This is a genomic window from Streptomyces sp. NPDC005302, from assembly GCF_040607345.1.
Taxonomy (GTDB): domain Bacteria; phylum Actinomycetota; class Actinomycetes; order Streptomycetales; family Streptomycetaceae; genus Streptomyces.
In genome coordinates this window covers 173,015-230,106 of the sequence record NZ_JBEXGN010000004.1, presented here as the reverse complement: position 1 = coordinate 230,106, position 57,092 = coordinate 173,015, and the positions used below count along the sequence as shown (strand labels likewise).

At 70.8% G+C, this 57,092-nt stretch carries 54 protein-coding genes and 1 riboswitch (2 of these 55 running past the window's edge); of the genes, 38 read left to right on the top strand and 16 right to left on the bottom strand.

What is annotated here, in order from left to right:
• The 5 genes from ABZT74_RS07750 to ABZT74_RS07730 form a co-directional block, all read left to right on the top strand.
• Window positions 1-36, top strand: the 3' portion of a protein-coding gene (locus tag ABZT74_RS07750) for a PspA/IM30 family protein (RefSeq protein WP_355870729.1). The gene continues 762 nt to the left of window position 1, outside the view; 36 of the gene's 798 nt are visible here — the last part of the coding sequence; its start codon lies beyond the left edge, outside the window; it ends in the stop codon at window positions 34-36.
• A gap of 30 nt (window positions 37-66) precedes the next feature.
• Complete coding sequence (locus tag ABZT74_RS07745; RefSeq protein ID WP_351424478.1) at window positions 67-345, top strand: hypothetical protein; 279 nt, start codon at window positions 67-69, stop codon at window positions 343-345.
• A 123-nt stretch (window positions 346-468) separates the two neighbouring features.
• Window positions 469-1,689, top strand: coding sequence for a sensor histidine kinase (locus ABZT74_RS07740; RefSeq protein ID WP_356433723.1), 1,221 nt, complete (start codon window positions 469-471; stop codon window positions 1,687-1,689).
• Window positions 1,686-2,369 (top strand): response regulator transcription factor, encoded by a 684-nt coding sequence (locus ABZT74_RS07735; protein WP_355870551.1) that lies wholly within the window; start codon window positions 1,686-1,688, stop codon window positions 2,367-2,369. The genes ABZT74_RS07740 and ABZT74_RS07735 overlap by 4 nt, the downstream gene beginning before the upstream one ends.
• Window positions 2,370-2,523: 154 nt before the next feature.
• A complete protein-coding gene (locus ABZT74_RS07730) occupies window positions 2,524-5,655 on the top strand; it encodes an efflux RND transporter permease subunit (protein WP_356433722.1) in 3,132 nt (1,043 codons plus the stop codon).
• 93 nt (window positions 5,656-5,748) lie between these two features.
• Here the strand turns inward: ABZT74_RS07730 and nadA are convergent, their stop codons facing one another.
• The gene (gene nadA, locus ABZT74_RS07725; RefSeq protein WP_355870556.1) at window positions 5,749-6,933 is read right to left on the bottom strand and encodes a quinolinate synthase NadA; all 1,185 of its coding nucleotides are present in this window, start codon (window positions 6,931-6,933) and stop codon (window positions 5,749-5,751) included.
• Between the two features lie 335 nt (window positions 6,934-7,268).
• Between nadA and ABZT74_RS07720 the strand changes: the two genes are divergently transcribed.
• Window positions 7,269-7,625, top strand: coding sequence for an iron-sulfur cluster assembly accessory protein (locus tag ABZT74_RS07720; protein ID WP_168527757.1), 357 nt, complete (start codon window positions 7,269-7,271; stop codon window positions 7,623-7,625).
• 219 nt (window positions 7,626-7,844) lie between these two features.
• Here ABZT74_RS07720 and ABZT74_RS07715 read toward each other — a convergent pair whose 3' ends face one another.
• Together ABZT74_RS07715 and ABZT74_RS07710 are read right to left on the bottom strand one after the other, a co-directional pair.
• Entirely contained in the window at window positions 7,845-9,341 is a 1,497-nt protein-coding gene (locus ABZT74_RS07715) for a hypothetical protein (protein WP_356166151.1), read from the bottom strand.
• A 458-nt stretch (window positions 9,342-9,799) separates the two neighbouring features.
• Window positions 9,800-10,042, bottom strand: a complete 243-nt coding sequence (locus tag ABZT74_RS07710; RefSeq protein ID WP_356165721.1) for a hypothetical protein — start codon at window positions 10,040-10,042, stop codon at window positions 9,800-9,802.
• A gap of 134 nt (window positions 10,043-10,176) precedes the next feature.
• On the opposite strand from ABZT74_RS07710, the gene ABZT74_RS07705 reads away from it, so the two are divergent.
• A complete protein-coding gene (locus ABZT74_RS07705) occupies window positions 10,177-11,151 on the top strand; it encodes a carbohydrate kinase family protein (RefSeq protein ID WP_356165718.1) in 975 nt (324 codons plus the stop codon).
• A 51-nt stretch (window positions 11,152-11,202) separates the two neighbouring features.
• Here ABZT74_RS07705 and ABZT74_RS07700 read toward each other — a convergent pair whose 3' ends face one another.
• Window positions 11,203-12,603: an aminotransferase class V-fold PLP-dependent enzyme gene (locus ABZT74_RS07700; protein ID WP_356165716.1), complete on the bottom strand. Its 1,401-nt coding sequence runs from the start codon at window positions 12,601-12,603 to the stop codon at window positions 11,203-11,205.
• A gap of 341 nt (window positions 12,604-12,944) precedes the next feature.
• Here ABZT74_RS07700 and coxB point away from each other — a divergent pair, with 341 nt between their 5' ends.
• From coxB to ABZT74_RS07680, 4 genes are all read left to right on the top strand, one after another.
• Entirely contained in the window at window positions 12,945-13,871 is a 927-nt protein-coding gene (coxB, locus tag ABZT74_RS07695) for a cytochrome c oxidase subunit II (RefSeq protein WP_356433824.1), read from the top strand.
• Window positions 13,868-15,604, top strand: coding sequence for a cytochrome c oxidase subunit I (gene ctaD, locus ABZT74_RS07690; protein WP_081216799.1), 1,737 nt, complete (start codon window positions 13,868-13,870; stop codon window positions 15,602-15,604). The genes coxB and ctaD overlap by 4 nt, the downstream gene beginning before the upstream one ends.
• Window positions 15,601-15,999 (top strand): cytochrome c oxidase subunit 4, encoded by a 399-nt coding sequence (locus ABZT74_RS07685; RefSeq protein ID WP_081216798.1) that lies wholly within the window; start codon window positions 15,601-15,603, stop codon window positions 15,997-15,999. Before ctaD ends, ABZT74_RS07685 begins: the two co-directional genes overlap by 4 nt.
• A gap of 130 nt (window positions 16,000-16,129) precedes the next feature.
• On the top strand, window positions 16,130-17,401 hold the full coding sequence (locus ABZT74_RS07680; RefSeq protein ID WP_355870569.1) for an Ig-like domain-containing protein: 1,272 nt from the start codon (window positions 16,130-16,132) through the stop codon (window positions 17,399-17,401).
• A gap of 88 nt (window positions 17,402-17,489) precedes the next feature.
• Here ABZT74_RS07680 and ABZT74_RS07675 read toward each other — a convergent pair whose 3' ends face one another.
• Window positions 17,490-17,891 carry a hypothetical protein gene (locus ABZT74_RS07675; protein WP_356165713.1) on the bottom strand — a complete coding sequence of 134 codons (402 nt, stop codon included), beginning with the start codon at window positions 17,889-17,891 and terminating at the stop codon, window positions 17,490-17,492.
• A 202-nt stretch (window positions 17,892-18,093) separates the two neighbouring features.
• Here ABZT74_RS07675 and ABZT74_RS07670 point away from each other — a divergent pair, with 202 nt between their 5' ends.
• The 6 genes from ABZT74_RS07670 (at window position 18,094) to ABZT74_RS07645 (ending at window position 25,271) form a co-directional block, all read left to right on the top strand.
• Window positions 18,094-18,714, top strand: coding sequence for a heme-copper oxidase subunit III (locus ABZT74_RS07670; RefSeq protein WP_081216795.1), 621 nt, complete (start codon window positions 18,094-18,096; stop codon window positions 18,712-18,714).
• Between the two features lie 64 nt (window positions 18,715-18,778).
• The gene (locus ABZT74_RS07665) at window positions 18,779-19,588 is read left to right on the top strand and encodes a c-type cytochrome (protein ID WP_164373931.1); all 810 of its coding nucleotides are present in this window, start codon (window positions 18,779-18,781) and stop codon (window positions 19,586-19,588) included.
• Entirely contained in the window at window positions 19,585-20,661 is a 1,077-nt protein-coding gene (locus tag ABZT74_RS07660; RefSeq protein ID WP_355870574.1) for a Rieske 2Fe-2S domain-containing protein, read from the top strand. Before ABZT74_RS07665 ends, ABZT74_RS07660 begins: the two co-directional genes overlap by 4 nt.
• On the top strand, window positions 20,658-22,295 hold the full coding sequence (locus tag ABZT74_RS07655) for a cytochrome bc complex cytochrome b subunit (protein ID WP_356165711.1): 1,638 nt from the start codon (window positions 20,658-20,660) through the stop codon (window positions 22,293-22,295). The genes ABZT74_RS07660 and ABZT74_RS07655 overlap by 4 nt, the downstream gene beginning before the upstream one ends.
• Window positions 22,296-22,437: 142 nt before the next feature.
• Window positions 22,438-23,502: an anthranilate phosphoribosyltransferase gene (gene trpD, locus ABZT74_RS07650; protein ID WP_356433721.1), complete on the top strand. Its 1,065-nt coding sequence runs from the start codon at window positions 22,438-22,440 to the stop codon at window positions 23,500-23,502.
• An 85-nt stretch (window positions 23,503-23,587) separates the two neighbouring features.
• Window positions 23,588-23,704: riboswitch (SAM riboswitch) on the top strand.
• A 187-nt stretch (window positions 23,705-23,891) separates the two neighbouring features.
• The gene (locus ABZT74_RS07645; protein ID WP_356433720.1) at window positions 23,892-25,271 is read left to right on the top strand and encodes an aminotransferase class V-fold PLP-dependent enzyme; all 1,380 of its coding nucleotides are present in this window, start codon (window positions 23,892-23,894) and stop codon (window positions 25,269-25,271) included.
• A 40-nt stretch (window positions 25,272-25,311) separates the two neighbouring features.
• Here the strand turns inward: ABZT74_RS07645 and ABZT74_RS07640 are convergent, their stop codons facing one another.
• Entirely contained in the window at window positions 25,312-25,593 is a 282-nt protein-coding gene (locus ABZT74_RS07640) for an Lrp/AsnC ligand binding domain-containing protein (RefSeq protein WP_355870585.1), read from the bottom strand.
• A 42-nt stretch (window positions 25,594-25,635) separates the two neighbouring features.
• Window positions 25,636-26,391 (bottom strand): rhomboid family intramembrane serine protease, encoded by a 756-nt coding sequence (locus ABZT74_RS07635; RefSeq protein ID WP_356165705.1) that lies wholly within the window; start codon window positions 26,389-26,391, stop codon window positions 25,636-25,638.
• Between the two features lie 151 nt (window positions 26,392-26,542).
• Between ABZT74_RS07635 and ABZT74_RS07630 the strand changes: the two genes are divergently transcribed.
• The 5 genes from ABZT74_RS07630 (at window position 26,543) to ABZT74_RS07610 (ending at window position 32,092) form a co-directional block, all read left to right on the top strand.
• Window positions 26,543-26,782 (top strand): hypothetical protein, encoded by a 240-nt coding sequence (locus ABZT74_RS07630; RefSeq protein WP_355870591.1) that lies wholly within the window; start codon window positions 26,543-26,545, stop codon window positions 26,780-26,782.
• A gap of 34 nt (window positions 26,783-26,816) precedes the next feature.
• Entirely contained in the window at window positions 26,817-28,166 is a 1,350-nt protein-coding gene (locus ABZT74_RS07625; RefSeq protein ID WP_356165703.1) for an NYN domain-containing protein, read from the top strand.
• A 320-nt stretch (window positions 28,167-28,486) separates the two neighbouring features.
• Window positions 28,487-29,518, top strand: coding sequence for an NlpC/P60 family protein (locus ABZT74_RS07620; protein ID WP_355870597.1), 1,032 nt, complete (start codon window positions 28,487-28,489; stop codon window positions 29,516-29,518).
• A gap of 241 nt (window positions 29,519-29,759) precedes the next feature.
• A complete protein-coding gene (locus ABZT74_RS07615) occupies window positions 29,760-30,782 on the top strand; it encodes an NlpC/P60 family protein (protein ID WP_356433719.1) in 1,023 nt (340 codons plus the stop codon).
• 110 nt (window positions 30,783-30,892) lie between these two features.
• On the top strand, window positions 30,893-32,092 hold the full coding sequence (locus ABZT74_RS07610; protein WP_356433718.1) for a hypothetical protein: 1,200 nt from the start codon (window positions 30,893-30,895) through the stop codon (window positions 32,090-32,092).
• A 59-nt stretch (window positions 32,093-32,151) separates the two neighbouring features.
• Here the strand turns inward: ABZT74_RS07610 and ABZT74_RS07605 are convergent, their stop codons facing one another.
• A complete protein-coding gene (locus ABZT74_RS07605; RefSeq protein ID WP_356433717.1) occupies window positions 32,152-33,357 on the bottom strand; it encodes a glycosyltransferase family 87 protein in 1,206 nt (401 codons plus the stop codon).
• Between the two features lie 177 nt (window positions 33,358-33,534).
• Between ABZT74_RS07605 and ABZT74_RS07600 the strand changes: the two genes are divergently transcribed.
• On the top strand, window positions 33,535-34,677 hold the full coding sequence (locus ABZT74_RS07600) for a glycosyltransferase family 4 protein (protein ID WP_356165693.1): 1,143 nt from the start codon (window positions 33,535-33,537) through the stop codon (window positions 34,675-34,677).
• A gap of 204 nt (window positions 34,678-34,881) precedes the next feature.
• Here the strand turns inward: ABZT74_RS07600 and ABZT74_RS07595 are convergent, their stop codons facing one another.
• Complete coding sequence (locus tag ABZT74_RS07595; RefSeq protein WP_355870610.1) at window positions 34,882-36,678, bottom strand: AMP-dependent synthetase/ligase; 1,797 nt, start codon at window positions 36,676-36,678, stop codon at window positions 34,882-34,884.
• Window positions 36,679-37,016: 338 nt separating this feature from the next.
• On the opposite strand from ABZT74_RS07595, the gene ABZT74_RS07590 reads away from it, so the two are divergent.
• The 6 genes from ABZT74_RS07590 (at window position 37,017) to ABZT74_RS07565 (ending at window position 42,388) form a co-directional block, all read left to right on the top strand.
• Entirely contained in the window at window positions 37,017-37,772 is a 756-nt protein-coding gene (locus ABZT74_RS07590; protein WP_355870735.1) for a metallophosphoesterase, read from the top strand.
• 124 nt (window positions 37,773-37,896) lie between these two features.
• Entirely contained in the window at window positions 37,897-38,337 is a 441-nt protein-coding gene (locus ABZT74_RS07585) for an SRPBCC family protein (RefSeq protein WP_355870613.1), read from the top strand.
• A 247-nt stretch (window positions 38,338-38,584) separates the two neighbouring features.
• Window positions 38,585-39,754, top strand: a complete 1,170-nt coding sequence (locus tag ABZT74_RS07580) for an ArsA-related P-loop ATPase (RefSeq protein ID WP_356433716.1) — start codon at window positions 38,585-38,587, stop codon at window positions 39,752-39,754.
• Between the two features lie 138 nt (window positions 39,755-39,892).
• Window positions 39,893-40,378, top strand: coding sequence for a DUF5304 domain-containing protein (locus ABZT74_RS07575; protein ID WP_356165687.1), 486 nt, complete (start codon window positions 39,893-39,895; stop codon window positions 40,376-40,378).
• A 54-nt stretch (window positions 40,379-40,432) separates the two neighbouring features.
• Window positions 40,433-41,386 carry an ROK family glucokinase gene (locus ABZT74_RS07570; protein ID WP_081216777.1) on the top strand — a complete coding sequence of 318 codons (954 nt, stop codon included), beginning with the start codon at window positions 40,433-40,435 and terminating at the stop codon, window positions 41,384-41,386.
• 237 nt (window positions 41,387-41,623) lie between these two features.
• The gene (locus ABZT74_RS07565) at window positions 41,624-42,388 is read left to right on the top strand and encodes an endonuclease/exonuclease/phosphatase family protein (protein ID WP_356165684.1); all 765 of its coding nucleotides are present in this window, start codon (window positions 41,624-41,626) and stop codon (window positions 42,386-42,388) included.
• Window positions 42,389-42,419: 31 nt separating this feature from the next.
• Here ABZT74_RS07565 and ABZT74_RS07560 read toward each other — a convergent pair whose 3' ends face one another.
• Together ABZT74_RS07560 and ABZT74_RS07555 are read right to left on the bottom strand one after the other, a co-directional pair.
• Window positions 42,420-43,040, bottom strand: coding sequence for a hypothetical protein (locus ABZT74_RS07560; protein WP_356433823.1), 621 nt, complete (start codon window positions 43,038-43,040; stop codon window positions 42,420-42,422).
• A gap of 181 nt (window positions 43,041-43,221) precedes the next feature.
• Window positions 43,222-44,031: an alpha/beta fold hydrolase gene (locus tag ABZT74_RS07555; protein ID WP_355870629.1), complete on the bottom strand. Its 810-nt coding sequence runs from the start codon at window positions 44,029-44,031 to the stop codon at window positions 43,222-43,224.
• A 158-nt stretch (window positions 44,032-44,189) separates the two neighbouring features.
• Between ABZT74_RS07555 and ABZT74_RS07550 the strand changes: the two genes are divergently transcribed.
• From ABZT74_RS07550 to ABZT74_RS07530, 5 genes are all read left to right on the top strand, one after another.
• The gene (locus ABZT74_RS07550) at window positions 44,190-45,092 is read left to right on the top strand and encodes a lysophospholipid acyltransferase family protein (RefSeq protein WP_356433715.1); all 903 of its coding nucleotides are present in this window, start codon (window positions 44,190-44,192) and stop codon (window positions 45,090-45,092) included.
• Window positions 45,093-45,239: 147 nt separating this feature from the next.
• Window positions 45,240-46,463, top strand: a complete 1,224-nt coding sequence (locus ABZT74_RS07545) for a DUF5931 domain-containing protein (RefSeq protein WP_356433714.1) — start codon at window positions 45,240-45,242, stop codon at window positions 46,461-46,463.
• Between the two features lie 19 nt (window positions 46,464-46,482).
• Window positions 46,483-47,184: a response regulator transcription factor gene (locus tag ABZT74_RS07540; RefSeq protein WP_356165674.1), complete on the top strand. Its 702-nt coding sequence runs from the start codon at window positions 46,483-46,485 to the stop codon at window positions 47,182-47,184.
• Window positions 47,185-47,335: 151 nt separating this feature from the next.
• A complete protein-coding gene (locus tag ABZT74_RS07535; protein ID WP_355870640.1) occupies window positions 47,336-48,364 on the top strand; it encodes a 6-phosphofructokinase in 1,029 nt (342 codons plus the stop codon).
• A 110-nt stretch (window positions 48,365-48,474) separates the two neighbouring features.
• A complete protein-coding gene (locus ABZT74_RS07530) occupies window positions 48,475-49,470 on the top strand; it encodes a 2-hydroxyacid dehydrogenase (RefSeq protein ID WP_356433713.1) in 996 nt (331 codons plus the stop codon).
• Here ABZT74_RS07530 and ABZT74_RS07525 read toward each other — a convergent pair.
• A complete protein-coding gene (locus tag ABZT74_RS07525; RefSeq protein ID WP_356433712.1) occupies window positions 49,422-51,323 on the bottom strand; it encodes an anthranilate synthase family protein in 1,902 nt (633 codons plus the stop codon). The two genes, ABZT74_RS07530 and ABZT74_RS07525, sit on opposite strands and share 49 nt — an antisense overlap.
• 108 nt (window positions 51,324-51,431) lie before the next feature.
• Entirely contained in the window at window positions 51,432-51,488 is a 57-nt protein-coding gene (locus ABZT74_RS07520; protein WP_205382378.1) for a trp operon leader peptide, read from the bottom strand.
• A 124-nt stretch (window positions 51,489-51,612) separates the two neighbouring features.
• On the opposite strand from ABZT74_RS07520, the gene ABZT74_RS07515 reads away from it, so the two are divergent.
• The 3 genes from ABZT74_RS07515 (at window position 51,613) to ABZT74_RS07505 (ending at window position 54,779) form a co-directional block, all read left to right on the top strand.
• Window positions 51,613-52,827 (top strand): glycoside hydrolase domain-containing protein, encoded by a 1,215-nt coding sequence (locus tag ABZT74_RS07515; protein WP_356433711.1) that lies wholly within the window; start codon window positions 51,613-51,615, stop codon window positions 52,825-52,827.
• 137 nt (window positions 52,828-52,964) lie between these two features.
• Window positions 52,965-54,317 (top strand): class II 3-deoxy-7-phosphoheptulonate synthase, encoded by a 1,353-nt coding sequence (locus ABZT74_RS07510; RefSeq protein ID WP_355870652.1) that lies wholly within the window; start codon window positions 52,965-52,967, stop codon window positions 54,315-54,317.
• A 159-nt stretch (window positions 54,318-54,476) separates the two neighbouring features.
• Window positions 54,477-54,779 (top strand): (2Fe-2S)-binding protein, encoded by a 303-nt coding sequence (locus ABZT74_RS07505; RefSeq protein ID WP_355870655.1) that lies wholly within the window; start codon window positions 54,477-54,479, stop codon window positions 54,777-54,779.
• A gap of 12 nt (window positions 54,780-54,791) precedes the next feature.
• On the opposite strand, the gene bfr is transcribed toward ABZT74_RS07505, so the two are convergent.
• Window positions 54,792-55,271 (bottom strand): bacterioferritin, encoded by a 480-nt coding sequence (bfr, locus tag ABZT74_RS07500; protein ID WP_081216766.1) that lies wholly within the window; start codon window positions 55,269-55,271, stop codon window positions 54,792-54,794.
• A 157-nt stretch (window positions 55,272-55,428) separates the two neighbouring features.
• Between bfr and ABZT74_RS07495 the strand changes: the two genes are divergently transcribed.
• On the top strand, window positions 55,429-56,061 hold the full coding sequence (locus tag ABZT74_RS07495) for a sulfite oxidase-like oxidoreductase (protein ID WP_356433710.1): 633 nt from the start codon (window positions 55,429-55,431) through the stop codon (window positions 56,059-56,061).
• A 26-nt stretch (window positions 56,062-56,087) separates the two neighbouring features.
• On the opposite strand, the gene ABZT74_RS07490 is transcribed toward ABZT74_RS07495, so the two are convergent.
• Complete coding sequence (locus tag ABZT74_RS07490) at window positions 56,088-56,555, bottom strand: DUF4396 domain-containing protein (protein WP_356165660.1); 468 nt, start codon at window positions 56,553-56,555, stop codon at window positions 56,088-56,090.
• 80 nt (window positions 56,556-56,635) lie between these two features.
• Window positions 56,636-57,092: the 3' portion of a deoxyribonuclease IV gene (locus tag ABZT74_RS07485; RefSeq protein ID WP_356165658.1), read on the bottom strand. It continues 413 nt past the right edge of the window; the window shows 457 of its 870 coding nt (coding positions 414-870); the start codon falls outside the window, past its right edge; it ends in the stop codon at window positions 56,636-56,638.

The following is a 57,092-nucleotide window of genomic DNA, read 5'->3' as shown; positions in this document are numbered from 1 at the left end:
CAGCCCCAGGACACACCCCGTTTCGACAAGCAGTGACCTACCGGGCCCACGCCTGAGGAGGGCGACATGATCGTACGGATCATGGGGGAGGGGCAGGTGAGGCTGGACGATGCCCGCCTCACCGAGCTGAACAGGCTGGACGACGAGCTGCTCGCCGAGATGCAGCGCGGCGACGACTCCGGCTTCCGCCGCACCCTCGGGGCACTCCTGGACGCGGTCCGCGCGGCCGGGTCCCCGCTTCCCGACGACTCCCTGGAGCCGTCGGAGCTCATCCTCCCGTCCCCGGACGCCACCCTCGAAGAGGTCCGGGAGATGCTCAGCGACGACGGCCTGATCCCGGGCTGACCCCACCGCCTACGCGGGCCCGGTGCCGGGCCACGACGCGGCCCGGGACGGCGCGAGAACTGTGGCGGGCAGCACCCTTACCACCCGGTCCGGGGCGGGGCGGGGCACCGTACCGTGGGCGGGGTGAGCACCGTGGAGCGTACGAGGGACTGGCTGCGGGCCCACCCCCTCGCCCTGGACGCAGCCCTCGCCACCGGCGTCCTCGCCTGTATGGCGGCCGGCTCCTTCGTCGATCCGCACGGTGAGAACGGCACGACCTGGAGCGCCCGCACCCCCGACGCCCTCAGCCTCGTCCTCATGGTGCTCGGTTCCGGCGCGCTCGTCTTCCGCCGCCGGGCCCCCATGAAGGTCCTCGCGGCGACCGTCGGGTTCTCCCTCGTCGAGCTGTTCACCGGCGATCCCCGGGCCCCGGTCGTGATGTCCGCCGTCGTCGCCCTGTACACCGTGGCCTCGGCGACCGACCGTCCCACGACCTGGCGGGTCGGACTGGTCACCATGACCGTGCTGACCGCCGTCGCGATGCTCGCCGGACCACTGCCCTGGTACGCCCAGGAGAACCTCGGCATCTTCGCCTGGACCGGCATGGCCGCCGCAGCCGGCGACGCCGTCCGCAGCCGGCGCGCCTTCGTGGACGCCATCCGGGAGCGCGCCGAACGCGCCGAACGCACCCGTGAGGAGGAGGCACGCCGACGGGTCGCCGAGGAACGGCTGCGCATCGCCCGCGACCTGCACGACGTCGTCGCCCACCACATCGCGCTCGTCAACGTCCAGGCGGGCGTCGCCTCCCACGTCATGGACAAGCGTCCCGACCAGGCCAAGGAGGCCCTCGCCCACGTACGCGAGGCCAGCCGGTCGGCGCTGAACGAGCTGCGCGCCACCGTGGGTCTGCTGCGCCAGACCGGCGATCCCGAGGCCCCCACCGAACCCGCCCCCGGACTGGCCCGGCTCGACGAACTTGCCGACACCTTCCGCAACGCGGGCCTGCCCGTGGAAGTGGCCCGCTCCGACCAGGGCGCCGTGCTGCCCGCCGCCGTCGACCTGGCCGCGTACCGCGTGATCCAGGAGGCCCTGACCAACGTCCGCAAGCACGCGGGGCCGGGAGCGAAGGCCGAGGTCAGCGTCGTCCGCGTCGGGGACCACGTGGAGGTGACCGTCCTCGACAACGGGCCGGGACAGGACGTCGTCCCGCAGGAGGGCGGCGGCCACGGGCTGCTCGGCATGCGGGAGCGGGCCACCGCGATCGGCGGGAGCTGCACGGCCGGTCCCCGCTACGGAGGCGGCTTCCGCGTCCATGCGATCCTTCCGGTCAAGAACCGCGCGCCTGCCCTGGGGGATCCCGTATGACCATCCGTGTCGTGCTCGCCGACGACCAGGCACTGCTGCGCAGCGCGTTCCGCGTGCTGGTCGACTCGGAGCCGGACATGGAGGTCGTGGCCGAGGCGTCCGACGGCGCCGAGGCGGTCGCGCTGACCCGCAGCGAGCGCCCCGACGTCGTGCTCATGGACATCCGCATGCCCGGCACGGACGGCCTCGCCGCCACCCGCCTCATCACCGCCGACCCGCGCCTCGCGCACGTCCGGGTCGTGATGCTGACGACGTTCGAGGTCGACGAGTACGTGGTGCAGTCGCTGCGGGCCGGCGCCTCCGGGTTCCTCGGCAAGGGCGCCGAACCCGACGAACTGCTCGCCGCCATCCGGATCGCGGCCGGCGGCGAGGCCCTGCTGTCCCCGGCGGCGACCAAGGGGCTGATCGCCAAGTTCCTCGCGCAGGGCGACGGCGCCGAGGACGGGCCCGGCCGGGCCGGCGTCGGCCGGCTCGCCGCACTCACCGGGCGCGAGCGCGAGGTCCTCGTCCAGGTCGCCGGAGGACACTCCAACGACGAGATCGCCGAGCGCCTCGAGGTCAGCCCGCTCACGGTGAAGACACACGTCAACCGGGCCATGGCCAAACTCGGCGCCCGCGACCGGGCCCAGCTCGTCGTGATCGCGTACGAGTCCGGCCTGGTACGCCCACGGGTGGACTGAGGTTCACCTGGGCGTACTGCGCCTGGAGTAGGTTCCGCGTAAGGAAATGGACCCAGGGGCTACGGATCGTCGCCCGTTCATGGCCCAGGGTGTGACGTGGGGTACCCACGCTCCCCGCCTTCCGCTCGAACCACAGAAGAGAGACCCACCACCCATGTCCTGGCTGTCCAGATTCAGCCTCGCGCAGCGGGCCCTCATCGGGCTGATGTCGATCATCGCGCTCGCCTTCGGGGCGATAGCGATCCCCCAGCTCAAGCAGCAGTTGCTGCCCACCATCGAACTGCCCATGGTGTCCGTGCTGGCGCCGTACCAGGGTGCCTCTCCGGATGTGGTCGAGAAGCAGGTCGTCGAGCCCATCGAGGACAACCTCGAAGGCGTCGACGGCATCACGGGTGTCACCTCGACCGCCGCCGAGGGCAACGCCGTGATCATGGCGTCCTTCGAGTACGGCAACGACACCAAGCAGCTCGTCGCCGACGTCCAGCAGGCCGTGAACCGGGCCCGCGCCCAGCTCCCGGACAGCGTGGACCCGCAGGTCATCGCCGGTTCGACCGACGACATGCCGACCGTCGTCCTCGCCGTCACCTCGGACAAGGACCAGCAGGCGCTCTCCGACCAGCTCGACCGCACCGTCGTCCCGGCCCTCGAGGGCGTCGGCCGTGTCACCGTCGCCGGTGTGCGGGACCTCCAGGTCACCGTCACGCCCGACGACAGGAAGATGGCGAAGGCCGGACTCACCTCCACGGCCCTCGGCCAGGCCCTGCAGGCAGGCGGGGCGACCGTCCCGGCCGGCTCCTTCGACGAGGACGGCAGCAACCGCACCGTCCAGGTCGGCGGCGGCTTCACCTCGCTCGGCCAGATCAAGGACCTGATGGTCTCCGGCGGCCCCGGCAAGAAGCCGGTCCGCCTCGGCGCCGTCGCCGACGTCCGGCAGGAGCAGGCCCCGGCCGACTCCATCACGCGCACCGACGGCCGCCCGAGCCTCGCGGTGAGCCTCACCATGGACCACGACGGCAGCGCGGTCGCCATCTCCGACGCCGTCAAGGACAAGCTCCCCGGACTGCGCAAGGACCTCGGCGCCGGCTCGACGATCACCGTCGTCAGCGACCAGGGACCCGCCGTCTCGAAGTCCATCCACGGCCTGACCACCGAGGGCGCCCTCGGCCTCCTCTTCGCGGTCCTGGTCATCCTGGTGTTCCTCGCGTCGGTCCGCTCGACGCTGGTCACCGCCGTCTCCATCCCGCTGTCGGTGGTGCTGGCGCTGGTCGTCCTGTGGACCCGCGACCTGTCGCTCAACATGCTGACGCTCGGCGCGCTCACCATCGCGATCGGCCGGGTCGTCGACGACTCGATCGTCGTCCTGGAGAACATCAAGCGGCACCTCGGATACGGCGAGGAGCGCGAACAGGCGATCCTCGCGGCGGTCCGCGAGGTGGCCGGAGCGGTCACCTCCTCGACCCTCACCACGGTCGCCGTCTTCCTGCCGATCGGTTTGACCGGCGGCATGGTCGGCGAACTGTTCGGCTCCTTCAGCCTGACGGTCACGGCGGCGCTCCTGGCCTCCCTGCTCGTCTCGCTGACAGTCGTCCCGGTGCTCTCCTACTGGTTCCTGCGCGCGCCCAAGGGCACGCCCGCGGACGCCGAGGAGGCCCGGCGCAAGGCCGAGGAGAAGGAGGAGCGCAGCCGTCTGCAGCGCTTCTACGTCCCCGTCCTGGGCTTCGCGACGCGTCGCCGCCTCACCAGTGTGCTGATCGCGGTCGCCGTCCTCGTCGGCACGTTCGGCATGGCGCCCCTGCTGAAGACGAACTTCTTCGACCAAGGCGACCAGGAAGTCCTCACCGTCAAGCAGGAGTTGAAGCCCGGCACCAGCCTGGCCGCGACCGACGCGCAGGCGAAGAAGGTCGAGAAGCTCCTCGGCGGCATCCAGGGCGTCAAGAACTACCAGGTCACCATCGGCTCCTCCGGCTTCATGGCGGCCTTCGGCGGCGGCACGGACACCAACCAGGCGTCCTACCAGGTCATGCTGGACGACTCGGCGTCGTACGAGGACGTCCAGGACCGCATCGAGAAGGGGCTCGGCGAGCTCTCCGGCGTCGGCACCACCACGGTGTCCGCCGGTGACGGCTTCGGCAGCCAGGACCTCAGCGTCGTCGTGAAGGCCGCCGACGGGGACGTGCTGCGGGAAGCCGCGAGCACGGTCCGTGACGAGGTCGCGAAGCTCGACGACGTCACCGACGTCACGAGCGACCTCGCGCAGAGCGTGCCGCGCATCTCGGTCAAGGCCAACTCCAAGGCTGCCGCGGCCGGTTTCAACGACGCCACGCTCGGCGCCGCCGTCGGCGAGGCGGTCCGCGGGACGACCAGCGGCAAGGCGATCCTGGACGACTCCGAGCGGGATGTCGTCATCCGGTCCGCCGAGCCGGCCACCACGCTCGCGGAGCTGCGCGGGCTGCGGCTCGGCGCGGTGAAGCTCGGTGACATCGCGGACGTGAAGCTGGTCGACGGGCCGGTCTCGATGACCCGGATCGACGGTCAGCGCGCGGCCACCATCACGGCCAAGCCGACCGGCGACAACACGGGCGCGGTCAGCGCGGACCTCACGGCGAAGCTCGACAAGCTGAAGCTGCCCGCGGGCGCAACGGCGTCGATCGGCGGCGTCTCGTCGGACCAGGACGACGCGTTCGCGTCGCTGGGCCTCGCGATGCTGGCGGCGATCGCGATCGTCTTCATGCTGCTGGTGGCGACGTTCCGCTCGCTGATCCAGCCGCTGATCCTGCTCGTGTCGATCCCGTTCGCCTCGACCGGCGCGATCGGCCTGCTCGTCCTCACCGGCACCCCCATGGGCGTTCCGGCGATGATCGGCATGCTGATGCTCATCGGCATCGTGGTGACCAACGCGATCGTGCTGATCGACCTCATCAACCAGTACCGCAGGCAGGGGTACGGCGTGGTCGAGGCCGTCGTCGAGGGCGGCCGGCACCGGCTCCGTCCGATCCTGATGACGGCACTGGCGACGATCTTCGCCCTGCTGCCGATGGCGCTGGGCGTGACCGGTGAGGGCGGCTTCATCGCGCAGCCGCTCGCGGTCGTCGTGATCGGCGGTCTCATCACCTCGACGCTGCTGACCCTGCTGCTCGTCCCGACGCTCTACGCGATGGTCGAACTCCGCAAGGAGCGCCGGGCGAAGAAGAAGGCGGCGAAGCGGGCGGCGACGTCCGGTCAGGACGACGTCAGTCACGAGGGCCACGAGGACAAGGACAAGTCCCCGGAGCCGGCCGGAGTCTGACCCGGTTCCGCACAAGGGCCCCCGTCCCGGCGTTCACGCGCCGGGACGGGGGCCCTCGTGTCGCCGCGGGCCCAGGGCCCGCGGGAGCACGGACTACGGCAGTGCCAGCATCCGCTCCAGCGCCAGCTTGGCGAACGCCTCGGTCTCCTTGTCGACCTCGATGCGGTTGACGAGGTTGCCCTCGGCGAGGGACTCCAGGGTCCACACCAGGTGCGGCAGGTCGATGCGGTTCATCGTCGAGCAGAAGCAGACCGTCTTGTCGAGGAAGACGACCTCCTTGCCCTCGGGCGCGAACCGCTTCGCGAGGCGTCGCACGAGGTTCAGCTCGGTGCCGATCGCCCACTTGGAGCCGGCCGGGGCGGCCTCCAGGGCCTTGATGATGTACTCCGTGGAGCCGACGTAGTCGGCCGCCGAGACGACCTCGTGCTTGCACTCGGGGTGCACGAGGACGTTGACACCGGGGATGCGCGCGCGGACGTCGTTCACCGAGTCCACGCTGAAGCGGCCGTGCACCGAACAGTGACCGCGCCACAGGATCATCTTCGCGTCGCGCAGCTGCTCCGTGGTGAGCCCGCCGTTCGGCTTGTGCGGGTTGTAGAGCACGCAGTCGTCCAGGGACATGCCCATGTCGCGGACGGCGGTGTTGCGGCCGAGGTGCTGGTCGGGCAGGAAGAGCACCTTCGAACCCTGCTCGAAGGCCCACTCCAGGGCCCGCTCGGCGTTCGAGGACGTGCAGATCGTGCCGCCGTGCCTGCCCGTGAACGCCTTGATGTCGGCGGAGGAGTTCATGTACGAGACGGGCACGACCTGCTCGGCTATGCCGGCCTCGGTCAGCACGTCCCAGCACTCGGCGACCTGCTCGGCGGTGGCCATGTCGGCCATCGAGCAGCCCGCGGCGAGGTCGGGGAGGACGACCTTCTGGTCGTCGCCGGTGAGGATGTCCGCGGACTCGGCCATGAAGTGCACACCGCAGAACACGATGTACTCGGCCTCCGGGCGGGCCGCCGCGTCCCGGGCGAGCTTGAAGGAGTCACCGGTCACGTCCGCGAACTGGATGACCTCGTCGCGCTGGTAGTGGTGGCCGAGCACGAAGACCTTGTCGCCGAGCTTCTCCTTGGCCGCGCGGGCGCGCTCGACCAGGTCCGGGTCGGACGGCGAGGGCAGGTCGCCGGGGCACTCGACGCCGCGCTCGCTCCTCGGGTCGGCCTCGCGGCCGAGCAGCAGCAGGGCGAGGGGCGTCGGCTGTACGTCGAGATCCTGGGTCTGGGCGGTGGTCACGACACGCACCCTTTCTGTTCTGCGGCTCGCCGGGCTCCCAAGGGGGCGGGCCCGGCGGAACGATACCTTTTCGTCTAATTGACGTTATCTATCATAACCGCTTCACGTCATGTTGACGACGTCCATAGCGTCCATGTGACGTGAATCCCGGTCGCCGTTCCGGCGGGGTGCCTCCGGCGTCCGTGGGGTTGTCCACAGGCCGTGGCCCGTGCGCGGGCGTGTGTGCGAGCATGAACGGAGAAGGCAAAGACACGCACACGGCCCGGAATGAATCCGCGGCCCCGCCGGTTGCAACCGTCGGCAAGCAGTCTCCGTACAACCCGGGAGAGAAGCAGATGTCCGTATCGGACGAGACCACCACCGTGAGCGACGGCATCATGCTGTCCGACGCCGCCGCGGGCAAGGTCAAGGCCCTGCTCGACCAGGAAGGCCGTGAGGACCTGGCGCTGCGCGTCGCCGTTCAGCCCGGCGGCTGCTCCGGTCTGCGGTATCAGCTGTTCTTCGACGAGCGCTCCCTCGACGGCGACGTCGTGAAGGACTTCGGCGGCGTCAAGGTCGTCACCGACCGCATGAGCGCCCCGTACCTCGGCGGCGCCTCCATCGACTTCGTGGACACCATCGAGAAGCAGGGCTTCACGATCGACAACCCGAACGCGACGGGCTCCTGCGCCTGCGGCGACTCCTTCAGCTAGGACGGCACGGCCCGGCCGGGCCCGGCATCGACCGGGCCCGGGTTCGCCGGTGCCGACTGCCACTGAGCCGAGCCCGCGGCTCACGGCTCCGGTCGAACACGCCCGCACGCCGAGTACGGACGAAGGCGGCGTCCCCCTCCGACAGGGACGCCGCCTTCGTGTATCCGGAACCCGCCGGACCGCCGCAGCCGGCCCAGCGCTCCGCCGGGACCGGGTTCGCTACCGCGGTCCCGCCGCGGTGGAACCGGACGCCGCGGGACCGGTGACCCGCCCCTGATGGATCGCCCGGCCGTCACTCCCGACGACGCTCCGGCCGTCCAGGGGTCCGTCCAGCCGCACCGTCCGCTCGTAGATTTTGGCGATCATGATGCAGACCTTGCCCTGCTCGGGCTTCTCCGTGACCGTGACGGTCACCTGGTCCCCGCTCTCCTTCGCCGCGGCCGTGTACTCGGCGCACACCCCGCCCGTGAAGGAGACGGTCAGCTCCCTGCCGTCGGCCGTGTAGCCCTGGACGCGCACATCCCGCGTGGTCGCCGACGGGGACGGCTTCTCGCCCGGCGACGTGGGAGCCGGAGTCGGCAGGCCCGGTGACCCGGGCCCGGCCAGGAACTCGGGGTCGATCGCCGGATGGGTCACGGTGTAGGTGTCCCCGGCACCCGGCGCCCGCACCTCGAACAGCCATGACGGCACCAGTGCCTGCCGCCCGTCCGCCCGGTGCGCCGCCAGTCCGAAGGTCGCCTTCTCCACGGTCACCGTCGGCGCCCGGCCCGCCGCGGTCGGGTGCTCGCACGGCATCTCGTCCCGGTCCTTCAGCGGTACGGGGCTGGCGCAGCCGCCGATCCCCATGCGTCCGCCTCCCGACGGCGAGGCGCCCGAGGCGGACCCGTTCATCAGGTCCAGCGTCCGCCGCGCGCCGACGACCGGGTACGTGTCGCCCTTCACCGGCGTCTTCAACTGGCCGCTGCCGCCGATGACATGACCCTCACCGTCGATCCGCAGACCGGTCGTCCACCCGTAGGTCGGCAGACCGCCCACCACCGGGTCGGCGTTCACCACCCTGACGCGGTCCATGAGCTGGGTGGCGTCGACCTTCGCCTCGTCCTGGCCCACGGCCTTCAGCACGGGAGCGGCCGCCTTCCTCGCCGCGGCCTCGCTGACCGGACCCGGTCCCTGCCCCGACGGAACGCCCGACCCGCCGGGCCGGCACGGCTTGCCCCGGGGGCAGTTGTCGGTCCCGGGGATCGCGTAGCTGAACGTCCAGGTCCCCGGAGCGTCCGCGTTCACCCGCAGGTTGGGCTCCGAACCGTCCTTCACCGCGCCGACCGTCCAGGCGTCCCCGACCAGCCGGGGCGTGCCCGCCAGGTCCAGCGCCTTCGCGAGCCGCTCCACCTCCGCCCGCGTCACGCTGCCCTCGGCCCAGTGGACCGGCGCGGAGCCGGGCCCCGCCGGGAGCGTGCCCTCGGCGCGGTAGGTCGTGCCGTAGGGGTCGGGCTCGCCGGGGGCGATGCCGTTCGAGCCGCCGGAGGGTCCGGTGCTCGTGGCCGTCCCGGAGTAACCGTCGAGCGTGAGCGGCGGGGGAGTGCCGGCGTCGCCGGGCGCCCCCGAGGAGCCGCTGCCGCCCGCCGCGCTCGTGGCGACGTAGGCGCCACCGCCCCCGACGAGCAGCACCGCCGCGGCGACCGCGACGATCACGGGGGTGTGCCGACGACGCGGCACGGCCGGACCGTCGCTCGCGTCGCGCTCCCCGGAAGGCACCGCGACAGGCGCTTCCCCGGAGTCCCCGGAGTCCCGGTACTGTCCGGACTCCGGGGGCTCCCCGGACTCCCCGGAGGGGCGCTCGTCGCCGGCCTCGGCGCCCTTGGCGGCGGGTTCCGGGACGGTGTCCTCCGCGGCGTCCTCGACAGGACCCCTGGCGTCACCCTCGACGGGATCGGTCGCGTCGTTGTCGGGTCGCTCGGTGCTCACCGCATCGCTCCTTCGGCTCCACTGCTGTCCCCTGGCCGGGCCCTGTCGAAGACGGGCTCCGCAAGGTCGTACACCGCATCCCCCTTACAGGGGACAGCGATGGGACGCAGCGGGGGAGCGCACGGTTCCCTGCGGGCGCTCCGCGCGTTTCACCCGGACGGCGGCGCCGGGTCCTCACCCGGACGGCGGCACCGCTCCGGCGCCGCGCGTCAGTCGCCGTAGTCGGACATCTCGTCCAGCATCCGCGCGGAGGTGGACGGCACGGTCACCCCGCGGATGAGGGAGGGGGAGACAGGAAGACCGCCGGGACCGCCGGGAAGGGCGGAGGCCGTGGTGGGAGCAGCCCAGTTACCGGCCATACGGGCACAGTCGCCGCGCAGCGTCGCGAGATCACCGTCCAGGTCGCCGGCCGGGCCGAGCGGAGCGGTGCCTGGGACCTTGAGGTTCGTCATACCGGCACCGTATGCATGCCTGCCGTCACGAAGAAAGATCTACTATCGGGTAGTTTTGCCCGCTTCAGAGGTCCCGTGCCGAACCGGTAGCGTTAACTGTCAATCCCCTCCCCTCGCAGGAGCGTGTCCTAGCCGTGCGTATCGCAGTCACCGGCTCCATCGCCACCGACCACCTCATGACCTTTCCCGGCCGTTTCGCCGACCAGTTGGTCGCGGATCAGCTGCACACGGTCTCCCTTTCCTTCCTGGTCGACAACCTCGACGTCCGCCGGGGCGGGGTCGGCGCGAACATCGCGTTCGGCATGGGCCAGCTCGGCACCCGGCCGATCCTCGTCGGGGCGGCCGGCTCCGACTTCGAGGACTACCGCGCCTGGCTGGACCGGCACGGCGTCGACACCGACTCCGTCCGCATCTCCGAGGTGCTGCACACCGCGCGCTTCGTCTGCACGACGGACTCCGACCACAACCAGATCGGCTCGTTCTACACGGGCGCGATGAGCGAGGCCCGCCTCATCGAGCTCAAGGCCGTCGCGGACCGGGTCGGCGGCCTCGACCTCGTCCTGATCGGCGCGGACGACCCCGAGGGGATGCTCCGCCACACCGAGGAGTGCCGCTCCCGCGCGATCCCCTTCGCCGCCGACTTCTCGCAGCAGATCGCGCGCATGAACGGCGAGGAGATCCGGATACTGCTGGACGGCGCGACGTACCTCTTCTCCAACGAGTACGAGAAGGGCCTCATCGAGTCCAAGACCGGCTGGACCGACGAGGAGATCCTCTCCAAGGTCGGCCACCGAGTGACCACCCTCGGCGCGCGCGGTGTCCGCATCGAGCGCGTCGGCGAGGACCCGATCGAGGTCGGCTGCCCGGAGGAGGAGCTCAAGGCGGACCCGACCGGTGTCGGCGACGCGTTCCGGGCCGGTTTCCTCTCCGGCCTGGCCTGGGGCGTCTCCCACGAGCGCGCCGCCCAGGTCGGCTGCATGCTCGCCACCCTCGTCATCGAGACGGTCGGCACGCAGGAGTACCAACTGCGCCGCGGCCACTTCATGGACCGCTTCACCAAGGCGTACGGCCACGAGGCCGCCGCCGAGGTGCGGACACACCTCTCCTAGCGTGACCGGCGGACCCCGGGACCACGCCGGATCGGGTCCTGCCGTGACCGACTAGGACAGCCGGCGGACCACATAGGCCGAACCGTGGTCCGCCGGTTCCTCACCGACGTACTCCTGCCCCCGCATCTCGCACCACGCCGGGATGTCGAGCCGGGCCGCCTCGTCGTCGGCGAGGACCCGGACCGTGCCACCGACCGGCACGTCCCCGATGACCTTGGCCAGCTCGATGACGGGGATGGGGCAGCGCCGGCCCAGCGCGTCGACCACCAGCGCGTCGACCACCCGGGAGTCGACCGGGGCGGCGGGTTCCGTGACCGCCGACGTCGGCGCGCCGAGCCTCTCGCGCACCGCCGCGACCGTGTCCGGCAGCGCCGCGAGGAACCGCTCGACGTCCTCCTCCGGGGTCCCCGGCGGCAGCGACACCCGGACGTTGCCCTCGCTCAGGACGCCCATGGCCTTCAGGACATGGCTGGGAGTGAGGGTGCTGCTGGTGCACGAGGAGCCCGAGGAGACGGAGAAGCCCACCCGGTCCAGCTCGTGCAGCAGTGTCTCTCCGTCGACATAGAGACAGGAGAAGGTGACGATCCCCGGCAGTCGCCGGACCGGGTCGCCGACCACCTCGACATCCGGGACCAGGCCGGGCACGCGTCCCCGGATCCGCTCCGTCAGTTCCCGCAGCCGCACCGCCTCCTGTGCGGCCTCCGCGTGGACCGCGCGCAGCGAGGCGGCCGCCGCGACCACGGCGGGGATGTTCTCGAAGCCCGGCGCCCTTCCCGACTCCCGTTCGTCCGAGGGCCCTTGGGGAGCGAACCGGGTTCCCTTGCGCACCACGAGCAGTCCGACCCCCGAAGGCCCGCCCCACTTGTGGGCACTTGCCGTCAGCAGGGACCAGTCGCCCTCCACCCGGCCCCAGCCCAGCGACTGCGCCGCGTCCACCAGGAGCGGCACACCCGCCCCCCGGCACACCTGTGCGACCTCCTCCACCGGCTGCTCGGTGCCCACCTCGTGGTTGGCCGACTGCAGACAGGCGAGCGCGGTGTCGGCGCGCAGGGCCCCGGCGTACGAGGAAGGGGACACCCGGCCCGTCCGGTCGACCGGGATCCGTGTCGCCGTGCCGCCCGACGCCTCGTGCAGCTCCGCCGAATGGAGTACCGACGAGTGTTCGACGGCTGACACGATCAGGTGGGCTCCGACGCGCCGCCGGCCCGCCAGGGCGCCCGCGATACCGGAGTGCACCGCGCGGGTCCCGGAGGTGGTGAAGGTCAGCTCGTCCGGGCGGCAGCCCACCGCGTCGGCCGCCGCCTCACGCGCGGCGTCGAGCAGCAGCCGGGCCCGCCGCCCCTCCCGGTACAGGCGGGCGGGGTCGGCCCACCCCTCGTCGAGCGAGGCCTGCAGGGCCTGTCGGGCGACGGGGTGCAGCGGAGCCGCGGACGCGGCGTCGAAGTAGGACACGCCACCACGCTAGTCCGTCGCCCCAAAGGGCCGTCAGAAGGCATCCGGAGTGGGGCATTCCAGGACGCGGAGGAGTGCCCTCCAGGAGAAACAGCACTCCTTCGGGGAGTCGGGCGGCGCGTTGGGCACCCTCCCCGCGCGACCCCAAATAGCGTCCAGTAGGGTTTGGTCCGCATAAACATCCAAACCCCTGCCCGACGCAGGGCGGCGACCGACCAGCGAGAAGGCCGCAGCCAACAGCGCGGGCGAGACTCTCGGGAAGGCGCTACGTGAGTCCCAACGGCTCCGACCTCCCCCACGCCCTGGGGGGCGCGGGCGGTACCCCCACGCCGCGGCGCCCGATGCGGCGGAAGCTGCTGCAGGCAATGACTGCGGGCCTGGTCCTGGCGACAGCCACTGGTTGCTCGTACAACTGGGAAGACTTCCCCCGCCTTGGTATGCCCACCCCGGTGACGGATGAGGCTCCGCGGATCCTCTCCCTCTGGCAGGGCTCGTGGGCGGCCGCGCTCGCCACGGGCGTGCTGGTCTGGGGCCTGATCCTGTGGAGCGTCGTCTTCCATCGGCGCAGCCGGACCAAGGTCGAAGTTCCTCAGCAGACCCGGTACAACATGCCCATCGAGGCGCTGTACACCGTGGTCCCGCTCATCATCGTCTCGGTGCTGTTCTACTTCACGGCCCGCGACGAGACGAAGCTCCTCAGCCTCGACAAGAAGCCCGACGTCACGGTCAACGTGGTGGGCTTCCAGTGGAGCTGGGGCTTCAACTACGTCGCGGACGTACCCGGCTCCTCCGGGAACGCCAAGACAGATCCGAACCTGGCGGCCATTCCGGACCGGTTCAAGAAGGACTTCCCGGTGAACGCCGGCGGTGTCTACGACGTCGGTACGCCCGGCACGAAGAACCCGCAGACGGGCAACCCGGGTCCGACTCTCTGGCTCCCCAAGGGCAAGACGGTCCGCTTCGTCCTCACTTCGCGTGACGTCATCCACTCCTTCTGGGTGGTGCCGTTCCTCATGAAGCAGGACGTCATCCCGGGGCACACCAACTCCTTCCAGGTGACCCCGAACCACGAGGGCACCTTCATGGGCAAGTGCGCCGAGCTGTGCGGTGTCGACCACTCCCGGATGCTCTTCAACGTGAAGGTCGTCTCCCCCGAGCGCTACGAGGCCCACCTCAAGGAGCTCGCGGCGAAGGGACAGACCGGTTACGTCCCGGCCGGCATTGAGCAGACGGGCCACGAGAAGAACCGGGAGACGAACAACCTGTGAGCATCCTCAATGAACCCCAGGGTGCCGACGCAGCCGAAGACTCGTACGAGAGCGAGCTGCCGGTTCGGCGCAAGCAGCCCGGCAGTGTTGTGATCAAGTGGCTCACCACCACGGACCACAAGACGATCGGCACGTTGTATCTGGTCACGTCGTTCGCGTTCTTCTGCATCGGCGGCGTCATGGCGCTGCTCATGCGTGCCGAACTGGCGCGCCCCGGACTGCAGATCATGTCGAACGAGCAGTTCAACCAGGCGTTCACGATGCACGGCACGATCATGCTGCTGATGTTCGCGACGCCGCTGTTCGCCGGTTTCACGAACTGGATCATGCCGCTGCAGATCGGCGCGCCCGACGTGGCGTTCCCGCGGCTGAACATGTTCGCCTACTGGCTCTACCTGTTCGGCTCGACGATCGCGGTCGGTGGCTTCCTCACCCCGCAGGGCGCTGCCGACTTCGGCTGGTTCGCCTACAGCCCGCTGTCCGACGCGGTCCGCTCGCCGGGCATCGGCGCCGACATGTGGATCATGGGTCTGGCCTTCTCCGGCTTCGGCACCATCCTCGGCGCGGTCAACTTCATCACCACGATCATCTGCATGCGCGCTCCCGGCATGACGATGTTCCGCATGCCGATCTTCGTCTGGAACGTGCTGCTCACCGCCGTACTGGTGCTGCTCGCCTTCCCCGTTCTCGCGGCGGCCCTGTTCGCCCTGGAGGCGGATCGAAAATTCGGGGCGCATGTCTTCGATGCGGCCAACGGCGGAGCACTGCTCTGGCAACACCTCTTCTGGTTCTTCGGCCATCCAGAGGTGTACATCATCGCGCTGCCGTTCTTCGGCATCATTTCCGAGGTCATCCCGGTGTTCTCCCGTAAGCCGATGTTCGGCTACATGGGTCTCATCGGCGCGACCATCGCGATCGCCGGCCTGTCCGTGACCGTGTGGGCGCACCACATGTACGTCACCGGTGGCGTACTGCTCCCGTTCTTCTCCTTCATGACGTTCCTCATCGCCGTACCGACCGGCGTGAAGTTCTTCAACTGGATCGGAACGATGTGGAAGGGCTCGTTGTCCTTCGAGACACCGATGCTCTGGGCCGTCGGCTTCCTCATCACCTTCACCTTCGGTGGTCTGACCGGCGTCATCCTGGCCTCGCCGCCGATGGACTTCCACGTCTCGGACTCGTACTTCGTGGTGGCGCACTTCCACTACGTGGTGTTCGGCACCGTGGTGTTCGCGATGTTCTCCGGCTTCCACTTCTGGTGGCCGAAGATGACGGGCAAGATGCTCGACGAGCGGCTCGGCAAGATCACCTTCTGGACGCTGTTCGTGGGCTTCCACGGCACGTTCCTGGTGCAGCACTGGCTCGGTGCCGAGGGCATGCCGCGTCGCTACGCGGACTACCTCGCGGCCGACGGCTTCACCGCGCTGAACACGATCTCGACGATCAGCTCGTTCCTGCTCGGCCTGTCGATCCTGCCGTTCCTCTACAACGTGTGGAAGACGGCCAAGTACGGCAAGAAGGTCGAGGTCGACGACCCGTGGGGCTACGGCCGCTCGCTGGAGTGGGCCACCTCGTGCCCGCCGCCGCGGCACAACTTCCTCACCCTGCCGCGGATCCGCAGTGAATCCCCGGCGTTCGACCTGCACCACCCCGAGATCGCCGCGCTCGACCAGCTCGAGCACGCCGGTTCCGGCTCGTCGGCTCTCGCTGGTGGCAAGGAGGCCGGCAAGTGAAGGTCCAAGGCAAGATGTTCCTCTGGCTCGCCGCGTTCATCCTCGTCATGGGGATCGTCTACGGCGTGTGGTCCAAGGAGCCGGCCGGCACCACGGCCCTCTTCATGGGCTTCGGCCTGAGCGTGATGATCGGCTACTACCTGGCCTTCACGGCCCGGCGGGTCGACCAGCTGGCGCAGGACAACAAGGAGGCCGACGTCGCGGACGAGGCCGGCGAGGTGGGCTTCTTCAGCCCGCACAGCTGGCAGCCGCTCGCGCTCGGCGTCGGTGGCGCCCTGGCCTTCATGGGCGTCGTCTTCGGCTGGTGGCTGCTCTACTTCTCGGCCCCGATCATCGTGATCGGCCTGTGGGGCTGGGTCTTCGAGTACTACCACGGTGAGAACCGCACCCAGTAGCACGCGCTGAACCCCGGGGAGCCCGGACACTCCGTCAGGAGAGTCCGGGCTCCCCCGTTTGCCACGACTTCTGTCCCTCACTCGGCCCACCCGGCGCGCCGTCCTTGACGGGCGTTCATAGCGTGAGCTCATGAACCACTCACCGCGAATCCGCACGGTCGTCAGCTGCACCGCGCTGGTGGTCGCCCTCGGAGCGGGCGTCACCGCCTGCGGCTCCGACGGCCACCCGCTCTCGGCGAAGCCGTACGACGCGGCGGGACAGATCTCGTTCAACGGCCCCGTCGGAGAGAGCAAGAAGCCCGGCAAGGTCGACCCCGACAAGCCGCTCGAAATCACCTCCGAGGATGACGACGGGCGCATCACCGACGTGACGGCCACCGACGCGTCAGGACGCTATGTGGCGGGCGAACTGGCCGCCGACGGCAGTCGCTGGCACAGCACCTCCCCGCTGGCCGCAGGAGCCCACTACACGGTCCGGGTGAGCACCGAGGACGAGGACGGCGCCCCCGGGCGCAAGGTTCTCGGCTTCGACACCAGCACCCCCAAGACCAAGAAGACGCTCGACGTCGAGTTCGGCCCCAAGGCCGGCAAGTACGGGGTCGGTCAGCCCGTCACCGCCGAACTGAGCGCCCCCGTCAAGGACAAGGCGGCCCGCGCGGTCGTCGAGCGTGCCCTCAAGGTCGACTCCTCGCCCGCCGTGGAGGGCACCTGGCACTGGGTGGACGACAAGACGCTCCACTACCGGCCCAAGGAGTACTGGCCCACCCACGCCACCATCACGGCGCACAGCAACCTCGCCGGCATCAAGATCGGTGAGCGGCTGTGGGGCGGCAACGCCAAGACCCTGAAGCTCACCACGGGCGACCGGCTCATCGCCGTCACCGACGCCGGCTCGCACGAGATGACGGTCTACCGCAACGGCGAGCAGATCAACGAGATCCCCGTCACCACCGGCAAGCCCGGCTTCGAGACCCGCAACGGCGTCAAGGTCGTGCTGGGCAAGGAGTACTACGTACAGATGCGCGGTACCAGCATCGGTATCGCCGAGGGCAGTTCGGATTCCTACGACCTGCCCGTGTACTACGCCACACGGGTGACCTGGAGCGGCGAGTACGTGCACGCCGCGCCCTGGTCCACCGGTTCGCAGGGGTCCGCCAACGTCAGCCACGGCTGCACCGGCATGAGCACCAGCAACGCCGAGTGGTTCTTCGACACCTTCAACGAGGGTGACATCGTCAAGGTCGTCAACTCGAACGGCGACATGATGGACCCGTTCGGCAACGGCTTCGGTGACTGGAACCTCGGCTGGAAGAGCTGGCGCGAGGGCAGCGCGCTCGTGGCCGGATCACCGGACGCCCCGACTCCGGCCGAGCGCGCGAGGCTTCGCCCCGAGAGTGTGTGAGACCGCGCCGCTCCGGGCCCTGTCGTCACGTCCCCGTCGTCCGCAGGGCGGGCGGGGATGCCACGGCAGGGCCCGGAGGCGCGGATTCTCAGACGCTCTGCAGGTTCTTGCGGCGCAGCAGGGCGGCCAGGGACTCGGCGAACTCCACCGGGTCGACCGGAAGGGTGACCGCGGCGTCCGCACGGCTCCAGGTGGCCAGCCAGGCGTCCTGAGGGCGCCCGATGAGGACGAGCGCGGGCGGGCAGTCGAAGATCTCGTCCTTGATCTGCCGGCAGACGCCCATGCCGCCCAGCGGAACCGCCTCGCCGTCCAGCACGCACACGTCGATGCCGCCCTTGTCGAGCTCCATGATGACGGCGGCCGGCGTCGCGCACTCGACGAACTCCACGACGGGAACGTCCGGAGCGGGCCTGCGCCCGGTGGCGAGCCGCACCTGTGCGCGGGTGTTGGAGTCGTCGCTGTAGACCAGCACCGTGGCGGTCGGCTGCATTCTTCCTCCGGGACGTCGGCGTCGTACGGACATGAAGCGGCCGGGCCGGCCGGAGCCTGCCCGATGCGCGGATGCTACTCCCTTGAACACCTCGTCAACACCGGTTCGGACAGGGCTTCGATGGGCCATACGGGCTGGACACACCCCGTCAACACTCCGAACGGCACCCCCCGGGGTGAGGGCGGGATAAGCGACCGACATAATGTCGGTCGTGGCGACAGCAACGACAGTAGAAACCGGGCACGCGCACCCGTCGGTCAATCGGCCGAACCTCACCAGCGTCGGAACCATCATCTGGCTGAGTTCCGAGCTGATGTTCTTCGCGGCCCTCTTCGCGATGTACTTCACCCTGCGATCGGTGACCGGGCCGGATCACTGGAAGGAAATGGCGTCCAGCCTGAACCTTCCGTTCTCGGCGACGAACACCACGATCCTGGTGCTCTCCTCCCTGACCTGTCAGCTCGGCGTCTTCGCCGCCGAGCGCGGGGACGTGAAGAAGCTCAGGATGTGGTTCACCGTCACCTTCATCATGGGTGCGATCTTCATCGGCGGTCAGGTCTTCGAGTACACCGAACTGGTCAAGAAGGACGGGCTCTCGCTCTCCTCCGACCCGTACGGCTCGGTGTTCTACCTGACAACCGGCTTCCACGGACTGCATGTGACGGGCGGACTCATCGCCTTCCTGCTGGTCCTTGGTCGCACCTATGCGGCTCGGCGGTTCACTCACGAGCAGGCAACCGCCGCCATCGTCGTGTCCTACTACTGGCACTTCGTCGATGTCGTCTGGATCGGCCTCTTCGCCACGATCTACCTGATCAAGTAATCGGGCCCGGAGCCCGAAACATCCAGAAGCACCGACGCAGAAGATCCTGACACCGGGGTAATCCGTGAAAAAGCTCTCCGCACGACGACGCCATCCGCTGGCGGCGGTCGTCGTCCTACTCCTCGCGCTGGCGGCCACCGGGGGGCTGTACGCCGCGTTCGCACCCGCGGGCAAGGCGCAGGCCGATGAAACCGCCCAGTCCCTCGCCATCACCGAGGGCAAGAAGCTGTACGCCGTGGGCTGCGCAAGCTGCCACGGAACCGGCGGTCAGGGCACCTCCGACGGGCCGAGCCTGGTAGGGGTCGGCGCCGCGGCGGTCGACTTCCAGGTCGGCACCGGACGTATGCCGGCCCAGCAGCCCGGCGCGCAGATCCCGAAGAAGAAGGTCATCTACTCGCAGGCCGAGATCGACCAGCTCGCGGCGTTCATCGCCTCGCTCGGCGCCGGTCCTTCGGTCCCGACGAAGAGCCAGGTCAGTCCCGAGGGTGCGGACATCGCCAAGGGTGGCGAACTGTTCCGTACCAACTGCGCTCAGTGCCACAACTTCACCGGCAAGGGCGGCGCGCTGACCCACGGCAAGTTCGCGCCGACTCTTGAGGGTGTCGACCCGAAGCACATCTACGAGGCCATGCAGACGGGCCCGCAGAACATGCCGTCCTTCCCCGACACGACGCTGACGGAGAAGAACAAGAAGGACATCATCGCGTACCTCGACGCGGTCAACGGTGACAACACCGAGAGCCCCGGTGGTCTCGAACTGGGCGGTCTCGGGCCGGTCAGCGAGGGCCTGTTCGGCTGGATCTTCGGACTTGGCACCCTGGTCGCCGTCGCCGTCTGGGTCGCCGCTCGGACCGCAAAGGCCAAGAAGTCATGAGTAGCCAAGACATTCCAGAAGAGAACGTGCCCGCTGAGCGGGCCACCGACGACCACGCCGGTCACGGTCATGCCGCGGTAGCCGTCGCGGACGAGCAGAACCCGTTCGCGGACCCGGGGCTCCCGCCCCACGAGCACCGCGTCCAGGACATCGACGAGCGGGCCGCCAAGCGGTCCGAACGACTTGTCGCTCTGCTGTTCGTGCTGTCGATGCTGGCGACGGTCGCCTTCATCGTCGCGTACGTGGCGATCCCCAACGACAGGTCGATCTACGTCTTCCCGATCGGCCACATCAGCGCGCTGAACTTCACGCTCGGCCTGACGCTCGGCGTCGCGCTGTTCGCGATCGGCGCGGGCGCGGTCCACTGGGCCCGCACCCTGATGTCCGACGTGGAGATCGCCGACGAGCGTCACGCGATCGAGGCGGAGCCCGAGGTCAAGGCCAAGGTCCTGGCCGACTTCAAGCAGGGTGCCAAGGAGTCCGCGCTCGGCCGTCGCAAGCTGATCCGCAACACGATGTTCGGCGCGCTGGCCCTGTTCCCGCTCTCCGGCGTCATGCTGCTGCGCGACCTCGGTCCGCTGCCCGGCACGAAGCTCCGCCACACCCTGTGGTCCAAGGGCAAGCTCCTCGTCAACATGAACACCAACGAGCCGCTCCGTCCCTCGGACGTGGCCGTCGGTTCTCTGACCTTCGTCAAGCCCGAGGGCCTGGAGGAGCACGACGAGGACTTCCAGAAGGAGATCGCCAAGTCGGCCCTGATGATCATCCGGCTCCAGCCGGACAACATCAAGGACAAGCAGGAACTCGAGTGGTCCTACCAGGGCATCGTGGCGTACTCGAAGATCTGCACCCACGTCGGCTGCCCGATCTCCCTGTACGAGCAGCAGACGCACCACGCGCTGTGCCCGTGCCACCAGTCCACCTTCGACCTCTCCGACGGTGCCCGAGTCATCTTCGGCCCGGCCGGTCACCCGCTGCCGCAGCTGCGCATCGGCGTGAACGATGAGGGTTACCTCGAAGCGCTCGGCGACTTCGAAGTGCCCGTCGGTCCTGCATTCTGGGAGCGCGGATGAGTACTGCCAGCACCTCCGACTCGCGCTCGCGCGAGAAGGCGCCCGCCGGTGAGCGGGTCGCCGACTGGGCCGACGGCCGCCTGGGGATCTACTCCCTGGCCAAGGCCAACATGCGCAAGATCTTCCCCGACCACTGGTCGTTCATGCTGGGTGAGATCTGCCTCTACAGCTTCATCATCATCATCCTCACGGGTGTGTACCTGACGCTGTTCTTCCACCCGTCGATGAACGAGGTGGAGTACCACGGCAGCTACGTCCCGCTGCAGGGACAGCTGATGTCCGAGGCGTTCAACTCGACCATGCACATCTCCTTCGATGTGCGCGGTGGTCTTCTGATCCGTCAGATCCACCACTGGGCCGCGCTGATCTTCCTCGCCGGCATGTTCGTGCACATGATGCGCGTGTTCTTCACGGGTGCGTTCCGCAAGCCCCGTGAGGTCAACTGGGTCTTCGGATTCCTGCTGTTCGTCCTCGGCATGTTCACCGGGTTCACCGGTTACTCGCTCCCGGACGACCTGCTCTCCGGTACCGGTGTCCGCTTCATGGAGGGCGCGGTCCTGTCCGTGCCGATCGTCGGCACGTACCTGTCGTTCTTCCTCTTCGGCGGCGAGTTCCCGGGCGGCGACTTCGTGGCCCGCTTCTACTCGGTGCACGTGCTGCTGCTGCCGGGCATCATGCTCGGCCTGGTCGTCGGCCACCTGATCCTGGTCTTCTACCACAAGCACACCCAGTTCGCGGGTCCCGGCAAGACGAACAACAACGTCGTCGGCATGCCGCTGCTGCCGGTCTACATGGCCAAGGCCGGAGGCTTCTTCTTCCTGGTCTTCGGTGTCATCGCGGCCATCGCGGCGATCGCCTCGATCAACCCGATCTGGTCGATGGGCCCGTACCGTCCGGACCAGGTGTCCACGGGCGCCCAGCCCGACTGGTACATGGGCTTCTCCGAGGGCCTGATCCGCGTCATGCCGGGCTGGGAGATCAACCTCTGGGGTCACACGCTCGTCCTGGGCGTGTTCATCCCGCTGGTCATCTTCCCGCTGGTCCTGGTCGCGATCGCGGTCTACCCGTTCATCGAGTCCTGGGTCACCGGCGACAAGCGCGAGCACCACATCCTGGACCGCCCGCGCAACGTCCCGACCCGGACCGCGTTCGGTGCCGCCTGGATCAGCTGGTACTTCGTGCTCCTCGTCGGCGGCGGCAACGACATCTGGGCCACGCACTTCCACCTGGCGATCAACTCGATCACCTGGTTCGTGCGGATCGCCTTCTTCGTCGTGCCGGTGCTCACGTTCCTCGCCACCAAGCGCATCTGCCTCGGCCTCCAGCGCCGGGACCGGGACAAGGTGCTGCACGGCCGCGAGTCGGGCATCATCAAGCGCCTGCCGCACGGTGAGTTCATCGAGGTGCACGAGCCGCTCAGCCAGGACGCGCTGCACACGCTCACCGCGCACGAGCAGTACAAGCCGGCCGAGATCGGCCCGGCGGTCGACGAGAACGGTGTCGAGCGCAAGGTCAACAGCGCGCAGAAGCTGCGCGCCAAGATGAGCAAGGGCTACTACGGGGACGACAACCAGATCCCCAAGCCCACCGTCGAGGAGTACAAGGAGATCACGAGCGGCCACGGCCACCACTGATCCCCCGGTACCCCCGGTTCGCCACGGCAGGAGCCCCGTCCACGGACGGGGCTCTTCGCCGTCTCCGGGGCTGGATAGGGTGGACTCACCCCCGTGCTGCGGGGCGAACCCACTCGCGTGACCCATGAACCCAGGAGCGACCATGAGCGCTGTGAACCCCGCTGGAGGCGACACCGCGGCGGGCCGTTCCTGGCCCGAGGTACTGAACGGTCTCCTCGAAGGCCGCGACCAGAGCGCGGACGACACGGCCTGGGCGATGGACCGCATCATGCGCGGCGAGGCGACCGACGCCCAGATCGCCGGCTTCGTGGTGGCGCTGCGGGCCAAGGGCGAGACCGTCCAGGAGATCTCCGGACTCGTCCGGGCGATGTACGAGCACGCCAACGTGATCGAGGTGCCCGGGCGGACCGTCGACATCGTCGGCACGGGCGGCGACGGCGCGAAGACCGTCAACATCTCCACGATGTCCTCGATCGTGGTGGCCGGCACCGGCGCCAAGGTGGTCAAGCACGGCAACCGCGCCGCGTCCTCCGCGTCCGGCTCCTCGGACGTCCTGGAGAAGCTCGGGGTCAATCTCCAGCTGACGGTCAAGCGCGTCGCGGAGGTGGCCGAGGAGGCCGGGATCACCTTCTGCTTCGCGGTCAAGTTCCACCCGGCGCTGCGCCATGTGGCGGCCGCGCGTGGGCAGCTGGGCATCCGGACGACCTTCAACGTGCTGGGCCCGCTGACGAACCCGGCCCGGGTAAGGGCCCAGGCGGTCGGGGTCGCCGACCCCCGGATGGCGCCCATCGTGGCGGGCGTCTTCGCCGAGCGCGGCAACTCCTCGCTCGTCTTCCGCGGCGACGACGGCCTCGACGAGCTGACCACCACCGCCGGCTCCCGGGTCTGGGTGGTCCGTGACGGCAAGGTCACCGAGGAGCACTTCCATCCCCGTGACGTCGGCCTCGACGTCGTCCCCGTGGAGGCGCTGCGCGGCGCCGACGCGGCGTACAACGCGGAGGTCGCCCGTCGGCTGCTGGACGGCGAGACCGGGCCGGTACGGGACGCCGTGCTGCTGAACGCGGCGGCCGCCCTGGTGGCCCTGACACCGACGGACGCGCCGCTCGCGGACCAGCTCCGAGAGGGGATGGCGAAGGCGGCGGAGGCCATCGACTCCGGGGCGGCGAAGCGCACCCTCGACCGGTGGGTGGCGGCCAGCAACGCCTGAGGTGCCGGTGATGTGACGCGGGGCGCGGTCCAGAATCCGGACCGCGCCTTGCGCGTCGAAGATCTTCTGGCAAGATGCTGTATCAGGTCATGAGCGACAGCCATCAGGCCCCGGCCGGCTGTCCGGCAACCCTCCGTCCGTGGCGGGGTGCCCCGGGTGAGGACCAGGTCGTAGGCAGCGAGGTCTACGGCAAGCGCGGACCCCTCCCACTCTTTCGAGTGGATGCAACCAGGGGTCCTGGTCGTTCGAGGGAGCCTTCTGTGAGCAAGCGAATGCGATAGGGCGCCGAGCCCCGCCTCCGCACACCCTTCTTTCCCCTTCCTGCGCCGAGCGCTGCCTCCGGGCGGCCGGCTCGCGCGGCGATCCCGCCTGCCTCACAGGAGCCCGCCATGTCTGTCACCACCACCACCGCCGCCGACGTCTCGGTCTGTGCCCCGCTGCCCGTCCTGGGCCGGGACGTCACCGTGCCGCTCGTCACCGGCGGCGAGGTCACCTACGCCGCTCTCGACTACGCCGCCAGCGCGCCCGCCCTCCAGCGGGTGTGGGACGACGTCGCCGCGTACGCCCCCTACTACGGCAGCGTCCACCGCGGCGCCGGGTACCTCTCGCAGCTGTCCACCGACCTGTTCGAGAACGCCCGCAGGACCGTCGCCGAGTTCCTCGACTGCCGTACCGACGACCAGGTCGTCTTCACCCGCTCCACCACCGACTCGCTCAACCTGCTCGCCGCCGCGCTCCCGGCCGACTGCCAGGTCTTCGTCTTCGAGACCGAGCACCACGCCTCGCTGCTGCCCTGGCGCGACGCGCAGGTGACGTACCTGAACGCCCCGCGCACCCCCGGCGAAGCCGTCGAGACCCTGGAGCGCGCTCTGGCCGCCCGCGCCGTGTCCGCTGACGGGGGCCACGGGCCGGCCCTCGTCTGCGTCACCGGCGCCTCGAACGTCACGGGGGAGCTGTGGCCGGTGCGGGAGCTCGCCGCCGCCGCGCACGCCCACGGCGCCCGGATCGTCCTCGACGCCGCCCAGCTCGCCCCGCACCACCCGGTGTCGGTCCAGGACCTCGACTGCGACTGGGTCGCCTTCTCCGGGCACAAGCTGTACGCGCCGTTCGGCTCGGGTGTCCTCGCGGGCCGCTCGGACTGGCTGCGCGAGGCCGACCCCTACCTGGCGGGCGGCGGCGCCAGCCGCAAGGTCACCCGGCGCGCGGACGGCGGCGTGGACGTCGAGTGGCACGACAGCGCGGCCCGGCACGAGGCCGGCTCGCCGAACGTGATCGGCGCCTACTCCATCGCCTCGGCCTGCAAGGCGCTCACCGACGAGGGCTTCGACAACCTGCTCGCCCGCGAGCAGCACCTGATCCGCACCGTCCGCGCCGGCGTCGCCGAGGTCCCGGAGGTCCGGATCCTCTCCCTCTTCGGTGACGACGCCCCGCGGGTCGGCGTCCTCTCCTTCGTCGTCGAGGGCTGGAACAGCTCGCACTTCGCGGCGGCACTGTCCGCCGAGTACGGCATCGGCGTCCGCGACGGTCTCTTCTGCGCCCACCCGCTGGTCCGCACGCTGCTCGGCAGCGACCCCGAGACGCAGGGGGAGTGCGGCGCCCCCGAGGCGGCGCCCGGCGAGAAGTCCCTCAACGCCATCCGCGTCAGCTTCGGCGCCGGCACGCCCGACGAGCACGTCGAGCGGTTCGTCAGCGCGGTGCGCGAGCTGGTGCGGGACGGCGCGCGGTGGCAGTACCGCACCCAGGACGGCCGTTGCGTGCCGGCGGTCTAGGAACCCGCGACGGCCCGCCGCGAGGCGGCGTACGCCTCGGTCAGGAGTCGAGACCGATCGCGAACGCCGCCTCGAGGTCGTGCTGGGAGTACGTACGGAACGCCACGTGCGTGTCCGTCGCCTCGACGCCCGGGATCTTGCTGATGCTGCCGGGGATGACGTCCGCGAGGTCGTCGTGGGCCTTGACCCGGACCATGGCGATCAGGTCGTAGGTGCCGGTGACGGAGAAGACCTCGCTGACGCTCTCCAGCGACGCGATCGACTCGGCGATCTCGGGGATCCGGTCCACGCTGGTCTTGATGAGGACGATCGCGGTGATCACGGCTGGTTCTCTCCCTAGGGGGCCACTGCTGGGGATCTCACCCTACTCGCGCTCCATCCGGCCCCGTCCGTCCGGCGGGGCGCCGAGCGGGGCCCCCGTCACGGGTGCGACGGTGCCGCGGCGCCCGAACCGTACCCACGCGTAGACGAAGCCCAGCGAGAAGCCCACCAGGTGCGCCAGGTAGGCGACGCCGGGGCCCGACTCGCTCTGGCCCGCCGCCAGCCACTGCAGGGTGAACCAGAACGGCAGCACCACCCAGGCCGGGAAGCGCAGCGGCAGGAAGAACAGGAACGGGAAGAGACTGGTCACCCTGGCCTTGGGGAACAGGTACAGGAACGCGCCGAGCACCGCGGAGATCGCCCCGGACGCCCCCACCAGGGACTGTTCCGAGGACGTGTTGGCGGCCGCGTAGCCGAGCAGGGCCAGGTATCCGCACCCGAGGTAGAACAGCGCGAACTCCACATGGCCCATGCGTTCCTCGGTCAGCAGTCCGAAGACGTAGAAGAAGAGCATGTTGCCCAGGAGGTGGAGCCAGCTGCCGTGGATGAACAGGGCGGTGGCCGGGGTGAGCATCTCGCGGGGTGGCCCGCCGAACAGATCGGCCGGTACCACGCCCCAGCGCCGGAAGTACGCCCGCTGGACGGCCAGCAGTTCGTCCCCGGTGCCGTACACGGGATCGAGGCCCGAGGCGGGACCGATGACGAAGATCAGACAGCACAGGACGATCAGCCCGTACGTCACCGGTGCCGACTGGGACCGCACCGCTCTGCCGATTGCCGTACTCCAATTGCCGATCATGGTGCAGAGCATGACGTACCGGACGGATCGGCACAGACAGCCTCGCCGCCGTGGACGGCCGAGCGTCGACTACCCGCCAGGCCGTAGGGTTACGAGCCACATGTACCGGGAGACCGGTTCCGGACGGACACTAGAAGGAAGCGACTGCCCTATGACGGTTCCCCTGCCGGACGCCAAGACGCGCTGGCGCTGCTCGCTCTGCGGCAACCTCACGCGGTTCGACGTCACCCGCTCCTCGAAGGTCGTCGAGTACCTGCACCTCGACCTCGCCGGTGAGCCGAAGGTCGAGGAGCGTGAGGTGGTCAGTGAGACCATCGAGTCGGTGCGGTGCCGCTGGTGCAACGCGGTGGATCAGGTCGAACTCGTGGACAGGCCGGGCGCCGGCTCCTGAGGGAGCGGGCCCCGCACGGATATTGGGGTGACGGATGATGGAGACCACAGGCGGGGAGCCGGACGACGGCACCGCCGAGGTGCTCGATCGTCCGCTGCCGGACGGCGTGCGCCGACGCGTCGTGCAGATCGTCTCGGACGGCTTCGGCGGACTGACGCTGGCCGAACTGCCCGCGCAGCTGCGGCAGTACGCCCGTTTCGCGCCGAACCGGCGGGCCAAGTTCGCCGGCAACGCCATGGCGGCGGCGCTGGAGACGGACCCGCTGTTCAGACAGCGCATCGCCGAGAAGCTGAGAGAGACGCAGCCCGAGCTGACCGCGGCCCTCGACTCGGCCGCGCCGCCCCCGGCCGCGGACCCGCTGGACGTGGCGGCCGCGGCCTACGTTCTGCGCCCCGCGGGCTGGGTGAAACTGGTGACCGCCGCGGGCGAGGAGGCCCTGCGGGCGGACGCCGAGCGAGCCGACGAGGAGAGCCGGGCCGAGCTGGAGCGGCTGCGCGGGGAACTCGCGGCGGCGCGCGGCCAGATCAGGACCGAGACCGATCGGCTGCGCTCGGAACTGGACACGGCGCGCAAGGAAGCGGAATCGCTTCACCGCAAGCTGCGCGGGGCCCTCAGTGACGTGAAGCGCGGCGAGGCCGCGCTGCGCAAGCTCCAGGCCGAGACGGATGCGGCGCGGGCGGAGAGTCAGGCCCAGGTGTCCGCGGCCGAGAGCGAGGGCCGGCGCCTCAAGGCGCGCCTCACCGAGGCCGAGGCGGCCCTGGAGGCCGGCCGCAAGGCCGCGCGCGAGGGGCGCAGCGTCGAGGACATGCGGCTGCGGCTGCTGCTGGACACCGTGCTGGACGCGGCTCAGGGCCTGCGTCGCGAACTGGCGCTGCCGCCCGTCTCGGTGCGGCCCGCGGAGACGGTGGAGGCGGTCGAGCCGGGGCGGATGACGCCCAAGGACATCGCGACCCGCGCCCTGTCGGAGAACGACCCCGCGATCCTGGACCAGCTGCTCGCGCTGCCCCAGGCGCATCTGGTCGTCGACGGCTACAACGTCACCAAGACCGGCTATCCCCAGATGCCGCTGGAGAAGCAGCGGCTCAGGCTGCTCGGGCAGCTCTCCCAGCTGGCCGCGCAGACCGGCGCCGAGGTCACGTGTGTCTTCGACGGGGCCGAGCTGGCCGCGCCGGTGCTGCTCGCGCCGCCGCGCGGGGTGCGGGTGCTGTTCTCCAAGCCGGGGGTCACCGCCGACGAGGTGATCCGCCAGCTGGTGCGGGCCGAGCCGCCGGGCCGGCCGGTCATCGTCGCCTCGACCGACCGTGAGGTGGCCGACGGCATCGCCAAGGCGGGCGCCCGGCCGGTGGCCTCCGCGGTCCTGCTGAAGCGCTTCACGCGCGGCTGAGACAGCGCTCCGCCGATCTGGGGTGTACGTCGCAAGAGCAACCTACGCACCATGAGTAACCTATGGGCCTCATGCCCGAATTGGTCCGGTGTTCACGCGACGTAGTGTCAAGCGGACATCACTGCACGTGAGTTGATTGCAAAGAATGCGCTCCGTGACAAAGAATTTTCAGGTTTGGATTTGAACTGATCACAAGAAGGTCACTAGGGTCATGCCTCGAACCTCCAACTAGGGTGATCGCTCATCAGGAGTGACGGTGGAGGGGCACCGCCCGTCGGCGTGACGCGGCAGGCGGCTGGAGGAAGAAGGAGCTCGCCTTCGTGGCGTCCCACCGTCGACCCAAGCAGCCGAGCCGCACCCGTGTGACCGTGCTCACCACCGCGGCCGCAGCCGCCGTTGCCCTGAGTGCCAACGTCGCCAATGCCGCGCCGTCCGAGAAGCCCAGCAAGGACGAGGTCAAGGCGAAGGTCGACAAGCTCTACGAAGAGGCCGAGAAGGCCACGGAGAAGCTCGACGGCGCCAAGGAGAAGCAGGAGAAGCTCCAGAAGGAGATCAGCTCCCTCCAGGACAACGTCGCCCGCGGACAGGAAGACCTCAACAACCTGCGGGACGGCCTCGGCACGATGGCCAGCGCCCAGTACCGCACCGGCGGCATCGACCCGTCCGTGGCGCTCTTCCTCTCCTCCGACCCGGACAGCTACCTGGACAAGGCCTCGGCCATGGACCAGTTGAGCGCCCAGCAGGTCGAGTCGCTCAAGAAGGTCCAGGAGAAGCAGCGTTCGCTCGCCCAGCAGCGCTCCGAGGCCTCCGAGAAGCTCAAGGACCTCGCCGACACCCGGACCGAGCTCGCGAAGAAGAAGAAGGAAGTCCAGGGCAAGCTGGGCGAGGCCCAGAAGCTGCTGAACTCGCTGACGGCCAAGGAGAAGGCCGCGCTCGCCGCGAAGGAGCAGGAGCGCGCCACCCGCGCCACCGAGCGCGTCAACCTCGGCACCAGCAAGGGCTCCGGCCGTGCCGGCGCCGCGTTCGCCGCCGCCCAGGGCGCCATCGGATCGCCGTACGTCTACGGCGCCTCCGGCCCCAGCTCCTTCGACTGCTCCGGCCTCACCTCCTGGGCCTACGCCCAGGCCGGTGTCTCGATACCGCGTACCTCCGAGGCGCAGGCCAACGCCGGCACCCGGATCTACTCGCAGAGCGATCTCCAGGTCGGTGACCTGGTCATCTTCTACGGCGACTTCCACCACGTCGGTCTCTACGCGGGCGGCGGCCAGGTGCTGCACGCCCCGCACACCGGCGCGGTCGTCCGCTACGAGGCGATCGGCAACATGCCCTTCCAGTTCGGCGTCCGGATCTGATCCGGACGGGCGGTCCGGAGCCTGCCTCCGCCGCCTGACGGGACCCCTCGCCACGCCGCCCAAACGGGCGAATTGCGACAACTCCCGCTGACCCCACGCCCCGTCGGTGACCTGCGTCTCCGGCGGGGCGTCACTGTGTGTGCCCGCGGAGGTCTTTGGCCGGTGTGTGGTCGCACGGCTACTGTCTGGCGCGTTTCCCCCAACAGCGGGGGACCGTCAGCGGAAGGGAGAGCGGCCACCCGTGGGGTTCCATCGCCGCCTTGCACCGACCGGCTTCGACCGGGGCGCCGGCGCCTTCGGCATCGCCGCCTGCGTGATGTCCGCGGCGGCAGCCGCACTCGGTACCCTGCCCGCCTCCGCGGCACCGCAGGACGACACCCGCGCCGAGGTGGACCGCCTGTACACCCAGGCGGAGAAGGCCACCGAGGCGTTCAACAAGGCCGACGAACGCGCCGACACCCTGCGCCGGCAGATCGGCACCGCGCAGGACGAGATCGCCCGGCAGCAGGACCGCATCAACACCATGCGGGAGGCGCTCGGTTCGCTCGCCGGCGCCCAGTACCGCTCCGGCGGCATCGACCCCTCCCTCGCGCTGCTCTTCTCCGACGATCCGGCCGACTACCTCGACAAGGCCGCCGCCCTGGACCGCATCACCTCGCACCAGGCCGGTGAACTCAGGGACCTCCAGGCCGCGATGCGCGACCTCTCCCAGAAACGCGAGGAGGCCGGCGGGAAACTCGCCGAGCTGGAGACCAGCCGCAAGGCCGTCGCCCAGAACAAGCGCACCGTCGAGCGGAAGCTCGCCAAGGCCCGCCGGCTGCTCAACTCGCTTCCCGACGCCGACCGCGCCGCCTACGACCGCGCCTCGCGCTCGACGCGCGCGGACCTGCCCGGCTTCGGGAGCGACGCTCCGTCCTCGGGTCGCGCGGCCGCCGCCGTCGCCGCCGCCCGCTCGGCCCTCGGCCGCCCGTACGTCTGGGGCGCCAACGGTCCGGGCGGCTTCGACTGTTCGGGCCTCATGCAGTGGTCCTACGCGCGGGCCGGCGTCGGTCTGCCGCGCACTTCGCAGGCCCAGCGGTACGCCGGACGGCAGGTGCCGCTGTCCCAGGCGCAGCCCGGCGACCTCGTCACCTACCGCTCCGACGCCAGTCACGTCGGGATGTACGTGGGCAACGGCCAGGTGATCCACGCGCCCTACCCGGGAGCCCCGGTGCGCTACGACCCGGTCGGGATGATGCCGATCTCGTCCGTCACCCGGCCGTGACGGACGCGCGGCCGGACCGGGGCCCGTGACGCGGACCGGGGCCCGGGCCGCGTCACGGGCCCCGGGTCACGGACCAGGCCGAACGGCGCGCGCACCGTACGATCGTCGACGTGGCTGGTCGAAGGCGTGCGTCGCGAGCGGGGCTCTCCCTGGTGCTGCTGCTCGCCGTGCTCGTCGGCTGCTCCGGTGGGCCGTCCTCCGACACGGCGTCCGCGGCGGCGGTGCAGCGTGTCCTCGACCGGCGTGCCGCCGCGGTCCTGGACGGGGACGTGTCCGCGTACCGGGCCACGGGTGACCCGTCGGCCGCCTCCGACGAGTTCGCCAACCTGCGCGAGGTGCCGCTCGCGGCCTGGTCCTACCGCCTGGACCGGCTGAGCGTCTCCGGCCGCACGGCCACGGCCCGCGTCCAGCTCCGCTACCGCATCGAGGGCTACGACACGGCACCGGTCACCGCCGGCCGCACCCTGGGCCTGACCCGCACGGCCGGGGCCTGGCGCGTCGACTCGGACGAGCCGACGGGCAGGAGCGGCCGCCAGCTGTGGGAGCAGGGGGCCGTGACGGTCGCACGGGGGGACCACAGCCTCGTGCTCGGGGTCGGCCAGTCCGGTGAGCGGCTGCGTTCCTTCGCCGCCCTCGCGGACCACGCGGTGCCCGCCGTGTCGCGGGCGTGGGGCCCCGACTGGGCGGGGCACGTCGTCGTCCTCGTACCGAAGTCGCTGGACGGGATGGCGGGGCTGCTCGGGGCTCCGGCGGCCGGGTACCGGGGGATCGCGGCGGTCACCACCGGGGAGGTGGGAGGTTCGGCCGAGGCGCCCGCGGACCGGATCATCGTCAACCCGGACGCGTACGGCGTCCTCGGCGACTTCGGCAAGCAGGTCGTGCTCACCCACGAGAGCACCCATGTCGCGACCCGCGCCCACACCACGGCCGCGACCCCGCTGTGGCTCTCCGAGGGATACGCGGACTGGGTCGGCTACCGGGAGAGCGGGCGCCCGCCCGGGCAGATCGCCTCCGAGCTCCAGCGCGCCGTGACGGACGGGCACCTGCCGGCCGCCCTGCCCGACGACAAGGACTTCGGGTTCACCGGCGACGCGACCGCGCTCGCGCAGGCCTACGAGGGCGGCTGGATGGCCTGCCGGCTGATCGCCGGGCACTGGGGCGAGGCCGACCTGAACGCCTTCTACCGGGCCGTGGGCGACCACCGGAAACGCCCGGGTGCCGTCGAGGACGCGCTGCGGGACGTGCTGCACACGACGCCGGAGGGGTTCACGCGGCAGTGGCGGGACTACCTCAGGGAGCAACTGGGCTGACGGGCACGGCCGTTCGTGGACCGAGCCGCTCGATCGCCGTGGGCGGGGCGGGCGGCGGGTCAGGAGGAGGCCAGGGGCTCCCTGGTAGGGACCGCCTGAGCGGGGAGGTCCGGCGTCGGCCCGGAGACCGTGCCGCGCCACAGCGACCTGGCCGCGAGGAGCGAGGCGGCCACCAGCAGGCCGTTGCGGACGACCAGCAGGGTGATGCCGAGCGTGTCGCTGGCCACGACGTCCGCGAAGTAGACCGGGAACTCCAGCACCGTCACGAAGCACGCGATCAGCACCAGGGCCGCGGGCAGCGCCATCCGGCTCGCGCGAAAGCACAGGCAGACCGCGGCGAGCCCGACCAGCCACACCATGTACTGCGGGCTGATGACCCGGCTGGTCGCGGTGAACATCAGCACGGCCACGAACGCGGCGTCGGCGAGCGTGTGCGGAAGGAACCGCCTGGCGCTCAGCCGCCACAGCAGCAGCCAGCCGAACGCGAGCGCGGTCAGCACCAGCGCCGCCGTGCTCACGAGGTCGACGTGCGGGCCGAGGAACTCCACCGAGCCGTAGTTGAGCAGCACCTGACCGTTCCAGCCGTGGTGCCGGGCCACATGGAAGACGAGGGAGCCGAGCGACTCCACCTCGGTGCCGCGGTCGCGCTGGAAGGTCAGGAAGGCGAACGCGCCCGGCATCGTCATCCAGAACACCGCCGCGATCAGGGCCGCCGTCACCGCGGCGGACACCCAGGCCCGCCGCCGCACGGCTCCGACCAGCAGCAGTACCGGCCACACCTTCACCATCGCGCCGAAGGCCACGAGCGCCCCCATCACCCGCGGGTGCCGCACCCCGGCCAGCAGCGCGGCGACCGCGACGGCCGTCACCATCAGGTCGTAGCGGGCGTACACGGTCGGGCCGAGCAGCGGTACGCCGATCACCCACACCCAGGTACCGCGCCGCGTACTGCCGGGGCGCGAACCCGCGTACAGGAGGAGCCCGAACACCACCAGGTCGGCGACGAAGGCCAGCACGAAGAAGGCGTGCGGATAGTCCAGGAACGGCAGCAGGCCGGGGGAGAGGATCGCGAGGGCGGCGGCCGGCGGATACTGCCAGGTGACGTCCTGACGCGGGAAGGAACCGTGCCGCAGGACGTCGTACCAGCCCTGGTAGATCACCGACACGTCACTCGTGACGTCCGGGCCGGGGAAGACGTACGCCTTGGTCACGAAGAGCAGCAGCAGCACCCTGGTCAGAGCCCAGACGCCGAGCAGGGCGGTCATGCCCCACGCGACCCTCGCGCGACTGGCCCCCGTCATGCCCACCTGGCCCTCTTCGTCCGGAATCCGTGTGCGTCGCCGCCGTGCTTGGAGGAGTCAGGGTGACGCGCCGGCCTGTGTGCGAGCCGTCAAGCGCGGCCGTGCCGACCTGTGAGTATAGGTTCGATAGTGTCGAACACGATGCACAAGACCCTGATCGTGACGAACGACTTCCCGCCCCGTCCGGGCGGCATCCAGGCCTTCCTGCACAACATGGCGCTGCGCCTGGACCCCGAACAACTCGTCGTCTACGCCTCCACGTGGAAGCGCGGCCACGAGGGTGCCGAGGCGACCGCGGCGTTCGACGCCGAGCAGCCCTTCACCGTCGTACGGGACCGCACCACGATGCTGCTCCCGACCCCGGGCGCCACCCGCCGCGCGGTCGGCCTGCTGCGCGAACACGGCTGTACGTCGGTGTGGTTCGGGGCGGCCGCCCCGCTCGGGCTGATGGCACCCGCGCTGCGCAGGGCGGGCGCGCGACGCATCGTGGCGACCACGCACGGCCACGAGGCCGGCTGGGCCCAGCTGCCCGCCGCCCGCACCCTGCTGCGCCGCATCGGCGAGTCCACCGACACGATCACCTACCTCGGCGAGTACACGCGCTCGCGCATCGCCGCCGCGCTGACGCCCGAGGCCGCGGCCCGCATGGTCCAGCTGCCGCCCGGCGTCGACGAGGGGACCTTCCATCCGGGTTCCGGCGGCGCCGGGGTCCGCGCCCGGCTCGGCCTCACCGACCGGCCTGTCGTCGTCTGCGTCTCCCGCCTCGTCCCGCGCAAGGGCCAGGACACCCTCGTCCGCGCGATGCCCCGTGTCCTGGCCAAGCACCCGGACGCGGTGCTGCTGGTCGTCGGCGGCGGGCCCTACGAGAAGGACCTGCGCGCCCTCGTCCGCGACACCGGGGTGGCGGAGTCGGTCCGGTTCACCGGTGCGGTGCCCTGGTCGGAGCTGCCCGCGCACTACGGCGCCGGCGACGTCTTCGCGATGCCGTGCCGGACGCGACGCGGCGGCCTCGACGTCGAGGGGCTCGGCATCGTGTACCTGGAGGCGTCGGCGACGGGCCTGCCGGTGGTGGCCGGCGACTCCGGCGGCGCGCCCGACGCCGTCCTCGACGGCGAGACGGGCTGGGTCGTCCACGGCGGCTCGGCCGAGGAGACCGCCGACCGCGTCACCACCCTGCTCGGCGATCCCGAACTCCGCCGCAGGATGGGGGAGCGGGGCCGCGCCTGGGTGGAGGAGAAGTGGCGCTGGGACCTGCTGGCGGAGCGGCTGAGGGAACTTCTCTGACGCCGAAGGTCTGACGCCATCTGACGCCAAAGGGGGGCCGCTCCGAGGAGCGGCCCCCCTTTGGGGGCGCGGGGAACTGCGCGAGCGACCACGACGGGCCGTTCGTCCGGGAGGGACCTCCGCCCCTACGGCGGATCCCGGCGGACAGCCGCCCTCGCGGCGCCGCCGGGAACGGGCCCCGGCCGCAACCCCGGCGCTCGGGCATCAGCCCCGATAGAGCGCCTCGATCTCGCTCGCGTAATCCTTCGCAACGACGTTCCGCTTCAGCTTCAGCGACGGCGTCAGGTGCCCCGACTCCTCGGTGAACTGGTGCGCCAGGATGCGGAACTTGCGGACCGACTCGGCCTTGGAGACCGCCGCGTTGCCGTCGTCGATCGCGTCCTGGATGGCGGCGAGCAGGTCCGGGTCCTCACGCAGCGACGCCGCGGTCGAGCTGACGGGCTTCCCGTGCTCCTCGGCCCAGCGGACCAGGAACTCGTCGTCGACGGTGACGAGCGCGCCCACGAACGGACGCCCGTCGCCGACCACCATGCACTCGGCGACCAGCGCGTGCGCGCGGATGCGGTCCTCGATCACGGCCGGGGCGACGTTCTTGCCGCCGGCGGTGACGATGATCTCCTTCTTGCGGCCGGTGATGCTGAGGTAGCCGTCCTCGTCGAGGGTGCCGATGTCACCGGTGTGGAACCAGCCGTCGGCCAGCGCCTCGGCGGTCGCGGCCTCGTTGTTCCAGTACTCCTTGAACAGGTGCTCACCGTGCAGCAGGACCTCGCCGTCGTCGGCGATCCGGATGACGGAGCCGGGCAGCGGCTGGCCGACCGTGCCGATCTTCGTGCGGTCCCACGGGTTGAAGGCGGTGGCCGCGCAGGACTCGGTGAGGCCGTAGCCCTCCAGGACCGTGAAGCCGATGCCGCGGAAGAAGTGGCCGAGCCGCTCGCCGAGCGGGGCCCCGCCCGAGATCGCGTACTCGCCGCGCCCGCCGAGGACCGCGCGCAGCTTGCTGTAGACGAGCTTGTCGAAGGTCTTGTACTTGATCTTCAGGCCGAGCGACGGGCCCGAGGGGGTGTCCAGCGCCCGGCTGTACGCGATGGCCGTGTCCGCGGCCTTGTCGAAGATCTTGCCCTTGCCGTCGGCCTGGGCCTTGGCGCGCGCCGAGTTGTAGACCTTCTCGAAGACGCGCGGCACACCGAGGATCAGCGTCGGCCGGAAGGAGGCCAGCTCGTCCGTGAGGTTCTTGATGTCCGGGACGCAGCCCAGCTTGATCGGCGCCATCATCGGCGCGACCTGCACGAGCCGTCCGAAGACGTGGGCGAGCGGGAGGAAGAGCAGCACGGAGCACTCGCCCGTACGGAACAGGGGGCGCAGCCGCTCCACGATGTTGCCGCACTCGGCGAAGAAGGCGCGGTGGGTGAGGACACAGCCCTTGGGGCGGCCCGTCGTCCCGGACGTGTAGACGATGGTCGCCGGGTCGTCCGCCTTGGCGAGCGAGCTGCGCTCCTCGACGGCCGCGTCGCTGACGTCGTGGCCGAGGCGCCCCAGCTCCTCGACGCCGCCGGCCTCGATCTGCCAGACGTGCTTGAGGGCGGGCAGGTGGTCGCGCACCGACTCGACGGTGGCCGCGTGCGTGGCCAGCTCCACGATGCAGGCGGTCGCGCCCGAGTCGCCCAGGATCCACTGCACCTGCTCGGCGGAGCTGGTCTCGTACACCGGCACGGTGACCGCGCCGGCGCTCCAGATCGCGAAGTCGAGCAGCGTCCACTCGTAGCGGGTGCGGGACATCAGGGCGACCCGGTCCCCGGGCTGGACGCCGGAGGCGATCATGCCCTTGGCCGCGGCGCGCACCTCGGCGAGGAAGGTCGTGGCGCTCACGTCCGTCCATGTGCCGCCGACCTTGCGCGCGATGACGGCGACGTCGGGATGCTGCGCGGCGTTTCTACGGACGATGTCGGTGAGATTTCCGTCCGCAGGGACCTCGTACAAAGCCGGAAGGCTGAACTCGCGCAAGACTGCTGCTCCTCATAGGGCGCCGACGCCACGACTCTGTGTGATGCGACGGTGCGGTCCAAGGCTCGGGCAGGTACTCGGAAGATCACTGGTTGAAATCCTGAGTACGACTGGACTGGCCGGACGTTACCCGTCGGTATGGCTTCTTCGACAGGGGGGTCGAGCGAGATGTTCCATGCGTCACACGTGTTGGCGTTCCTTGGCGCAGAGTAGTCCACGCCTTTCCCGGCCAGCCAGTAATCGCAGGTCCGGCCGCCTCTGTTCACGTTTGCCGCACACGCCTACGCTTGATCGTCATGGCACCCACACCGGTCGGAAACCCGAGGACGCGCGTTCATGTGGTCAGTGACGTGCACGGCAACGTCCGGGACCTGGCCCGGGCGGGCGACGGCGCGGACGCCCTCGTCTGCCTCGGTGACCTGGTCCTCTTCCTGGACTACGCGGACCACTCCCGTGGCATCTTCCCCGAGCTCTTCGGCGTGCGGAACGCCGACCGCATCGTCGAGCTGCGCACCGCCCGCCGCTTCGAGGAGGCCCGCGCGTTCGGCGCCCGGCTGTGGGCCGGCATCGGCACCGAGCGGGCCGCCGCCATCGAGAAGGCCGTACGCAAGCAGTACGCCGAGATGTTCGCCGCGTTCCCCATTCCGACGTACGCTACCTACGGCAATGTCGACATGCCGAACCTGTGGCCGGAGTACGCCGGACCCGGTACCACCGTCCTCGACGGCGAGCGGGTGGAGATCGGCGGCCGGGTGTTCGGCTTCGTCGGCGGCGGACTGCGGACACCGATGCGCACCCCGTACGAGATCAGCGACGAGGAGTACGCGGCCAAGATCGAGGCGGTCGGCGAGGTCGACGTGCTCTGCACGCACATCCCGCCGGAGGTTCCGGAACTGGTGTACGACACCGTGGCGCGCCGCTTCGAGAGGGGCTCCCGTGCCCTGCTCGACGCGATCCGGCGCACGCGCCCCCGTTACGCGCTCTTCGGCCACGTCCATCAGCCCCTCGCCCGCCGGATGCGCGTCGGGGCGACGGAATGCGTGAATGTGGGGCACTTCGCGGGGTCGGGCCGGCCCTGGGTGCTGGAGTGGTGAGCCGCGGGCGGTGGTGAACGCCGGGCGGGGTGACAGCGGCCGTGGCTGTGCGCGGTAGCCTTCACGCTGCACAGACGTGCGCACCACCCTCCCTCACCGGACCGCATCTGGAGGAGCCACCGCGATGGCGGAACACACCAGTTCGAGCATCACGATCGAGGCGGCACCGGAGGAGGTCATGGCGGTGATCGCCGACTTCGCCCGCTACCCGGACTGGACGGGCGAGGTGAAGGAGGCCGAGGTGCTCGGGACGGACGAGCGGGGCCGCGCCGAACAGGTCCGCCTCGTCATGGACGCCGGCGCCATCAAGGACGACCAGACCCTCGGATACACCTGGACCGGGGACCACGAGGTCTCCTGGACCCTGGTCAAGTCCCAGATGCTGCGCTCGCTCGACGGCTCGTACCTGCTCGCGCCCGTCGGTGCCGGGGCGACCGAGGTGACGTACCGGCTCACCGTCGACGTCAAGATCCCGATGCTCGGGATGATCAAGCGCAAGGCCGAGAAGGTCATCATCGACCGTGCGCTGGCCGGCCTGAAGAAGCGCGTCGAAGAGACGGCCTAGCCCCCGCGGGGGCCTTGCTCTCCCGGACCACGCTCCACCCTGGCGAGCCCGGGAGCACCCCGCCCGTCAGGGCCACAGCACTTCCTCGCCCCCTCCGCCCCTTCCCGTCCCGTACCCGGGGCGCCGCCCCGGACACCGCTCCTCGAACGCCGGAGGGACTGAGACATCAGCGGCGGCCGGACGGGAGGCGCACCCGCCTCCGGACGGGAGCCGTACCCACCACCCGGTACCGGTAGCGTTCACCCCCATGCGCACCATCTTGATCACCGGCCAGGGCGGCACCGGCCGTACCACCGTCGCCGCGGCCACCGCGCTGAAGGCGGCCCGCGAGGGCACCCGCACCCTGGTGCTCACCGCCGACCGCACCGACACCCTCGGTGCCGTTCTCGGCGTCCCCACCGGCCCGGACCCCGTCGAGGCCGCCCCCGGCCTCACCGCCTGGCGACCCGACGCCGCCGCCCGCTTCCGCGACGACCTCACCGCGTTCCAGCAGCGCGCCGCCACCGCCCTCGACCTCCTCGGTGCCTCCCGCCTGGACGCCGAGGAGGTCACGCCGCTGCCCGGCGCCGAGGAACTCGCCCTGCTCAGGGCCCTGCGCGACGCCGCGCTGTCCGACGCGTACGACCTCCTCGTCGTGGACCTGCCACCCGCCCCGCAGGCCCTCGCGCTCCTCTCCCTGCCCGAGGAACTCCGCCGCTACCTGCGCCGTCTGCTCCCGCCCGAGCGCCAGGCCGCCCGCGCCCTGCGCCCCGTCCTCGGCCGGCTCGCGGGCGTGCCGATGCCCGCCGAGTGGCTGTACGAGACGGCCGCCCGCTGGGATGTCGAGCTGGCCGCCGTACAGGCCGTCGTCGAGGACCGCGCCACGACCGTACGGCTGGTCGCCGAGCCGGGACCGGCCGGTGCCGACGCCGTGCGCACCGCGGCCACCGCCCTCGCCCTGCGCGGCCTGCCCGTCGAGACCCTGGTGGCGAACCGGGTGCTGCCGGGCGCCACCAACGACACCTGGCTCGCGGCCCTCGCCGCCCAGCAGCGCAAGGCCCTGGACGAGTGGCAGGACGCGTACGACCTCCACGAGGTCCCGCACACCGGCCACGACCCGCGCGGCCCCCACGACCTCGCGGCGATGCCCGTACCGGCCGTCAACACCGCGCCCACCCCCGTCGAGTGGCCCGTCACCGACCGGCTCGCCGACGACGGCGTCCTCGTCTGGAACATCCCGCTGCCCGGCGCGATACGCGACGAACTCGACCTCATCCGGCGCGGCGACGAACTCGTCGTCACCGTCGGCCCGTTCCGCCGGATCGTGCCGCTGCCGTCCGCGCTGCGCCGGTGCACCGTGGCGGGCGCGGCCCTGCGCGAGGGCGAGCTGCGCATCCGCTTCGCGCCGGACCCCGGCCTGTGGCCGCGCGGGACCTGAGCGGGGACGGGGCCGGCGACGTGGCCGAAGCACGTGCGAAGGAGCTGCCCCGGTCCCGATCGGGGCCGTCGGGACGGTGAACGCCGTACCGCCGTTCGGGTAACGTCGAAGGCACGAACACGTAGGCAGGAGTCCGCCATGAGCGAAGAGCGCCCCCCATCCGACGCCGCTCAGGAGGAGACGGCCGACGACGTGCGCGTGGACGAGGCGCACGCGTCGGACGCCGACGCCTGGGCGACGGCGTGCGCCGAGGATCTCGCGGAGGAGAAGGCCCGCCGCCGCACCCAGCACGGCCCGCCCCCCGGCTCCGCCGCCGAGGAACTGCGCAAGCTCGTCGACGCCGTCACCGACAAGCTCTCCGGGATCCAGTCGCCGCTGTTCGGCGCGGTTGCCTCCGGCACCGCCCAGCAGATGGTCAACCAGGTCGTCCAGCAGGCCAGGGCCGCCGTCGAACCGGTGATGGAGCGCAACCCGGACGTGTTCGACCATCTCGCCGCCGCGGGCTCCGAACTGCTCGCCGCCTACCGGTCGGCCGTCGAGACGCAGGAGCGCCGCTGGACCACCCGGGGCACCGGAACCGGCGACGAGGAGCCCGGTCCAGGGGAACACATCGACCTGGACTAAAGGTCGCTCGGGTACGGTTGCCCGTAGCGGGGCTCGACCGAAACTGAGGGATTCATGGGACTCACCATCGGCGTCGATATCGGCGGCACGAAGATCGCGGCCGGTGTGGTCGACGAGGAAGGCAACATCCTCTCGACGCACAAGGTGCCGACTCCCAGCACGCCGCAGGCCATCGTGGACGCCATCGCCTCGGCCGTGGAGGGCGCGCGTGCCGGTCACGACATCGTCGGCGTCGGCATCGGTGCCGCCGGATACGTGAACCGCCAGCGCTCGACGGTGTACTTCGCGCCGAACATCGACTGGCGCCAGGAGCCGCTCAAGGCCGAGGTCGAGCAGCGCGTGGGCCTGCCGGTCGTCGTGGAGAACGACGCGAACGCGGCCGCGTGGGGGGAGTACAAGTTCGGTGCGGGCAAGGGGCACCGCAACGTCATCTGCATCACGCTGGGCACCGGCCTCGGCGGCGGCATCATCATCGGCAACAAGCTGCGCCGCGGGCACTTCGGTGTGGCCGCCGAGTTCGGCCACATCCGGATGGTCCCGGACGGTCTGCTGTGCGGTTGCGGTTCGCAGGGCTGCTGGGAGCAGTACGCGTCCGGGCGCGCCCTCGTGCGTTACGCCAAGCAGCGGGCCAACGCCACCCCGGAGGCCGCCGAGGTCCTGCTGGGCCTCGGCGACGGCAGCCCCGACGGCATCGAGGGCAAGCACATCTCGATGGCCGCCCGGCAGGGAGACCCGGTGGCGGTGGACTCCTACCGCGAGCTGGCCCGCTGGGCCGGCGCGGGTCTCGCCGACCTCGCCTCCCTGTTCGACCCGTCCGCCTTCATCGTCGGCGGCGGCCTCTCGGACGAGGGCGAACTGGTCCTCGACCCGATCCGCAAGTCGTACAAGCGCTGGCTGGTGGGTGGCAACTGGCGCCCGGTCGCCGACGTGATCGCCGCCCAGCTGGGCAACAAGGCGGGCCTGGTCGGCGCGGCCGACCTGGCCCGGGAGCCCGACCCGATCATGTAGCGCGCCCCTGTGTCGTGCAGCGGAGCCCGCCGAGCCCCCACGGGGCCGGCGGGCTCCGTCGTTCCCGGTTCCGGCCGGGCCGCTGCCGGACCTCCTCGCCGATCGCGGGCGATCACGGACCATCGAGGGCGATTGCGGGTGACCGAGGGCGATGGGAAACCCCCCGCACCGAAAGAGCCCGGACCCGCGTCGCCTTTCCGCCCGTCCGGCACGGTCTCAGCGCGTATCTTGATCGCCATGCCGACCAGCCCCACCGCCAGTCCGCTGCCCGCCTCCCGTACCGAGCCCGACGGCTCGGCCGTGATCCGGGTGCTCAGCTACAACATCCGCTCGATGCGGGATGACACCGCCGCGCTCGCCCGTGTGATCACCGCCTGCGCGCCGGACCTCGTCCTGGTCCAGGAGGCGCCGCGCTTCTTCCGGTGGCGCAAGAAGCTCGCACGCCTGGCCGCCGCCTCCGGGCAGGTGATGCTCTCCGGTGGCGCCACCACCTCGGGGCCCGCGCTGCTGTGTTCCCTGCGGGCCACCGTGGAGCGCACCGAGGACGTGCTGCTGCCCCGGATGCCCGGCCGGCACCGGCGCGGCTTCGCCACGGCGGTCGTCCGCTTCGGGGGAGCCCGGCTCGGCGTGCTGAGCTGTCACCTGTCGCTGCACAAGGACGAGCGGCAGGCGCACGGCGGCCTTCTGCTCGACCGCCTGGCCGACCTCGGTACCCCGTACGCCGTCGCGGGCGGCGACCTCAACGAACGCCCGAACGGGCCGACGTTCCGCCGTATGGCGGGCGCGCTCCAGGACGGCTGGGCGACCCGCCCCTGGGGCGCGGAGCACACCTGGACGCGCACCGGGCCGGAGCGCCGCATCGACGCGATCTTCGCGACGCCCGGCGTCGAGGTCCTGGGCTGCGGCGTCCCGCTCGGCCTGCCCGGCATCACGGAGACGGACCTGAGGGCGGCCACGGACCATCTGCCCGTACTGGCCGCCCTCAGAGTGCCCGCGTCCTAGCGTCGCCGCCCGGTCGTGCGCGGTGCGGGGTTCACACCACCGCCCCGCGCCCCGGGTCGTCCAGATCGTCGTCGTCGGTCTGCATGCGCGTCACCAGGGTGGCGAAGCCGCCGAGGAAGCCGCCGATGCCGAGGGTGCTGAGCCACCAGGTCATGTCCCAGCCGAGCAGTACGGCGAGCAGCATGAGCGTGGGTCCGCCGAGCACGCCGAGCCAGGCGAACTTGGCGGTCGTGTCCGCGGCCGGCAGCGGGGGCGGCTCGGGCGGCACGAAGTGGCCCTCGTCGTCCTCGTCGAAGTCGCCCTCCGCCGGTTCGGGCGCGGTGTGGTCACGCGGGCCTGCGACGCCGCCCACGCCGGGCGCGAACGCGACCGAGCTGCCGAGGGCCTTGGCGGCCGGGGGCTTCTCGCCGGTCGAGGCGTCCGACGGGGAAGCCGCACCCGTGGCCGCGTCGTCGGCCCCGTCCCCGTCGCCCGTGCCGTCCCCGGCGCGCTTGCCGGACCTGCCGCCGCTCTCGGGGCCGTCGTTGGTCTCCGGGTCCAGCAGCGCCAGGTCCTCCACGGACTTGAACGGCTTCGCGCCGGGCGGGTCCGGCGGCTCCTCGCCGTATCCCTGGACGATCGACTGCCAGGCGGCCTCCTCGTCGAACGGCACGCCCTGCTCGTCGCCCGGCGGCTGCCCGCCCGCGTCACCCGGGGCCTCCGCGCGGGTGTCACCGAGCGGCTCTCCCAGCGGTTCGGCGCGGGACTCCCCGAGCCCCTCGCCGACCGCCCCGTCGAGGGGCTCGCCGACGGGAACGCCCTTCTCCTCGGAATCGCCGCGGTCCGCGTCCTGCTCAGCCACCGGCTGCCGTCCCTTCCTGCTGACCCACCTGACCCGGGCCGGACTCCTTGTCCGCTCCGGGAGCGAGCCGGGTGACGAAGGCGTAGCTCTCCTCGAAGATCCGGTCCGCGTCGTGGTCCAACGTCGCGACGTGGTAGCTCTGTTCCAGGACCGACTCCGTCACGTCCGTGGACGACACCCGGCCGAGGATGCGCGCCGAGTCGGCGGGGGAGACCACATGGTCCTGGAGGCTGTGCAGCAGCAGGAGCGGCTGGGTGACCTGCGGCAGCTCCGCGTCGACGACGGCGCACAGCTTCCGCATCGAGTGCGCGGCGTGCAGCGGCACGCGCGTGTAGCCGAGCTCCTCGGAGCCCTCCTTCGCGATGTCGCTGGCGATGCCCTTCGTGGAGGGGACGAGGTGACGGATCACCGGCAGGGCGTACGCCGCGAGGCCGTGCACCTTGTTCAGCGGGTTGACGATCACGACGCCGCTGATCTCGTCGCCGTGCCGGGCGGCGAGCCGCAGGGCCAGTGCCCCGCCCATGGAGAGCCCGAACACGAAGACCCGCGAGCACCTCTCGCGCAGGGCGCGCAGCTCGCGGTCGACCTCCGCGTACCAGTCCTGCCAGCCGGTGAGCTGCATGTCCTCCCAGCGGGTGCCGTGCCCCGGCAGCAGGGGGAGCGCGACGGTGAGGCCGCGCTCGGACAGGTACTCCGCCCAGGGGCGCAGTGACTGCGGGGAGCCGGTGAAACCGTGACAGAGGAGGACTCCGACCTCTCCGCCCTCATGGCGGAACGGCTCGGCTCCAGGAAGGACCGGCACCTCGGTCTCCTGTTCGTGAGAAGGGCGGGAACGACTCCAGGTCTGCTTCACCGTACGCGACGGTACTGACACCGACCAGGGTCGTCGGGGCCTTTGACAGTGCTCCGGGTTAAGGTCTGAGCCACGACTCAGGAGGCACTCGGGTGATCTACGGCGCAATGAAGTTTTCCATCGGAGGGTCACTGAAGCTCGCCTTCAGGCCCTGGGTGGAAGGCCTCGAGAACATCCCTGCCGAGGGTGCCGCCATCCTGGCGAGCAATCACCTGTCGTTCTCGGACTCGTTCTTCCTTCCCGCGGTCCTCGACCGCAAGGTCACCTTCATCGCCAAGGCGGAGTACTTCACGACGCCCGGCCTCAAGGGGCGGATGACCGCCGCCTTCTTCAAGGGCGTCGGCCAGCTCCCGGTGGACCGTTCCGGTGCCCGCGGCGCGGGCGAGGCGGCCATCAAGAGCGGGATAGACGTCATCGAGAGCGGCGAGCTCTTCGGTATCTACCCGGAGGGCACGCGCTCGCCCGACGGCCGGCTCTACCGCGGCAAGCCCGGCGGCCTCGCGCGCGTGGCGCTCGCCACCGGCGCTCCCGTCATCCCGGTCGCCATGATCGACACCGAGAAGATCCAGCCGCCGGGGAAGGTGATGCCCAAGCTGATGCGTCCGGGCATCCGCATCGGCAAGCCGCTGGACTTCAGCCGGTACAACGGCATGGAGCACGACCGCTTCGTGCTCCGTGCGGTGACCGACGAGGTCATGTACGAGATCATGAAGCTCTCCGGCCAGGAGTACGTCGACATCTACGCGACGGCCGCCAAGCGGCAGATCGCGGACGCGGCCAAGGCCGAGAAGGAAGAGGAGAAGGCCGAGAAGGCGGCGCTCGCGCAGGCCGAGAAGCAGGCGGCCGCGGAAGCCGCCGAGCTGCGGGCCGCCGAGCAGCGGCGAGCCGAGCTGACGGTCATCGAGGGCGAGGGCACCGAGGCGAAGGACAGCGCGGACGGCGCGGGCAGCGCGGACGGCGCGGACAGCCCGGACAGCTCGGCGAAGGACACCGGGCACAAGGACGTCTGACGCAAGGACGTCCGGCGGGGGAGCGGCGACCTGGAGACCTCCGGGTGACCGCGGCCGAGCGGCGTGGGGAAGACGCACCGGCGTGGACGGGAACGGTCCGGCCGCGCGGAGCGTCCGTCAGGACGTCGGCAGTGTGGGGTGGGGGGCATGGCCAAGCGCGAGAGAGTCATGAGGATGTCGGTCGAGCAGCCACTGTGGCGTGCCCTGACCGCGTACCGGGTGCTGACGATGTTCTACGCGGTCGGGCTGTTCGCCACCGCCTACGACAGCTTCGCCCGCCCCTGGGTGGCCGTCACGTACTTCGCCGTGCTGTTCGTCTGGACCCTGGCCACCCTGCCCAGGGTGTCCGGCGCGGTCCACTGCACCAAGCCGTTCCTCGCCGCCGACCTCACCGTCGCGCTGACCGGCATCCTGCTCACCCGGGTCGCCGACGCGGGCTCGCGCATCGACGGGGGAGGCCCGACGCTGCCGTCGATATGGACGGCCGGCGCCGTCCTGGCGTTCGCGATCAAGGGCGGCTGGCGATGGGCGGCGTTCGCCTCCACCCTGGTCGCGGCGGCCAACCTCGTCGAGCGCGGCGCCCCCACCCGCGACACCGTGCACAACGTGATCCTCGTCTGGGTCGCCTCCATCGCCATCGGCTACGTCGTCGAGGTGGCCCGCGCCTCCGAGCGCACCCTCGCCCGCGCCCTGGAGATCGAGGCCGCCACCCGCGAACGCGAGCGGCTCGCCCGGGACATCCACGACGGCGTGCTCCAGGTCCTCGCGATGGTGCAGCGGCGGGGCAGCACGCTGGGCGGCGAGGCCGCGGAGCTGGGCCGGATGGCGGGCGAGCAGGAGGTCGCGCTGCGCACGCTGGTGTCGGGCGGGATGGTGCCCCTCTCCCGGGTGTCGGAGGACGCGGCGCTCGGCGCGCTCGTACGGGCCGTCGACGAACCGGACGACGACAACCCCGTCGGCCCCGTCGATCTGCGCTCCCTGCTCGCCCCGTACGCCGGCGCGCGCGTGACCTTCTCCGAGCCCGGCGCTCCGGTGCCGCTCGCCCCGGCCGCCGCGCGGGAACTGGCCGCGGCCGTCGGCGCCGCCCTGGACAACGTCCGCAAGCACGTCGGTGCGGACGCCCGCGCCTGGATCCTGGTCGAGGACGAACCGGACGAGGTCGTCGTGACCGTGCGCGACGACGGCCCCGGCATCCCGGAGGGCCGGCTCGCCCAGGCCGAGGGAGAGGGCCGGCTCGGAGTGGCGCTGTCGATCCGCGGCCGGCTGCGTGACCTGGGCGGCACGGCGGAACTGGTCTCGGTCCCGGGGCAGGGCACCGAGGTCGAGCTGAAGGTACCGAAGGTCTCGACGGGAAAAGCGAGCACACGATGACGGACACGAGGGGACGGCGATGACGGACGGCACGGCGGAGGAGCGGCGGACGGGCGAGAGCCCCGTCAGGGTCATGGTGGTGGACGACCACCCGATGTGGCGGGACGCCGTGGCCCGTGACCTGGAGGCCGCCGGCTTCGACGTGGTGGCCACCGCGGGCGACGGCGAGCAGGCCGTGCGCCGCGCGCTGGCCGCGGCACCCGACGTCCTCGTCCTCGACCTGAACCTGCCGGCCAAGCCCGGCGTCCAGGTCTGCAAGGAGCTGGTCGGCGCCGACCCCGCCCTGCGGGTCCTGGTCCTGTCCGCCAGTGGCGAGCACGCCGACGTGCTGGAGGCGGTGAAGTCCGGGGCGACCGGCTACCTCCTCAAGTCCGCGTCCACCGAGGAGCTGACCGACGCCGTGCGGCGGACCGCCGTAGGGGACCCGGTGTTCACTCCCGGCCTCGCGGGACTGGTCCTCGGCGAGTACCGCCGGCTGGCCTCGGAGCCCGTCACGGCGGCGGGCGCCGACGAGCCGCGGGCGCCGCAGCTGACCGACCGCGAGACCGAGGTGCTGCGGCTGGTCGCCAAGGGCCTGAGCTACAAGCAGATCGCCGAGCGTCTGGTCATCTCGCACCGCACGGTCCAGAACCACGTGCAGAACACCCTGGGCAAGCTCCAGCTCCACAACCGCGTCGAGCTGGTCCGCTACGCCATCGAGCGCGGCCTGGACGACGAGTAAACCGCCCGATAACCACCCAAGGTCCCCCTTCGAGTGATCTGTAGTGATCAACTACGCGACAATGCAACGGAATTGACCATCCGCACCATCCCGGAGTGACGTGGGTCACTATTAGCGTGAGTCCATCAGCCACTCGGCGAAGGGACTTTCCATGCGGGTCGGAGTACTGACCGGAGGCGGCGACTGCCCCGGACTCAACGCCGTCATCCGGGGCATCGTCCGCAAGGGCGTACAGGAGTACGGCTACGACTTCGTCGGCTTCCGGGACGGCTGGCGGGGGCCGCTGGAGGACGACACGGTCCGGCTGGACATCCCCGCGGTCCGGGGCATCCTGCCGCGCGGCGGCACCATCCTCGGGTCCTCGCGCACCAACCCCCTCAAGCAGGAGAACGGCATCCGCCGGATCAAGGAGACCCTCGTCAAGCAGGACGTCGACGCGCTCATCGCGATCGGCGGCGAGGACACCCTGGGCGTCGCCGCGCGGCTCGGCGACGAGTACGGCATCGACATCGTCGGCGTGCCGAAGACGATAGACAACGACCTGTCCGCCACCGACTACACCTTCGGTTTCGACACCGCGGTCGGCATCGCGACCGAGGCCATCGACCGGCTCCACACCACCGCCGAGTCGCACATGCGCGTCCTCGTCTGCGAGGTGATGGGTCGCCACGCGGGCTGGATCGCGATCCACTCGGGCCTGGCCGGCGGCGCGAACGTCATCCTCATCCCCGAGCAGCGCTTCGACGTCGAGCAGGTCTGCGCCTGGGTGACCTCCCGCTTCAAGGCGTCGTACGCGCCGATCGTCGTCGTCGCCGAGGGCGCGATGCCCAAGGACGGCGACATGGTCCTCAAGGACGGCACGCTGGACTCGTTCGGGCACGTCCGGCTCTCCGGCGTCGGCGAGTGGCTGGCCAAGGAGATCGAGCGGCGCACCGGCAAGGAGGCGCGCACCACCGTCCTCGGGCACGTCCAGCGCGGCGGGACACCCAGCGCCTTCGACCGCTGGCTCGCCACCCGCTTCGGGCTGCACGCCATCGAAGCCGTCCGGGACGGCGACTTCGGGAAGATGGTCGCCCTGCGCGGCACGGACATCGTCCGCGTCCCCATCGCCGAGGCGACCGCCCGTCTGAAGACCGTCGACCCGACGCTGTACGAGGAGGTCGGCGTCTTCTTCGGCTGACAGTGACCCCGCGCCGGGTCTCCACCGCGCTCCCGTTCGCCGCTGCGACCTGGGGAGATGGGCCGTATATTCGGCATCCGGCCCATAACCCTCCAGAACGGGAGCAGTCGGTGGAGATCATGGCGTTCGGCGTCCAGTCCGACGAGAAGCCCCTGATCGAGAAGGCCTTCGCGGGGCGCCATGAGGTCCACTGCCTCGACGTCTTCCTCACCGAGGACACCGCGCCCATCGCGGCGGGCCACGACGTCATCACCACCAGCGTCAACTGCGGCCTCGGGCACAAGGTCCTGCAGACCCTGGCCGCCGGCGGCACCCAGTTCGTCGCCCAGCGCTCCACCGGGTTCAACAACATCGACCTGGACGTCGCCGAGCGCCTCGGCATGACCGTCGCGCGGGTCTCCTCCTACTCGCCCCACTCGGTCGCCGAGTTCGCCTGGACCCTCGGGATGGCCGTCAACCGCCGTGTCGTGCGCGCCGCCAACCGCACCCGCGACTTCGACTTCCGGCTCGACGGGCTGATGGGCCGCGACATGCACGGGCGCACCGCGGGCGTGCTCGGCACCGGGAAGATCGGCGAGGCGTTCACCCGGATCGCCCACGGCTTCGGCATGAGGCTGCTCGGCTGGGACATCGCCGAGAACCCCGCCTGCGTCGGACTCGGCATGGAGTACGTCCCCAAGGAGCGCCTCCTCGCCGAGTCCGACCTGATCTCCCTGCACGTCCCGCTGATGCCGCAGACCCATCACCTGATCGACGACGGCGCCCTGCGCACGATGAAGGACGACGCGATCCTGGTGAACTCCAGCCGCGGCGGCCTCATCGACAGCCGGGCCCTCGTCTCCCAGTTGCGCGAGGGCCGTTTCACGGGCGTCGGCCTCGACGTGTACGAGGCGGAGGCCGGGCTCTTCTTCCTCGACAAGTCCCTCGAAACCGTCGAGGACGACACCCTGGCCCGCCTGGTCACCTTCCCGAACGTCCTGGTCACCTCGCACCAGGCGTACTACACCGCGGACGCCGTCGGCCAGATCGTCGACGCCACCGTCCGCAACGTCGTCGACTACACGGAGGGCCGCCGCTCGGAGAACGTGCTGGTGCCCCGCAGCTGACCGACCAGCTCCCGGACGACCGCCGTGCCGTTCAGGCTGAGCACCGACTCCGGGTGGAACTGCACCCCGGCGAACCCCGGACCGCGCAGCGCGTGCACCTCGCCGTTCGCCGCGCGGCTGACCTCGACGCCGTGCGCCGACAGCTCCGCCAGCGCCTCCTCGTCGCAGCGCGCCGTGAAGCTGTTGTAGAACCCGACGGTCTCCGCCCGGCCGAACAGGTCGATCACGCTCTGCGCGCCCTGGTACGGCACATCCTTGCGGGCGATCTCCAGCCCCAGCTCGGCCGCGATCAGCTCGTGCCCGAGGCAGACCCCGAGGACGCCGTCCCGGTGCTCCCGGATCACCTCGGCGGTCAGCGCCCGCAGGAGGCGCATCTTCGGGTCCGTGAGGTCGCAGGGGTCACCGGGACCGGGGCCGAGGACGACCGGTCCCCGGTGCGTGAGGACGGCCTCCCGCAGCCCCGGCTCGTCGTAGCGGCGCACCGTCACGTCGAGCCCCGACGACCGCAGCACGTGCGCGAGCATCGCCGTGAAGGTGTCCTCGGCGTCCACGACCAGGGCGTGCCCGGCGAGTTCCGGGGACCGCTCCTGCATCCGCAGCCAGAACGGCGCGAGCGAGGCCCGCCGGCCGTCCAGCGACGCCCGGACCCGCGGATCGTCGCCCAGCCGCGGCCGTACGCCGTCGGGACGCGGGCCACCGGGCCGCACCCCCAGCGCCGCCAGTACCCCGGCCGCCTTCGCGTGCGTCTCGGCCACCTCGCCGGCCGGGTCCGATCCCCGGACGAGCGTGGCGCCGACCGGTACGCGCAGCCGGCCGTCCGCGCCGATGTCGGCGGTCCGGATGAGGATCGGGGAGTCGAGTGTCTGCGCTCCCGCGGCGCCGTCCGGCCCGTCCGCCCGGTCCCGTCCGAGCAGGGCCAGCGCGCCCGCGTAGTAGCCGCGCCCCCCGACCTCGTGCCGCTCGATGACCCGGCACGCGTTCTGCACGGGCGAGCCGGTGACCGTCGCCGCGAACATGGTCTCCCGCAGCACCTCCCGCACGTCCATCGAGGACCGGCCGCGCAACTCGTACTCGGTGTGCGCGAGATGGGCCATCTCCTTGAGCCGCGGCCCGACCACCACCCCGCCCATGTCGCCGACGGTGCACATCATCTTCAGCTCCTCGTCGACGACCATCGAGAGCTCCTCGATCTCCTTGCCGTCGGCGAGGAAGGCGAGCAGGTCCTCGGGCGTCGGGCCGTCGGCCGGGTAGCGGTAGGTCCCGCTGATCGGGTTCATCACCACCGTCCCGCCGGACATCCGGACGTGCACCTCCGGGCTCGCCCCGACCAGCGTCCGCTCCCCGGTGTGCACGACGAACGTCCAGTACGCGCCGCGCTCGTCCTCCAGCAGCCTGCGGAACAGCGCCAGCGCGTCCGCCCGTCCGAACCCCGGGATCCGTCCCTCGTACGTCCGCCGGATCACGAAGTTCGCGCCCTCGCCGCTGCCGATCTCCTCGCGCAGCACCCGCTCGACGATCCCGGAGTACTCCTCGTCGCCGACGTCGAAGCCGCCGCCCTCGACCTGTACGTCGTGCGCGGGCAACTGCTCCAGGACCTGCCCGAGCGGCAGTTCGTGCCGCTCCTCGGGGACCAGGACGGCGAGCGGGGTGCCGTCGTCGCGGACGTCGAAACCGCGTTCCCGGATCTGCCGGAACGGGATCAGCGCGAGGCACTCGTCGGGGAGGCCGGCGAGGTGCTCCACCTCGTGCACCGGTCCCAGCAGCAGCTCCACGACGTCGTGGTCGTGGCCCGGGGTGCGGCGGCGCAGCAGGGCGAACGGGCGGGGATCGGCCGTCAGCTCGTGCAGGTTCATGGGTGCGGTCCTTCTCTCGGATCGTGCATCTCGGAGAGGAACGGCCCGGGTCCGCAAACACCGAAGGCCGCCCTCGGGCGGCCTTCGCGACGTCGTGTGTACGCGCAGTCAGTGGGCCGCCGGATGAGCGGTCCACCACCAGTTCTGGTTCGTCGGCGCGTACATGCGCCGCACATTACCCGACGGCCCGGAACGGGCAACAGCGTGAACCGCTTCCGCGCGGCGTTCCGAGAAGCCGGTCACCGGCCATGGATGGCCAGACAGAACAACCGACCGAGGAGCGCCCGTCATGCCCCCTGCCCGCTCGCCACAGCCCCGCCGGACCGCCGCCCGCACCCTGACCGTGTTCCTCGCGGCCGCCGCCCTCGCCGCCGGGCCGCTCGGTGCCGCGCGGTCCGCGCCGCGCCCGACCGACTCCGAGGACGTCACCCAGGTCTCCTACCGCGGCCACGCCTTCACCGTCCCCGCCTCCTGGCAGATCGTGGACCTGGAGAAACATCCCGACGCCTGCGTCCGCTTCGACCGGCACGCCGTCTACCTCGGCACCCCCGGAGACAGCCAGAACTGTCCGGCCCGGGCCACCGGCCGTACCGAGGCCCTGCTCGTCCAGCCGGCCCAGCCCGGTGAGCGCGCCGTCACCGAGAACCCCACGGCCCGCACCTACCGGGCCACCGCCGACCGCATCACCGTCACCGCCGCCTACGGCTACGACCGCACCCGCATCCAGGACGTCCTGCGCAGTGCCGGGCTGCCCGTCACCTCGACGCCCGGTGCCCCCGCCGAACGGCCCGCCGTGGCGGCGCTGCCCGCCGACGCGACCTCCTTCCGCGGCGAGGGCTTCGACGCCTGCACCGCCCCGAGCCAGTCCGCGATGGACGCCTGGCGCGACAACTCCGGCTACGGCGCCATCGGCGTCTACATCGGCGGCCTCAACCGCGCCTGCGCCCAGCAGCGCCTCACCGCCGACTGGGTGCGCACCCAGTACACGCGCGGCTGGCGGTTCATCCCGCTCTACGTCGGCCGCCAGCCCTCCTCGGACGGCGGCAGCTGCGGGGGCGGCTGCGCGGCCATCACCAGCCCGGTGTCGCAGGGCACCGCCGCCGCCGACGACGCTGCGGCGCAGGCCGCGGCGCTCGGCTTCGGCAAGGGCACCGTGCTCTACAACGACCTGGAGCACTACGAGCCCGGCGGAACGGTCACCGACCAGGTGCTCGGCTACATCGACGCCTACACCGAGCGCCTGCACGCGCTGGGCTACCGCGCGGGCGCGTACGGCAACACCTCGTCCCTGGTCGCCGACCTGATCGCCCACCGGAACGACGTCACCCTGCCCGACGTGATCCACTTCGCCCGCTGGAACGGGACGTCGACCACCTCCGACTCGTCGATCCCCTCGACCCTGTGGGCCAAGCACCAGCGCATCCACCAGTACGTCGGAGACACCACCGAGACGCACGGCGGCGTGACGATCTCCATCGACCGGGACCGCCTCGACGTCGACTAGGACCTGGGCCGGCCCGGTTCCGGGTGCCCGCCGCGACCTGTCGCGCGGCCGCCCGGAGCCGCGCCGATCGAGCGGGGTTCGTCTCAATTGATGAGCATGTGAAGGGACGCCCGACACGACCCCGTAATGTTGTCGGCGTGACCGTGAACGCTAAGTCCAGCGCGAGCGCTGGCAACACCTGGCGAGACCTGCCCGCGGCGCAGCAGCCCGAGTACCCCGATGCCGAGGCTCTGCGCGATGTGATCGCGGACCTCGAGTCGTATCCGCCGCTCGTCTTCGCAGGCGAGTGCGACCAGCTGCGCGCCCGGTTGGCATCCGTCGCCAAGGGAGAGGCGTTCCTTCTCCAGGGCGGCGACTGCGCCGAGGCCTTCGACGCCGTGTCGGCCGACCAGATCCGCAACAAGCTCAAGACCCTGCTCCAGATGGGCGCCGTCCTCACGTACGCGGCCTCCGTGCCGGTCGTGAAGGTCGGCCGGATCGCCGGCCAGTACTCGAAGCCGCGCTCCAAGGGCACCGAGACCCGTGACGGACTGACGCTGCCGACGTACCGGGGCGACTCGGTCAACGGCTTCGAGTTCAACGAGAAGGCCCGCATCCCGGACCCCGAGCGCCTGAAGCGGATGTACAACGCGTCCGCCTCCACGCTCAACCTGGTGCGTGCCTTCGCCACCGGCGGCTATGCCGACCTGCGCCAGGTGCACGCCTGGAACCAGGACTTCGTGAAGTCGTCCCCCTCGGGCCAGCGCTACGAGCAGCTGGCGCGCGAGATCGACAACGCGATGAACTTCATGCGGGCCTGCGGCACCGACCCGGAGGAGTTCAAGACCGTCGAGTTCTACGCCTCCCACGAGGCGCTGCTCCTCGACTACGAGTCGGCGCTGACCCGCGTCGACTCGCGGACGGGCCGGCTGTACGACGTGTCGGGCCACATGGTCTGGATCGGTGAGCGCACCCGTCAGCTGGACGGCGCGCACATCGAGTTCGCCTCGAAGATCCGCAACCCCATCGGCATCAAGCTGGGCCCGACGACGACGGCCGAGGAGGCGCTCCAGTACATCGAGCGGCTCGACCCGGACCGTGAGCCGGGCCGGCTGACCTTCATCGTCCGCATGGGCGCCGACAAGGTCCGCGACAAGCTGCCCGAGCTGGTCGAGAAGGTCACCGCCTCCGGCGCGACCGTGGCCTGGGTGACCGACCCGATGCACGGGAACACCTTCGAGGCGGCCTCGGGCCACAAGACCCGCCGCTTCGACGACGTGCTCGACGAGGTCAAGGGCTTCTTCGAGGTCCACAAGGGTCTCGGCACGCACCCGGGCGGCATCCACGTCGAGCTCACCGGTGACGACGTCACCGAGTGCGTGGGCGGCGGCGACGAGATCTTCGTCGACGACCTGCACCAGCGCTACGAGACGGCCTGCGATCCCCGCCTGAACCGCAGCCAGTCCCTGGACCTGGCCTTCCTCGTCGCCGAGATGTACCGCGACCAGTAAGAGACCGGCACCCGAGGTGCCTGTTACCAGCGCGAAGGGTGGGGCGCGGATCACATACGATCCGCGCCCCACCCCACTTTTATGGCTCTGGCGTGCCGGGTAAGGTTAGGTTAGCCTCACCGATTATCGGGACGGCATGACCCATCCATTCGGCGGGAGGTGAACCGCGTGTACGTCTGCAGTTGCTTCGGGATCACCGAGCAGCAGGTGAAGAAGCACGCGGAGGACGGCGCCTGCACTCCTCGCCAGATAGCGTCCGCCTCCAAGGCGGGCACGGACTGCGGGTCGTGCGTCCGCCAGATCCAGGCACTGCTCGGCAGGGGCTCCTGCCCGCGCCGTCAGCTCGCCGACCAGGGCATGCCGGTCCTCGCCGAGATGCGCGGAGCGGCCGAGGCCGCCCAGCACGAAGGCGTCCTGCAGGGGACCGCCCTGCACGACGCCGCCGGGCGCGAGGCCGCGTAGCCCCGTCCCGCCCTAGCTCTCCGGCTGCTCGATGAGCTGCGCGATGTAGAGCGCCTCGCCGAGCTTCTCGACCAGTTCGAGCTGGGTGTCGAGGTAGTCGATGTGGTGCTCCTCGTCCTCCAGGATCGACTCGAAGATGTTCGCGGACGTGATGTCGCCCTTCGCCCGCATCACCTCGATCCCGCGCCGCAGCCGGTCGATCGCCTCGACCTCCACCTGACGGTCGGCCTGGAACATCTCCGTGACGGTCTGCCCCACCCGCACGTGGAAGAGCCGCTGGTAGTTCGGCAGGCCGTCCAGGAAGAGGATGCGGTCGGTGAGTACCTCCGCGTGCTTCATCTCGTCGAACGACTCGTGCCGCGTGTACTTGGCGAGCTTCGTCCAGCCGAAGTTCTCCTGCATCTTCGCGTGCAGGAAGTACTGGTTGATCGCCGTCAGCTCGCCGGTCAGCTGCTCGTTGAGGAATTCGATGACCTCGGGGTCGCCCTGCATCGCAGAGGCTCCTTCCAAGCGGGGGGACTGGGCAGGTTGCGCCGCATCTTTGCACCGGCCACCGAAAACCGTCCAGTAAGTGCACGCTTAGTAGTAGTTGCCCGAATCCGCGACCCGCTGGTCATGGGCACGGGCCCCGGTCTGTCAGGATGGAGACATGGGTCAGCCGGCAAAGCGGGAAACAGGAGAATCGGCACTGTCGGAGCTGCCGCCGGGACAGCGACTCCAGCGCGGATGGCCGGTCACCCACTACGGCCCGGTCCCCAAGTTCCGCTCCGAGCGCTGGGAATTCCGTGTCTTCGGGGCCACCGCCGACGGGGACAAGCGCTGCTGGAGCCACGAGGAGTTCACCGCCCTCCCGTACGCCTCCGTCGTCGCCGACCTGCACTGCGTCACGAAGTTCAGCATGCTCGGGGCCGAATGGGGTGGCGTCCCCGCCCGCACGATCCTGGCGATAGCCCCGCCCTCGCCCGCCGTCACGCACGTCATGGTCTGGGCCGAGTACGGATTCAGCTCGAACCTGCGCCTCGCGGACTTCGCCTCCGAGCGCACCATCTTCGCCACCCACAAGGACGGCGAACTGCTGACGGCGGAACACGGATTCCCGCTGCGCCTGGTGGTCCCGCAGCTGTACGCGTGGAAGGGCCCCAAGTGGGTCCGCGGCATCGAGTACATGACGGCCGACCGGCGCGGTTTCTGGGAGGAGCGCGGCTACCACAACGTCGGCGACCCCTGGCGCGAGCAGCGCTACTCCTACCAGGAGGAGCCCGGGGACGGCCCCGAACTCTGAGGTCCGGCGCCGCCTTCCCGGGCGCGTCAGTGGTAGGCGTGCACCACGGCGTGGCCCTTGCCGCGGCCGATCATCCACTTGTTCACGGGCGTGGTGACCACGAAGGCGATCACCAGGGAGACGGCCAGCGACACCCAGAACAGGGCGTCGGCCAGATCCGCGTCCATCGCGGCCGGCCACAGAACGATCACCCCGTTGTCGATCAGCTCCATCACCGCGATCGACAGCGTGTCCGCGGCCAGCGCCACCCGGAACGCCGTCCTGAAGGCGACGCCCGCCTTCAGGATGCCGCGCAGCGTGAGCGCGTAGCCGAAGAAGAAGGCCAGCACGATCGCGAGGACCGTGGTCGGCAGGTTGCCCCAGCCGAACGCGGTGCCGACGACCATGCCGAGCACCTCACCGATGGCGCAGCCCGTGAGGCAGTGCAGCGTGGCCCGGGCGGCCGTCTGCCAGCTCGCTCCTGTGTGCGCGTGCTCGTGCGGTCCGTGCTCCATGAGGGCCCCCGGCGTCCGGTAGCGGTTCCTGTACCTGTCAGGAACCGTATACCCCCCGGGGGTATTCCCTCGGGTGTGTCTCAGCTGTCGCGCAGCTTCTTCAGCCGTTCGACGTCCGCCGCGTGCCCCTCCTTGCCGCCGGGCGTCTCGATGATCAGCGGGACCCCCTCGGTGGCGGGGTGGGTCATCAGGGCACGGAACGGGTCCTCGCCGATATGGCCGGAGCCGATGTTCTCGTGACGGTCCTTGTGCGCGCCGACGACGTCCTTCGAGTCGTTGGCGTGGATCAGCTTCAGCCGCCCCTCGCCGACGGTGTCGACCAGCAGGTCGAGGGTCTGGTGCATGCCGCTCGGGCCGGTCAGGTCGTGGCCGGCCGCGAAGATGTGGCAGGTGTCCAGGCAGACGCCGAGCCTGGGGTGGGCGTCGAGGGCCTCGAAGTACGGTCCGAAGTCCCAGGTCCGCGAGCAGAGGGAGGCGCCCTGTCCTGCGGTCGACTCCAGCAGCAGGAAGGGGTCGTCGTCGTGGGTCAGTTCGTCG

Coding starts and splice junctions, on each gene's coding strand:
- ABZT74_RS07600 (WP_356165693.1), top strand. CDS start 33,535: ATGCACAAGACCCTGATCGTGACGAACGACTTCCCGCCCCGTCCGGGC.
- ABZT74_RS07515 (WP_356433711.1), top strand. CDS start 51,613: ATGCCCCCTGCCCGCTCGCCACAGCCCCGCCGGACCGCCGCCCGCACC.
- ABZT74_RS07730 (WP_356433722.1), top strand. CDS start 2,524: ATGTCCTGGCTGTCCAGATTCAGCCTCGCGCAGCGGGCCCTCATCGGG.
- ABZT74_RS07745 (WP_351424478.1), top strand. CDS start 67: ATGATCGTACGGATCATGGGGGAGGGGCAGGTGAGGCTGGACGATGCC.
- ABZT74_RS07660 (WP_355870574.1), top strand. CDS start 19,585: ATGAGTAGCCAAGACATTCCAGAAGAGAACGTGCCCGCTGAGCGGGCC.
- ABZT74_RS07575 (WP_356165687.1), top strand. CDS start 39,893: ATGAGCGAAGAGCGCCCCCCATCCGACGCCGCTCAGGAGGAGACGGCC.
- ABZT74_RS07565 (WP_356165684.1), top strand. CDS start 41,624: ATGCCGACCAGCCCCACCGCCAGTCCGCTGCCCGCCTCCCGTACCGAG.
- ABZT74_RS07710 (WP_356165721.1), bottom strand. CDS start 10,042: ATGACGAACCTCAAGGTCCCAGGCACCGCTCCGCTCGGCCCGGCCGGC.
- ABZT74_RS07720 (WP_168527757.1), top strand. CDS start 7,269: ATGTCCGTATCGGACGAGACCACCACCGTGAGCGACGGCATCATGCTG.
- ABZT74_RS07525 (WP_356433712.1), bottom strand. CDS start 51,323: ATGAACCTGCACGAGCTGACGGCCGATCCCCGCCCGTTCGCCCTGCTG.
- ABZT74_RS07495 (WP_356433710.1), top strand. CDS start 55,429: ATGGGTCAGCCGGCAAAGCGGGAAACAGGAGAATCGGCACTGTCGGAG.
- ABZT74_RS07535 (WP_355870640.1), top strand. CDS start 47,336: ATGCGGGTCGGAGTACTGACCGGAGGCGGCGACTGCCCCGGACTCAAC.
- bfr (WP_081216766.1), bottom strand. CDS start 55,271: ATGCAGGGCGACCCCGAGGTCATCGAATTCCTCAACGAGCAGCTGACC.
- ABZT74_RS07540 (WP_356165674.1), top strand. CDS start 46,483: ATGACGGACGGCACGGCGGAGGAGCGGCGGACGGGCGAGAGCCCCGTC.
- ABZT74_RS07735 (WP_355870551.1), top strand. CDS start 1,686: ATGACCATCCGTGTCGTGCTCGCCGACGACCAGGCACTGCTGCGCAGC.
- ABZT74_RS07490 (WP_356165660.1), bottom strand. CDS start 56,555: ATGGAGCACGGACCGCACGAGCACGCGCACACAGGAGCGAGCTGGCAG.
- coxB (WP_356433824.1), top strand. CDS start 12,945: ATGCGGCGGAAGCTGCTGCAGGCAATGACTGCGGGCCTGGTCCTGGCG.
- ABZT74_RS07605 (WP_356433717.1), bottom strand. CDS start 33,357: ATGACCGCCCTGCTCGGCGTCTGGGCTCTGACCAGGGTGCTGCTGCTG.
- ABZT74_RS07675 (WP_356165713.1), bottom strand. CDS start 17,891: ATGCAGCCGACCGCCACGGTGCTGGTCTACAGCGACGACTCCAACACC.
- ABZT74_RS07585 (WP_355870613.1), top strand. CDS start 37,897: ATGGCGGAACACACCAGTTCGAGCATCACGATCGAGGCGGCACCGGAG.
- ABZT74_RS07635 (WP_356165705.1), bottom strand. CDS start 26,391: ATGATCGGCAATTGGAGTACGGCAATCGGCAGAGCGGTGCGGTCCCAG.
- ABZT74_RS07630 (WP_355870591.1), top strand. CDS start 26,543: ATGACGGTTCCCCTGCCGGACGCCAAGACGCGCTGGCGCTGCTCGCTC.
- ABZT74_RS07680 (WP_355870569.1), top strand. CDS start 16,130: ATGAACCACTCACCGCGAATCCGCACGGTCGTCAGCTGCACCGCGCTG.
- ABZT74_RS07670 (WP_081216795.1), top strand. CDS start 18,094: ATGTCGGTCGTGGCGACAGCAACGACAGTAGAAACCGGGCACGCGCAC.
- ABZT74_RS07570 (WP_081216777.1), top strand. CDS start 40,433: ATGGGACTCACCATCGGCGTCGATATCGGCGGCACGAAGATCGCGGCC.
- ABZT74_RS07655 (WP_356165711.1), top strand. CDS start 20,658: ATGAGTACTGCCAGCACCTCCGACTCGCGCTCGCGCGAGAAGGCGCCC.
- trpD (WP_356433721.1), top strand. CDS start 22,438: ATGAGCGCTGTGAACCCCGCTGGAGGCGACACCGCGGCGGGCCGTTCC.
- ABZT74_RS07645 (WP_356433720.1), top strand. CDS start 23,892: ATGTCTGTCACCACCACCACCGCCGCCGACGTCTCGGTCTGTGCCCCG.
- ABZT74_RS07580 (WP_356433716.1), top strand. CDS start 38,585: ATGCGCACCATCTTGATCACCGGCCAGGGCGGCACCGGCCGTACCACC.
- ABZT74_RS07625 (WP_356165703.1), top strand. CDS start 26,817: ATGATGGAGACCACAGGCGGGGAGCCGGACGACGGCACCGCCGAGGTG.
- ABZT74_RS07550 (WP_356433715.1), top strand. CDS start 44,190: ATGAAGTTTTCCATCGGAGGGTCACTGAAGCTCGCCTTCAGGCCCTGG.
- ABZT74_RS07545 (WP_356433714.1), top strand. CDS start 45,240: ATGGCCAAGCGCGAGAGAGTCATGAGGATGTCGGTCGAGCAGCCACTG.